The following is a 57,671-nucleotide window of genomic DNA, read 5'->3' on the forward strand; positions in this document are numbered from 1 at the left end:
CGGCCCGGCGACGTCGAGCGACACATGGGCCATCGACGCGAGTCCGGCCACTTGCGGCGCGACGATCCCGACGATCCGCACCCGCCCCCGCGTCAGCAGGCGCTGCACCCGGGACCTGGCCGCCTCCCGCGAGATGCCTGTCCGCTCGGCGAGCTCCTGGAAACTGAGCCGTCCGTCGCCCTGCAACTCGCGGACCAACGCCGCGTCGACGGCATCCAGCGCGCCGAGCCGCTCGGCCCCGGACCGCTCCGCACGGGATCTGTCCGCGCCGGATCTGTCCGCGCCGGATCTGTCTGCGCTGCTCATGCGGCTGGATGGTACCGGTCCGCATCCGGCCGGGCGGACGAGCCGGGCGGGGTGGGCACAGGCAACTGAGATACTTCGAGCAGCCCCGACGGCCCCCGCAGAGTTAGGCCGACTTTGAACAGCAGTCAACGGTCAGGCGAGCCCTCCTCCCCCACCCGCGACGCCGAGAGAACGCGCGACCGACGGGCCGAACTCATCACCGTGGGGCACACCTTGTTCGCCGACATGTCCTACGACGCGCTGTCCATGGACGAGATAGCCAGGCGGGCCGACGTCGCCAAGGGCCTGGTCTACTACTACTTCGGCAACAAGCGGGGCTACTACCTGGCCGTGGTCGAGGACGCCGCCGGCGAGCTGCTGCTGCGCGCGGCCCAGGACACCGGACTGCCGCGCGCCGAACGCCTGCGCCGGACCCTCGACGACTACCTCCGCTACGCCGAGCAGCACCAGTCGGCCTACCGGACCATCGCCACCGGCGGCGTCGGCCACGACACCCAGGTCCTGGCCATCAGGGAACGCGCCCGCGACTCGCTTCTGTCGACGCTGGCGGAGAGCGCCTGGGGGAGCGCGGAGATCCCGGCCATCGCCCGCACCGCGATGATCGGCTGGCTGTCGTCGGTGGAGGCCATCACCCTCGACTGGCTGCAGACCCGGCCGCTCGACCGCGACGCCGTGCGCGAGCTGCTGGTCCGCACACTGCATTACACCCTGCGCGCGGTCGAGGACTGCGATCCCACCTGGCCCGCGCCGACGGCCGAGAGGTAGCGGGTCGAGCGGGCAGCTGTCGGCGAGCGGAGGGGCCGTCGCCGCGCCGACGATTCGGCAGAACGGCTGAACGGCTGGGCAACCCGGCAGCCGGTCGGCGGGGCGGCCGGATCAGGCGCTCTCGCGGACGACCAGCTCCGGCTGGAACACCCGCGACTGCAGCAGCCGCTCCGGGGAGGCGATCTGCTCCAGCAGCAGCTCGGCCATCTGCGCGGCCATCTCCTCCACCGGTTGGCGGACGGTGGTCAGCGGTGGATCGCAGGTCAGCGCGACGTTGCTGTCGTCGAACCCGACCAGCGCCAGGTCCTGCGGGATCCGCCGTCCCGCCCGGTGCAGCACGCTGACCGCACCGAGCGCCATCAGGTCCGACGCGACGAACACCGCATCGGCGTCGGGCGCCCGCTCCAACAGGGTGCGCATCGCCGCCGCTCCCCCGGCCTGGGTGAAATCGCCCTCCGCCCACGCCGATTCGGTCAGCCCGTGATGCGCCAACCGCTCCCTGAACGCCTCCAGCCGCACCCGCCCTGCGGGCGTGTCCAAGGGACCCGACGCCGTGGCGATCCGCCGCCGTCCGAGCGCCACCAGGTGGTCGACCGCCAGACTCACCCCGGCCTGCTGATCCACCTCCACGAAGCTCACCGGCAGCGGGTCGGCCGGCCGCCCGGCGAGCACCGCGGGCACCTTGGCGGCGGCGAGATCGGCGGGCAGCGGGTCGTCCGTGTGCGTGGACACCAGCACGACGCCGTCGACGTGCCCCTGCCGGAGGTAGTTGAGCAGCTGCTTGCGGGAGGGGTCGTCGTCCACGATGGCCAGCATCAGCTGCACCCCGCGCGGCCGCACCGTCTGCGTCACGCCACTGACGACGCGACCGAAGAAGGGGTCGGCGAAGATCTGTCCCGCGCTCATGTCGGAGACTGCCAGGGCGATGGACCCGGTCGTCCGCGTCACCAGCGAGCGGGCGGCGAGATTGGGCACGTATCCGGTGGCGGCGATCGCCTTCTCCACCGACTTGCGCAACCCGGCGGCCACGGAGGCGTTTCCGTTGACCACCCGCGACACCGTGGCCCGCGAGACCCCGGCCACCCGCGCGACATCCTCGAGCGTGACCACGGGAGCGGGAGCGGGCTTCTTGGACATGCATGAGTTATACACGCCGCACCCGCCCTGCGGCCGTGCCGGACGGGCGTGGACCTGCATCCCTGGCGCGAGGACGTCACATCGGGGACACAGGCGGCGCGCGCTGAGCGCGAAGTCAGCGCGGACACACGACCTGATATTCGGACTGATGTGTGATCAGACAGGTTCCTGAGCGCGGCTCCACTGCTCCGGGTCGTACGTCGGCGAACCTTCAGGTGCGGGAGGGGACGGTCCGTCGAGAGGAAGAGTCCGAGTGAAGCGCACCCTTTTCGTCCTCCTGATGACGATGGCGACCTTGCTCGGCGTCGGCATCGGCTTCGGAGTCAGCACGGCGACGGCGGCCGAGCCGAGGTCGAAGCACGGGACGAGGTCGGCTTCCGAGCCGGGGACCGCGGTCGCGATGCCATTGCTGGACCTGCACGACGGCATGGTCGCGCGCTTCGGGAGCACCTACTACGCCTACGGGACCGAGTACAGCTGCGGCTTCAGCTGGCTCTCCCGGCCGACCCCGTTCTGCGGCTTCGGCGTCTCCACCGCTCCGTCACTGGCCGGCCCCTGGTCGTCACCCACGCTCCTCTTCGACCCCAGGGGCACGGACCCGTTCACCCGGCTTTCCTGGCAACAGGAGTGCGGCGGCACCGCCCAGGGCTGCTTCAACCCGCGCCTGATCCAGCGGTCGGGCTGGGGCGCCGACGACGACGCGTTCCTGCTGTGGTTCAACGCCCCCTACGACGTCTCCTCGGGCAAGTCGAGCAACGCCTACAACGTGATGGGCTGCAACGGCCCTGCCGGACCGTGCGGACCGTCGGCGGGCGCACCCCACGGCTCGTTCCACAAGCCCGCCCTGAACTACTGCAAGGCCAACGGCGACTTCGGCCTCATCGCTGCCCCCGCCGGACCGCCGGCAATCGTGTGCTCGATGGGCGGCGCGGCCAGCCTGTCCGTGGAGCGCCTGGACCGCTGGGGCAGCAACGGCAGCAACTCCGGTTCACTGCACGTCGCAGGGCTGACCTCCGTCGAAGGCGCCGGCGGCTTCTGGGACGAGGTCTCCGGCACCTTCGTCGTCACCTACGGCACACCGAACTGCGGCTACTGCTCCGGCACGGGGACGGGCTTCGCCATCGCAAGCAGCATCACGGGCCCCTACACCGCGCCGAGCAACTACGCCGCCGCCGCACCGCCCAAACTCGCCCGGGCCCTGATCTCGGGCAACTCCTGCGGCGGCCAGCCCCGCACCGTCAGCGTCGTCGACGGAGAGGCGTACCAGGGCATCGATCTGTGGACCGGATCCAGAAACGAGACCAAGGCCGGCTGGCTCCTCGAACCGCTGGACTACACGGCCCAGCCGAACACCCCCGGCCCGCCCTGGCAGCCCTTCGCCCCGTGGAACTGCACGCCATAGCGTCCGACCTCGGACGCGGGCGTGCCGATGGGCCGCCGGGTGGGCGGCTCATCGGCTGTGGGGTTGTTCAGTGGGGGTAGCGGGTGTTGGGGGGTGGGGGTGTGTCCGGGGGTGGGACGGCCCTGGGCCTGCCGTTGGTCATCTCCAACTCCCAGCCGGTGTGGTGCAGGTCGGTGTGGTGTTCTCCGCAGAGGAGGGCGAGGTTGTTCAGGCTGGTGTGGCCGCCGTCGGCCCAGTGGGTGAGGTGGTGGGCCTCGCACCAGGTGGGTGGGCGGGTGCAGCCGGGCCAGACGCAGTGCCGGTCCCGGGCGATGACCGCGTCCCGCAGGTGCGCCGGCACGGTCCGGGCCGCCCTGCCGATGGAGACCGGCTTGCCCTGGCCCTTGGTGAGGATCACCCGGAGCCGGCAGTCGCAGGACTCCTTACGGGCCTGCCACCGCGGCAACCGAAACCCCCGCGTGGAGGTGGCGACGCCGACCGGGTGCAGCAACCCCGACAAGTCGTCGTCGGCCGCCTCGGACGCTTCGGGGTCGTCGTCCCCGTCGAAGGTGGGGTGGGCCGGGCACTCCTCCCGCAGCGCGTCCAGGTCCGCGATCACCGTGAAGTGGGGGCGCTGACCACCGGTGGTGGGCAGCTTGTCGCACCCGAGCGCGAGGTCGGCGACCGCTTCGAGGGCGTCGCCCATCCGCTCCGGATGCGTCCGGGTCTCCCCCTCCACGGGGGTGCCCATCGCCGCCTCCAGCGCCACACGCAGCTTCTCCCCCGCCACCGCCGACAGCTCCGCGGTCAGCACCCAGAACGGGTCATCCGACGTGCCGGTCTGCGACAGCCTCGCCGTGGAACGGAACAGCGCCGGGGCATCCTTCACCGCCGGCTCCTGCTCCTCCACCAGGTGGGCACGGACCTGCCGGGCGGCCTGCTTCAACTGCCCCAGGTGGAGTTCCTTCGCCTGCCCGACCAGGAGATCTTCGGCCTGGGCGCGGGCCTGCGGGTCCTCCACGTCGGTGATCTCGTGGGCGATGACCTCCGCCTGGCTGGCAGAGAGTTCCCCCTCGGTGAGCGCGGTGCGGACGGTGCGCAGGGTGTCCAGGCGGCGGGCCCGCTCGACGAGCTGCTTCGCCACCCGGTCACTCAACTGCCCGTGCGTCTGCAGGAACCCCTTCGCCGTCCGGGAACGGGTGGCGGCCACCGCACCCGTGCGGTCGAACACCGCCACCCGACGCGCCAGCTCCGCCCCCACCATCTCCTCGAACCGCACCAGCGCCAGAAGCTGCTCGGCCTGGAACGAGGCACCGGCCGCACACAGGGCGTCGTCGTCCTCCGCCGCCAACGCGGCCAAGAACGTCAGAGAAGAAGAGGGCAGGGTCCGCAGCGGCTCGGTGCTCGCAGCACGGGCCTGGCGGGAACTTGAGGGAGTCAGGGGATCCGCACGGAACACGTCCCCCAGCGAGGCAGAAAACACCTCACCCATGGACGCATCTCCGTCTTCACACCCGCCCCCGAACATCGAGGCGTCCATAGAACAATTATGACACCCAGTCGGCCCACGACCAAGCCCAATCCGTCACCCACAAGGGTGAAAAACCGCAGCTCAGGCCACCCATGTAGATCATCTGACAGGGCGTCAAGAACTGGCCAAATCTTCCTGGGAATCCGGCGCTTTCGGCCCCGCCGACACCCCCCTCGCGGCTGTCCCTGCCCGACAGTCACCGCATGCCCATGTTCACCTCGCCCGCCGACCCCGCCGTTCGCCTCACTCCCGTCGCCCCTTCCAGGCCCCGCACCACGCGCACCGATCGACTGATCCTGCTCGGCCTGTGCGGCCTCGCCGCCGTGCTGTTCGCCTGGGGGATCAGTCGGAGCCAGTTCCACCCCTTCTATGCGGATGCCGTGCGCAGCATGACGCTGAGCTGGAAGGGATTCCTCTTCGGATCGTTCGATCCCGGCAACACGATCACGCTCGACAAGCTCCCCGGCTTCCTCTGGCCGCAGGCCATCGCCGCGCGGCTGCTCGGGTTCCATCCCTGGGTCCTGACCCTGCCGCAGGTCGTCGAGGGCGTGGCCAGCGTCGGCGTGCTCCACGTGCTCGTACGTCGGTGGGCGGGGCGGACGGCGGGGGTGCTCGCCGCGCTCGGATTCATGCTGACGCCCGTCGTCACCGGGTTGTTCCGCACGGCGGTCGAGGATCCCGCGTTCACACTCCTGCTCCTGCTCGCCGCCGAGGCCACCACCCGCGCCGCCAGGACTGGGCGGACCCGGACGCTGCTGCTTGCCGCGGCCTGGGTCGGTCTGGCGTTCCAGGCGAAGATGCTCGAAGCCTTCGCCGTCCTGCCACCGCTCGCCGCCGTGTACCTGATCTCCTCCCCGGCGCCGCTGCGCAGGCGCTGCGCCCAACTCGGCGTGGCCGGCGCGCTCACCGTGCTCGTCTCGGCCTCCTGGATGGCGCTCGTCGCCGTCACCCCGCCCGCCGATCGGCCGTACGTGGACGGCACGACCGACAACTCCCCCGTCAGCATGGTCGTGGGCTACAACTTCCTGAACCGGTTCTCCTCCGTCGGGCTGAGCGCCACCGGGACGGGGAGCGTGTCGGCAGTACGGGGCGGTGGCGGCCCTGGGGGCTCGGCGGCGCCGCACACCCCCGACACGGAAGCGCGCACGACCACCACCTCGCGACCCCCGCGACTCTCGCCCGACACCGCCGGGCCGGCCGACCGGAACGACGGATGGGCCAAGCTGCTGCGGGGGTCGCTCGCCACTCAGGTGGGATGGCTCTACCCGACCGCGCTTGCTGGGCTCGCGGCCGGCCTGATCGCGCGGCGCGGACGGCCGCGGACTGATCCGGTGCGGGCGGGATACCTGCTCTGGGGCGGCTGGCTCGCCGTCTTCTTCGTCGTTCTGAGCGCGGGGAGCGTCGCCGGGCACGCGTACTACCTCGGGGTCGTCGCCGCACCGCTGGCCGCCCTCTCCGGGGCCGGGATCCCGGAGTTGTGGCGGGCGTACCGCGCCGCGACCGGCCCGTCGACCGCCTCCGTCGCAGCCATCGCAGAGATCACAGACATCGCGGACATCGCACCCGACGCCTCCCATCCCTCCCGCCCCTCCCGCCCCTCCCGCCCCTCCGTCACGCGGCTCACCCGACTCGCCGCACTCGCGTTGCCGGTGACCGCCGCGGCAGCGGCGGCGTGGGCCGTCGTGTTGAGCCGGCCGTATCCGGGATTCCGGCCCTGGGTCACCCCGACGGTCGCACTGCTGGGCGGGCTCTGCGTCGCACTGCTCCTGCTGCCGCTCGTACTTCGGCCGCTGAAGGTACGACCACGGCCGCGCCTCGCCAGGACCGCGACCGCCACAGCCGTCGCGTCCGGGCTGGCCGCCGCGCTGCTCGCACCGTCCGTCTGGACGTCGAGCGTGTTCGACGCCCGGTACGCGCACTCGATGATGGGCGCGCTCGGGCCTTCGGGTCAGTTCGCGTTCGGCGCGGGGACCGGTGCGGGTGGATCGACCGGCAGGGCGTCGAACGCCGCACGCAATGCCATGGCGGCGTCCTGGGGTCGCCTGTTCGGGGGCGGGGGCGGCAACGGCGGTCACGGCTCCTCGTCGCTCGACGCCGGAGAGCGTGCGCTGCTCGCCTACACGACCGCGCACCGGGGCGCGGCGCGCTACCTCTTCGCCACCACGAGCTGGACGTCCGCCGCGCCGTTCATCCTCGCGACGGGCGCTCCGGTGATGCCGATGGGCGGGTTCACGGAGCAGGTGCCGTGGCCGACGGTCGGCGTCGTGCGCCAGGACGTGGCCGCGGGCCGACTCAGGTACGTGCTGGTCGGCCAGGCGCGAACGGCCGGGCTGACGCCGGGGGCAGCAGGGTCTACGGCAGGAACAAGCATGAGCACGAGCACGAACGCAGGCACCGCGGTCGCCGGCCCCGCTGCGGGTCGGGGCGGCCAGAGGGCCCGCACGGGCGACCGTGCGACGGCCACCTCGGCCGTGAGTTCCTGGGTGACCGCCGCCTGCCGACCGGTGGTCGTTCCGGGGTGGCAGACGAGCCGTCAGGACTCCCAGCGGCTCTACGACTGCGCGCCCGCCTCGACTGCCGGGGCTTCGGTCACGACGGGCGCCGCCACGGCTGCCACCGGGCGCAGGCGCTGAGCTACCATGCTGACCGCGCCAACTCGGAAAACGCTTTCCCAGCCAGGCAGGTCAGCATGCGCAAGCCCGCTCGCACCCTCCCCGTCGCCCACCGCACCCCACCCACCGTGGACTCCCCGTACACCGGATGGGAGCGGAGCCACTGGGAGGGGCACGCGGACCGGCTCCTCGACGGAGTGCTCCCTTATGCCTCGCCGCACCTGGCCGGCTACGCGCTCCCCGGGTCGCCGTCCTGGTCGGGGACCGCCTCGGACGCGCTGGAGGGGTTCGCCCGGACGTTCCTGCTCGCCGCCTTCCGGATCGCGGGGGCCCGCGGGCAGGGGGACGTCGCCGGGCGACTCCTCGCGCGCTACGCGGACGGTCTCACCGCCGGGGCCGATCCATATCACCCCGAGGCGTGGCCCCGGATCGACCGGGACCGGATCCAACCCATGGTCGAGGCGGCATCCGTCGCCCTCGCGCTGCACGAGACACGGGCCTGGCTCTGGGACGCGCTCACCCCCACCGCCCAGGAGCGGATCGCGGCATGGCTGGGCGGCTTCGTGGGCCGGATGCCGGTCGGCAACAACTGGCTGCTGTTCCAGACGGTGGTCGAGGAGTTCCTCTCCTCCGTTCAGGCCCCGCACGAGGACGCCGAGATACGGCGGGGGCTCGACGCGCTGGAGGCCTGGCATCTCGGCGACGGCTGGTACAGCGACGGTCCGTACCGGTCGACCGGTGGCCGACGCATCGACCACTACAACGGCTGGGCGCTGCACCTCTACCCGCTGCTCTGGACCAGGATCGCCGCCACCGGACCACGCGCGACGCTCGCCGAGGAGCTCGGCGTACGCCACCGCGAGCGGCTGCGCCTCTTCCTCGCCGACTACGTCCACCTCATCGGCGCGGACGGCGCGCCGCTGCACCAGGGGCGCTCGCTGACGTACCGCTTCGCGGCGGCGGCCCCGCTGTGGATGGGCGAGTTGTTCGACTGTTCGCCCGGACCGGCCGGGCTCGCCCGACGCGCGGCCTCGGGCATGCTTCGCCACTTCGCCGCCCACGGCGCGCCCGACGCCGACGGACTGCTGACGCGCGGGTGGCACGGACCCTGCTCCGGCGTCACGCAGGCGTACTCCGGACCGGCCTCCCCCTACTGGGCCAGCAAGGGATTCCTCGGCCTGCTGCTCTCCCCCGACCACCCGGCCTGGACCGCGACGGAGCAGCCGCTGCCCGTCGAACAAGGCGACACCACACGGCTGTTGACCGGGGTGAACTGGCTGGTCCAGGGAACGCACGCGGACGGCATCGTGCGCGTCCACAACCACGGCAGCGACGGCCTCGACCCCCACGCGAGCCCCGACAGCGCGCCCAGCGAACAGCACAGCGATCCGCACTACGCCAAGCTGGCCTTCACCACCCGCACGGGCCCGGTGCTCGCCGCCGGTGTCGCCGACAACGAACTCGCGCTCAGCTCCCCGGACGGATCGCTGACGATCCCCCGTGGCCGGATATCCCCGCTCCCCGGTCTCCAACTCCCCACCGTTCAGCACCCCGACGTTCGGCACCCCGACCTGCCGCTCGCCGCCGCCGCGTCCGCGTACGCGGTCGACACAACGGCTGGCACCCGGGTCGAGACGGTGACCGTCACCGACGGCCGCTTCGAGCTGCGGCTGCACGTCGTCCTGGCCCCGACGGGCTGGCGCATCCAGGCGGGCGGCCACCCGCTCGCCGCCGCCACCCCGCCCGTGATCAGCCAGAACCACCACTGGACGATCGTCGAGCACCCGTCCGACAGGACGCGCAGCGCGCTCGCCCCGCTGCACGGCTTCACCGCCCCCGCCACCGTCGTCCGCGCGGACGAGGCGAACGCCTTCGGCGCGCACGCCGCCTTCCCGGCCGTATCCGCCGTCTAGCCCTCCCCCGGGCCGCACGTGTACGCGACCTGCACCGCGCTCACCGGACTCCCCCTCGACCCGGACGAGCCGCCGCCCTTCACGCTCCGGGTGACCGTCGGTGACGTGGCGGTCACGCTCCCCCGCCGCGGTGTGGTGCTCCGCGTGGCCGTGAAATCCGGTGCGCGCCCCGGCTCTCCTGGCGAGAATGCCCGTATGACGCCGAACCCGACCCCAGGCGCCCACACCGACGCCGACGCTCGCACCGACGCCGACGCCGAAGCCCGCACGGACCCCTTCGTCCGCATCCTCGGCTTCGAGAACCTGCCCGGTGGCCCGCCCCCCACCGGCGCGATCGTCGATTGACTGTGCGACCGGGGCATCGACTGGATGCCGTTCGCACCTCAAGAGACCCGCATCAGCCTGGCCTGCGGCCGCGACCCCGACGGACGGCCGCGGGGCTGGTACGGCGTCGAGGTCAGGGAGACCGTGCTGCGGCGGTTCGGACTCCATCCGGACCAGCCGACCTCGCGGCCGGCCGAACCCCGTCCACCACGCCGCTGGTACACCATGGCCGCGGCGCGCCGTCAGCCGCGGAAGGGACGCCGGTACCCGTAAGCGGCTCGGACAAGATATCTTGATGTCGAGACGTTGTAGACGTGAAGCGGGAGTACCGGTGACTGACTCGACCATCATCTATACCCACACCGACGAGGCCCCGGCCCTGGCGACCTATTCGCTCCTGCCGGTGATCCAGGCGTACGCCTCGACCGCCGGCGTCACGGTGGAGACGCGGGACATCTCCCTCGCCGGGCGCATCATCGCCAGCTTCCCCGAGCGTCTCACCGAGGCCCAGCAGATCCCGGACGCGCTGCACGAGCTCGGCGAGCTCGCCAAGACGCCGGGCGCGAACATCATCAAGCTGCCGAACATCTCCGCGTCGATTCCGCAGCTCAAGGCCGCGATCGCGGAGCTGCAGGCGCAGGGCTACGCGCTGCCGGACTACCCGGACGACCCGAAGTCCGACGAGGACAAGGACGTCCGCGCCCGCTACGACAAGGTCAAGGGCAGCGCCGTCAACCCGGTCCTGCGTGAGGGCAACTCCGACCGCCGCGCGCCGCTCTCGGTCAAGAACTACGCCAAGACCCACCCGCACCGCATGGGCGCGTGGAGCTCGGACTCCAAGACCAACGTCGCCACCATGGGCGAGAGCGACTTCCGCCACAGCGAGAAGTCCGCGGTCATCGCCAAGGACGACACCCTCCGCATCGAGCTGGTCGCCGCCGACGGCAGCACCACCGTGCTCCGCCCGTCCGTCCCGGTCCTGGCCGGTGAGGTCGTCGACGCGAGCGTCATGCACGTCGGCGCGCTGCGCGAGTTCCTGGCCGCGCAGGTCGCCCGCGCCAAGGCCGAGGACGTGCTGTTCTCGGTGCACCTGAAGGCCACCATGATGAAGGTCTCCGACCCGATCGTCTTCGGCCACGTCGTGCGCGCGTTCTTCCCGAAGACCTTCGCCGCGTACGGCCAGACCCTGGCCGCCGCCGGTCTGAGCCCGAACGACGGTCTGGGCGCGATCCTGGGCGGTCTCGCCGCGCTGCCGGAGGGCGACGCGATCAAGGCGTCCTTCGAGGCCGAGATCGCCGACGGCCCGGCTCTGGCCATGGTCGACTCGGACCGCGGCATCACCAACCTGCACGTCCCGTCCGACGTCATCGTCGACGCGTCGATGCCGGCCATGATCCGCACCTCCGGCCACATGTGGGGCCCGGACGGCAACGAGGCCGACACCCTTGCCGTGCTGCCGGACAGCAGCTACGCGGGTGTCTACCAGGTCGTCATCGACGACTGCCGCGCGCACGGCGCGTTCGACCCGGCCACCATGGGCTCGGTCCCGAACGTCGGCCTGATGGCCCAGGCCGCCGAGGAGTACGGCAGCCACGACAAGACCTTCGAGATCGCCGCCGACGGCGCCGTCCGCCTGGTCGACACCGAGGGCAACGTGGTGCTGGAGCAGCCGGTCGCCGCCGGTGACATCTTCCGCGCCTGCCAGACCAAGGACGTGCCGATCCGCGACTGGGTCAAGCTGGCGGTCACCCGCGCCCGCGCGACCGGCTCCCCGGCCGTCTTCTGGCTGGACGAGACCCGCGCCCACGACGCCAACCTGATCGCCAAGGTCAAGCAGTACCTCCCGGAGCACGACACGGAGGGTCTGCAGATCGAGATCATGTCCCCGGTCGAGGCCACCGCGTTCTCGCTGGAGCGCATCCGCCGCGGCGAGGACACCATCTCCGTCACCGGCAACGTGCTGCGCGACTACCTGACCGACCTGTTCCCGATCCTGGAGCTGGGCACCAGCGCCAAGATGCTGTCGGTGGTCCCGCTGATCAACGGCGGCGGCCTGTTCGAGACGGGCGCCGGCGGCTCCGCCCCGAAGCACGTCCAGCAGCTGGTCAAGGAGAACTACCTGCGCTGGGACAGCCTGGGCGAGTTCTTCGCGCTGGCCGCCAGCTTCGAGCACCTGGCCACCACCACGGGCAACGCCCGCGCGCAGATCCTGGCCGACACCCTGGACCGGGCCACCGGCACGTTCCTCAACGAGGACAAGTCGCCGAGCCGTCGCCTGGGCGGCATCGACAACCGTGGCAGCCACTTCTACCTGGCGATGTACTGGGCCCAGGAGCTGGCCGCGCAGACCGAGGACGCGCAGCTGGCCGAGGCCTTCGCGGGCCTGGCCAAGACCCTGACCGAGCAGGAGCAGACGATCGTCGCCGAGCTCATCGCGGTCCAGGGCTCCCCGGTCGAGATCGGCGGGTACTACCAGCCGAACGTCGCCAAGGCCGCCGCCGTCATGCGCCCGTCGCAGACGCTCAACGCCGCGCTGGCCGAGCTGAGCTGACGACACCTCACGCTCCGTCCGAGGCCCGGGGCCGCCCTTCGCGGGGCGGCCCCGGGCCTCTGCGTTGGGCCGCCCAGTGCCGCCTCCTTATTCGGCCTCTGTGCTCGGCCTCTGCGTCCCGCCCGGCGCCGCCACCGCCCCGCGCCGCCACGCCCGGCGGCCACATCCTGCCCGCTCGCCTTCGCGCGCCTTGCCGCATCCCCGGCAGCACGCCTTGCACTTATGACGCCCGTCATAATAATGGGACTATGACCACCGTCATAGAAGTCCGGATAGCGCCGGTCGAAGCCGGCGATCGCTCCGCCATCGAGGAACTCTTCGAAGCCTGCTCAGCCGAGACCGTGCAGCTCAGGTTCTTCGCGCGGTTCCGCGCCTTCCCGGCGGCCTACCTCGACGACCTGCTCGCGGGCCCGCCCGAGCGGCACGACGCCGTGATCGCCCGCGAAGGGCCGACCGGCCCGGTGCTCGGCCTGGGCACCCTGGCGCGCCTGGACGCGGACACCGCCGAGCTGGGCCTGCTGGTCGGCGACGCCTGGCAGCGCCAGGGCCTGGGCGGCGCCATGACCGACACACTGCTGGCCCGCGCCAGGGAGCGGGGCGTCAGCAGGCTCAGGGTCGACGTCGCCCACGGCAGATCGGCCCTGCTGGGCGCGTTGGGCCGACGGCTTCCAGCGGGGCTGCGGCAGAGCACCAGAGAGGGCGTGACCGGGCTCTATAGGCTGGACCAGCCCGCAGCCCACCCGTGAAGCCCACCGCCACCCACCCTCACCCCCGGAGGTCGTCGAAGATGCCAGCGCCCGAGCGTGGACCGCGCGAACGCCTGATCTCCAGCGCCGCGCAGCTGATCCGCCGCGACGGGGTGGGCGCGACGGGGATGCGCGACGTCGCGGAGCACGCGAAAGCGCCACGCGGTTCGCTGCAGCACTACTTCCCCGGCGGCAAGGAGCAGCTGGTCAACGAGGCGGTCGCCTTCGCGGGCCGTTACACGGCCAGGAAGGTCGTCTACCACCTCGCCGCCCTCGGCGAGCAGGAGCGGACGCCGAGCGGGCTCCTCGCCGCGCTGATGCGCCAGTGGACCGAGGAGCTGAACGCCACCGACTTCACCCTCGGCTGCACCCTGGCCGCGGTGACCGTCGACTGCGCGGAGTCCTCGGCATCCACCCGGAAGGCCGCGGCGGCGGCCTTCGCCGAGTGGCTCACCCCGGTCCGCTCGGCGCTCGAGGAACTCGGCGTTCCGGCCCCCCGGGCGTCGAGGCTGGCCACACTGGTGATCAGCTCCCTGGAGGGCGCGCTGTTGATGGCCAGGGCCGAGCGGAGCCTGCGCGCCTTCGACGAGGTCTGCGCCGAACTGGGCCCACTGCTGGACGCCGCGGTCGCACCGTAGTCGCGAGAGTGCCGCAGACCACTCGAGATATGGCACTGAGTGCCTTGGCAGATGGCACTCAGTACCCTTATGGTGCGAGTACTAGCCCCGCCGTGGGAGTGGTGACCCAGTACAGGAGACAGGTCGTGAGCTTGAGGATCGTTGTCTGTGTGAAGTACGTGCCCGACGCGACCGGGGATCGTCGGTTCGCGGAGGATTTCACGACCGACCGTGACGGGGTCGACGGCCTGTTGTCGGAGCTGGACGAGTACGGGGTGGAGCAGGCGTTGCGGATCGCGGAGGCGTCGGGGGACGCCGAGGTGACCGTGGTGACGGTGGGTGGGGACGACGCGAAGGACGCGTTGCGCAAGGCGTTGTCGATGGGTGCGGACAAGGCCGTGCACGTGAACGACGAGGACATTCACGGGTCGGACGTGATGGGTACGTCGCTGGTGCTGGCGAAGGCGGTGGAGCGGACCGGTTTCGATCTGGTGGTGTGCGGGATGGCGTCGACGGACGGCACGATGGGTGTGCTGCCGGCGCTGTTGGCGGAGCGGCTGGGGGTGCCGGCGGTGACGCTGGTGTCGGAGGTCGCGGTCGCGGGCGGCACGGTGACCGGTCGTCGGGACGGTGACACGGCCACGGAGCTGCTGGAGGCCTCCCTGCCGGCGGTCGTCAGTGTGACCGACCAGTCGGGTGAGGCGCGGTATCCGTCGTTCAAGGGGATCATGGCGGCGAAGAAGAAGCCGGTGGAGTCCCTGGACCTGGACGATCTGGGTCTGGAGGCGGAGCAGGTCGGCCTGGCTGCGGCGTGGACCGCGGTCGACTCGGCCGCCGCCCGTCCGGCGCGGACCGCCGGGACCGTCGTCAAGGACGAGGGCGAGGGCGGCAAGCAGCTCGCCGAGTTCCTGGCGTCGCAGAAGTTCATCTAGTCCGGTCCCTCTCTCTTCTGGCTTCTTTGTTTCGTTCTGGAGTTTTGATCATGGCTGAGGTTCTGGTCCTGGTGGACCATGTGGACGGTGTGGTGCGCAAGCCCGCGCTGGAGTTGCTGACGTTGGCGCGTCGGGTGGGGACGCCGGTCGCGGTGGTGCTGGGCGCGGGTGACGCGGCCGGTGCGGTGGCGGCGAAGGCGGGTGAGTTCGGTGCGGAGCGGGTGCTGACCGCGGACGCGGCCGAGTTCGCGGACTTCCTGGTGGTGCCGAAGGTCGACGCGCTGGAGCAGATCGCGAAGCAGGTGTCGCCGGCGGCGGTGCTGGTGACGTCGTCGGGTGAGGGCAAGGAGATCGCGGCGCGCCTGGCGCTGCGGCTGGGGTCGGGCGTGATCACCGATGCGGTGGACCTGGTCGCGGGTGAGTCGGGTCCGGTGGCGACGCAGTCGGCGTTCGCGGCGTCGTTCTCGGTGCGGTCGCGGGTCTCGCACGGGACGCCGGTGATCACGGTGAAGCCGAACGCGGTCGGCCCGGAGGCCGCCCCGGCGGCGGGTGCGGTCGAGCCGGTCACGGTCGCGTTCTCGGCGGCCGCGTCGGGCACGCGGGTGACGTCGCGGACGGCGCGGGTCTCCTCGGGTCGTCCGGAGCTGACCGAGGCCGCGATCGTGGTGTCGGGTGGTCGTGGTGTGGGGGCGGCGGAGGGTTTCGGCGTGGTCGAGGCGCTGGCCGATTCGCTGGGTGCGGCGGTGGGCGCGTCGCGGGCCGCGGTGGACGCGGGCTGGTACCCGCACGCGAACCAGGTCGGTCAGACCGGTAAGCAGGTCTCGCCGCAGTTGTACATCGCGAACGGGATCTCCGGCGCGATCCAGCACCGGGCCGGCATGCAGACCTCCAAGACCATCGTCGCGGTGAACAAGGACCCGGAGGCGCCGATCTTCGAGCTCGCCGACTTCGGCGTCGTGGGCGACCTGTTCGCGGTCCTGCCCCAGCTCACCCAGGAGATCAACACCCGCAAGGGCTGACCTCCCCCACAGAACCACCCTCCTGTGCAGCGCGCGTCCGGCCCCGCTAGGCTGGCGCGCGCTGTTCGGGTGTAGCGCAGAGGCAGGCGCCCGCCTTGCCAAGGCGGATACGCCGGTTCGAATCCGGCCGCCCGAACAGTTCCAGGTCCTGTAGCGCAGAGGCAGTCGCGCCACCTCATCAGGGTGGAGACGTCGGTTCGAATCCGACCGGGACCACTGACTTTCCACGGGGCGGGCGCGAGCAGCACAGGGCGGCAGGGCGGGGCATGGAGCAGGCCGGAGCGGGCGGGGTCACCGACGAGGACCTGGCCGTCTACTCACGCCTCGTCGGCCGGCTGCGCGCCCTGCCCGTCGACGATCCGCAGCGGCTGCGCGCCGAACGCGTCGCCGACTCCTTCATCAGGGAAGGCAGGAAGCAGCGGAAGCAGGCACGTCGCGCCGAGGACGGCAGGGCGGACGCGCTGCTCCGCGCGGCCTCCGTGACCGGCAGGACCGACCGCCGCGAGGACGCGCCGCTCACGGTGCCCGAGGACTCGGCGCCGCTCGGCGAACTCCGCACCCCGCGCCGCTGCTACGTCTGCAAGCGCGGCTACCGCCAGGTCGACGGCTTCTACCACCTGCTCTGCCCCGACTGCGCGGCCGACAACGCCGCTCGGCGCGCCCTCAGCACCGATCTGCGCGGACGGCGGGCGCTGCTCACCGGCGGCCGGGTGAAGATAGGCTTCCAGCTCGCGCTGATGATGCTGCGCGACGGCGCCGAACTGATCGTCACCAGCCGTTTCCCGCACGACACCGTGCGCAGGTTCCAGGCGGTCGCGGACAGCGGGCAGTGGCTGGACCGGCTCTCCGTCATCGGTATCGACCTGCGTGACCCGCGGCAGGTGCTGGCGCTGTGCGAGCGGCTGCGGGCGGAGGGCCGGACGCTCGACATCCTGGTCAACAACGCCGCTCAGACGCTGCGTCGACCGCCCGAGGCGTACGCGCGCCTGATCGCGGGCGAGCGCGCGGCGCTCCCTTCCGGGTCCGGGGTCCGGGTGCTGCACGCGCCGGGGTTCACGCCGATGCCCGCGCTCGCACCGGCCTGGCCCGCCGCGGAGCTGGAGGCCGCGGGCGGCCCGGGGACGGTCCTGGACCGGGTCGACGAGGCGGGACTGCTGCCGGACGCCGCGCCGGAGAACTCCTGGTCGGCCCGGCTCGGCGCGCTGGACCCCGCCGAGGTGCTGGAGACCCAGCTGGTCAACTCGCTGGCCCCGGCGCTGCTCTGCGACCGGCTGCTGCCGCTGCTGCTGTCCTCGCCGCATCCGAGCCGGTACATCGTCAACGTCACCGCCGTCGAGGGCCGCTTCACCGTCCGCAACAAGACGGCCGGGCACCCCCACACCAACATGGCCAAGGCCGCGCTCAACATGCTGACCCGCACCAGCGCCGCCGAACTCGCCGGGCAGGGCGTGCACATGTGCGCGGTCGACACCGGGTGGATCACCGACGAGAACCCCGCCCCCAAGAAGTCGCACCTGGCCGCCAACGGCTTCCGCACGCCGCTGGACGTCGTCGACGGCGCCGCGCGGGTCTACGACCCGATCGTGCGCGGCGAGGCGGGCAGCCCGGTGTCCGGCGTCTTCCTCAAGGACTACCAGGAGGCGGCGTGGTGACCGAGGGGCCCGAGCCGGCGGAGCGGCCCGCCGGCCCCCGTCCCTACACCGGGGTGCCGCCGGTCGTGCCGAGGGACACCGGGGACCTCGGCCCACTGCTGGCCTGGCTGCGGACCGGCCGTCCGGCCGAGGAGCGGCTGGACTTCCCCACCGGCACCGCGCTGCCGGACGGACGGCTCGACCTGTGCAAGCAGCAGCTCGGCCCGGACGGCGCCGCGCTGGTCGCCGACGCGCTCGACGCCCGCGCCCAGGAGGGGACTCCGGGACCGGTCCGGCATCTGCTGCTGGGCACCGACGGGCTGGGCGACGAAGGGGCCGCCGAGGTGACCGCGCGGACGAGCGGCAGCGACGTGCGCACCCTCTACCTCGGCTGCAACCAGATCACCGCGACCGGCGCCTGCCGGATCGCCGACCACCTGCGGGCCTCGCCGCAGACGGTCACCGGGCTCTGGCTCAAGCGCAACCCGCTGGGCGCGCAGGCCGGACGGGCGGCGGCCGAGCTGGTGGACGCGGCGACCGGGCTGCACACGCTCGACCTGGTCCAGACGGGTCTCGACCCGGCCGGGCTGGCGGAGCTGGCCGACGCCGTCCTCGCCGCCTTCGGCCGCTCGGGGCGGGCCTTCGAGCGGCTCTACCTCGGCGGCAACCCGATCGGCCCGTCCGGAGCGGCGCAGCTGGCCGGGCTGGTCACCGCCGGGGCCACCCAGGAGCTGTACGCCTCCGCCGCCGGGCTCGGCGACGCCGGCGCGCTGACGCTCGCGGAGGCGCTGCGCCGGGCTCCGCACGGCGGTCTGCGCCGCCTCTCCGTCGCCAGCTCCGGCATCGGCCCCCGCGCGGTGGCCGAACTGGTCGACGCCGCCGCGGCGGCCGGGGTGGAGCTGCTGGACCTGGGCCGGGTGAAGGCGGCCGCCGTCCTCGGCGCGCCGGACAACCACGTCGACACCGACGCCGCCGCCGCGATCGCCGAGTCCCTCACCTCACGGCGGCACGCGCTGCGGCATCTGGTGCTGGCCAACACCGGCATGCGCAGCCGCCAGGCGCTGCCGCTGCTCGACGCGGCTCCCCGCGCGTCGACCCCGACCCGCTACCTGCTTGGCAAGGGCATCGCGACCAGCGTCCGCCGCCGACTGGACGCCCTCAGCGCGGACGTCCCGTGGCCGGTGGTCCCGGCGGCCGTCGCCGCCGTCCGCAGCGTGCACCGGACACCGCCGCAGCCGGACTGACGACTGACGGATCGTCAGTTCTCAGCGGCCGGGCGCCTGCTTCGCGAACAGGTCGATCCAGAAGCGCTGGTGCTGGTCGGAGGCGCCCACCAGGTAGGTCGAGCGGAGCTTCGGCGGCAGCAGGCGGACCAGCCTGGCGACCGCCTTCCGGTACCGGCGCAGCTGCGAGAGTTCGGCGTTGGCGATGGCCTGGTGCACCAGATCGGTGTCGTTGCCGCCCTCGGACGACTGCTCGGCCGCGCGGCGCAGCCTCGCCTCCCAGAGCTGGACGTCGGCCGCCATCTCCGGCAGGCCGACCACCTGACGCCCCGCCAGCCGGTCGGTGAGGGAGGTGAGCGGGACGGGCGCGTACTCCCCGTCGCCGAGGTAGATCATGCCGAGTTCCAGCGGCAGGCCGCGCCCGTGCAGCTTGATCAGGCGCTCCAGGGTGCGCTTGGAGACCCAGCCGCGGCCGTCCTCGTCCAGGTCGTGCTTCCACCAGGCCAGCACCGTCTCCGCGACCGGGCCGTAGCGCTCGATCAGCCACTCGTTGGCCGGGATGTCGGCGGGGTCGATGGTCAGCGAGACGGTGAATCGGCTGGCCTGGGCGATGTTGTTGCGGGAGACCTGGAGCTTGCGGCCCAGGTGGTAGGGCGGGTTCTGCAGCGCGATCTGGGCCCGCAGCCCCTCGATCCGCCGCCCCGCGACCGACCACTCCTGGGTGATCTCCATGAGCTTCGCGAACGCGGCGCGGTCCTTGGGCCGGTTGTACTCGTCCCAGATGATCGCCTTGGGCTCGGTCCCGGTGAAGCTCGCCGCCAGCAGGTTCTCCAACGATCCGTCCGCGGTGGGGATCGGCGCGCAGAGGTCCTCCACGTTGGTGACGGGCAGGGAGAAGTAGAGCGGCTCGCGGCCCAGGTGCTCACGGGTGAGCTGGCGGACCAGTTCGGTCTTGCCGCAGCCGGGCGGGCCCTGGAGCAGCACCGTCCAGCGGTTGGCCAGCGCGGCGCGCACGGCCCGGCGCACCGGGTCGGCGATCCGGTCGGGGTTGGGCACTCCGAGGGCGGCGGCGATCCGGTCGAGGATCTCGTCCGTCCGGTCCTGCCCCGGCCTGCCGTCGGGGCCGGTCTCGGCCAGTCGCAGGCGCGCCCCGTTGAGCAGCGGCAGGCCCCACACCAGGGGGAAACCCTCACGCGCGTTGGCGAGGACGTGCTCCAGCGTGCGCGGCGAGAGCAGTTCGCGCAGGGCGGGCGGGAGGGAGGCCCAGAGCGAGTAGACCGGGCGCAGGTCCCAGTTCGGGAAACGCTCGGCGAGCTTGACCCGCCATGAGGTGTCGTTGGCGGTGATCTTCATGGTGACCATCCGGTCCAGGATGGCCAGGTCGCTGCGGCGGGCGCTGGTCTCGGCCAGCGACTCGTTGTCGGTCAGGAACACCCCGACGCAGCCGAGCGCGCGCAGGTCGTACTCGCCCAGCGTCCAGTTGCAGGCGACCTGCATCAACTGCGACTGGATCGAGTCGCCCGCCTGCAGCGAGTCGTCGATCAGCAGCACGAAGGGAGTCCCCGGCCGGAGCTGGCGCATGATCAGCTGGCGCAGCACCAGCTCGCCGGTGGCCTCGTCCCTGACCGGCGCGTTGGCGAGCAGGTCGTCCGGGGTCAGGTTGGCGGCCGGGACGACGACCAGTTGGACGCCGGGATGGGCGGCGGGGATGTGGGTCGCGAAGGTGGCCGTCTTGCCGATCCCGTGCTCGCCGAAGACCTGACCGGTCTGGCCGAGCTCGATCATCGCGTCGATGAAGGACTCCAGCCGGGACGTGCCGGTGAAGCCCTCCGGCGGCTCCGGATAGGTGGCCGTGGCCCGCCAGGCGGGTCGCGTGCTGGTGGTGGTCATGCGGATCCTTCGGTGGGGCGGGCTTCGGGGCGAGCGGGCTTCACGGCGGCGGCGCCGGGTCGGGCCGTTCAGCTCGCGGTCGTCACGCGGTGGCAGGCCATCGGCGGGGTGTGGTGCTCCGGCCAGTCGTCGCCGCGCTCGGTGATCAGCCAGATCCACGACTCGGGATCGGCCGGGGTGATGTGCGGGGCGAAACCGTCGGTGACCACGATGACGGCGTCCGGTGCGGCGTCGAGCGGGCTGTCGGGGCCGCCGGCCGCCTCCACGTAGTCGGCGACCGCCTGGAAGCTGGTGCCGCCGCCCCCGTAGACGCGCTCACCGGGGACGAAGGGCATCACCACGGCGTCGAAGGAGAGCCAGTGCGCCTCGACCCCGTCGATGCCGCCGACCAGGTCGGTCAGCCAGGCCAGGACGCCGGCCGGCATCGAACCCGAGGTGTCGTAGGCGATGACCAGCGACTTGCGCCGGACCGGGCCGCGCCGCGCCAGCATCGGCGGCTGCCCCAGCGCGGCCAGCAGCGCACCGCGCTTCTTCGGGTAGACCAGGCGTTCGCCCTCGCCGAGCCGGCTCGCCAGCACGTCGACCAGCCAGCGCTGCCACCAGTCCACCCGCCGGGTGGCGCTGGTGGTGCCGCGCAGCTGTCCGGCGCCGAGCGAGCCCCAGATCCGCCTGGCGCGCTCGGAGCCGTCCTCGGTGCGGTGCAGCAGGTCCAGCAACTCCCGCTCGGCGGCCCGGTGTCCGCGTCGCGCCGCGAGCAGGGCGTTGAGCAGCACCGAGGAGGCGATCCTGTCCACCGTCTCCTGGTCCTGCGGCACCAGCCCGTCGCCGTCCCCCTCGCCGCCCAGGTGGGCGCAGCGCGGGCCGGGCACCAGCGACGTGCGCATCCGCTTCAGCTCGGTGTACACGCTGTGGTCGGTGTCGACGAAGCGCGCGTAGTCGAGCGCGGGCAGGCCCTGCTCGGCCAGGTCCTCGCGGTACCGGGCGTGGACGGTGCGCGGGTCGACGCCGACCGGCTCGCCGTCCAGCAGCGGCAGGTGCTCCCGTTGCAGCCGCGCCAGCGCGACATGGTTGATCGTCACCTCGGTGGCCAGCCGGTGGACCGGGTCGGCGCGCAGCTCGGCGTCGGCGAAGAGGTGGCGCTGGACCAGGTGCCTGGCCTCGTGGAAGAGCACGAACTTGACGCCGTCCAGGCCGATGCCGCAGAAGAAGTCCGGGTTGTAGAGCAGCAGGCAGCTGCCGTCGCCCGAGGCCACCACGGCGGCGGTGTCGACGGCGGTGGTCGCGAGCTGGTGGTGGCACTTGGCGTAGAGCCAGGACGCGACGGCGGAGTCGGTCAGCCCGAAGTCGAGCAGCGCGGCCTCCTTGAGCCGCGCCGCCTCGGCGAGCACTTCGGGCGTGGCGGGACGGTACTGCTGCAGGGCGCGCCGGTCGGTGAGGTCGACGACGTGGAACCCGGTCATCAGGCGGCGGCCGTGATGCCGGCGATGGCGCCGGCCGTGGTCAGCAGCTCCGCCAGCGAGCCGGAGAAGCCGGGCAGCAGCTGCGCCAGCACCGCCCAGGCCTCGGGCTCGGTGCCGAGCTGTGCCCGCACCAGCGGCCCGAGGACGGCCTCCGCCTCGGCCAGGTGGGCCGGGAAGACGGTACGTCCGAGGCCGAGGACCCGCAGCAACTGCGCGGCGTTGAGCGGCGCCTCGTGGAGGTAGTGGACCGGCGACTCGTAGATCCCGGCCTGACGCAGCCGGTGACGGAACTTCGGGTGCGCGCCGAAGGCCGCACGCAGCACCGGCGGGCAGTCGATCCGCTCGGACAGCGCCCAGCGGGCGAAGCCGGGCAGCGGCCGCTCGTCGTGCGCCTTCATCAGCGCGGGCCAGTGGACGGCACGCACCCAGCCGACGGCGGCGCGCGCGTCCTTCAACGTGCCGGGCCCTTCGGCGAGGCGCAGGGCGGCGACCAGCTTCTCGGCGGACCAGTCGTTCTCGGCCTCGATGCCGTCCACGTCCCTGCGCAGGCCGATGGGGAGGCGGTGGTAGTACGCCAGCAAGGTCCGCCCGCCGGGGGTGTCCTCCTGCAGCATCCAGGCGACGACGGAGCCGTGGAGCCCCTGCACCACCTGACGCACCTGCCAGCTGCTCACGCGGTCGGCGCTCGGGCCGACGGCTCCGTCCGGCGTGATGTCCAGGCGCTCGCACACCCGCTCGGCCGCCGGCTGGTCCAGCAGGCCGAGCAGGTAGCGCACCCCCTCGGCGGTCGGCTCCTGCAGCGTCATGATCCCCTCCTTCGAGGAGCCATGATGCCAGCGGGGACCGACAGCGCCCGAGCGAATATCGCGGCCACGGTCAACCGGTCCGCCCCGCCGCACCACCGCCGGACGGGCCCAGGTGACGACGGGGCCGTCGGCCGGTGGGCGCGCTCGGACGGGCGCTGCGCCCCGCTACAGCGTCGCGGCCAGGCGGGTGCCCTGGTCGATGGCGCGCTTGGCGTCGAGTTCGGCCGCGACGTCCGCGCCGCCGATGACGTGGGCCTTGAGGCCGAGGTCCAGCAGCTGCTGGAGCAGCTCGCGGCGCGGCTCCTGGCCGGTGCACAGGACGACGGTGTCGACCTCGAGGAGGCGCTCCTCGCCCGCGACGGTGAGGTGCAGGCCGCGGTCGTCGATGCGGTCGTAGGTCGCGCCGGCGACCGAGGTGACGCCGCGGTGCTTGAGCTCGGTGCGGTGGATCCAGCCGGTGGTCTTGCCGAGACCCTCGCCGACCTTGCTGGTCTTGCGCTGGAGCAGGTGGACCTGACGCGGGGAGCCGGGCCGGACCGGGGTCGTCAGACCGCCGGGGGTGCGGTGCTCGGTGTCGACGCCCCACTGCTCGAAGAAGACCTCGGGGCGCAGACTCGCCTGCTCGCCCGGGTCGGTCAGGAACTCGGCGACGTCGAAGCCGATGCCGCCCGCGCCCAGGACGGCGACGCGCTCGCCGACCTTCGCGTCGCCGCGCAGCACGTCCACGTAGCTGACCACGCTGGGGTGGTCGACGCCCGGGATCTCCGGCGTGCGCGGGGTGACGCCGGTGGCCAGCACGATCTCGTCGTAGCCGCCCGCGGCGAGCGCCTCGGCGTCGACCTGGGTGGAGAGGCGGACCTGCACGCCGAGCGCGTCGAGCTGGTGACGGTAGTAGCGCAGGGTCTCGTTGAACTCCTCCTTGCCCGGCACCTGCCGGGCCAGGTTGAGCTGGCCGCCGACGGCGTCGGCGGCGTCGAAGAGGGTGACCTGGTGGCCGCGCTCGGCGGCGGACACCGCGCAGGCCAGACCGGCCGGTCCGGCGCCGACGACGGCGACGTGCTTGCGCAGCCGGGTCGGCGACAGGACCAGCTCGGTCTCGTGGCAGGCGCGCGGGTTGACCAGGCAGGAGGCGATCTTGAGGCTGAAGGTGTGGTCCAGGCAGGCCTGGTTGCAGCCGATGCAGGTGTTGACGGCCTCCGGGGTACCGGCGGCGGCCTTGGCGACGAAGTCCGGGTCGGCGAGCAGCGGGCGGGCCAGCGAGACCAGGTCCGCGGTGCCGGCCGCGAGCAGTTCCTCGGCGAGCTCGGGGGTGTTGATCCGGTTGCTGGTCACCAGCGGGACGGAGACCTCGCCCATCAGCTTCTTGGTGACCCAGGTGTAGGCGCCGCGCGGCACGGAGGTCGCGATGGTGGGGATGCGGGCCTCGTGCCAGCCGATGCCGGTGTTGATGATCGTCGCGCCCGCCGCCTCGACCGCCTTGCCGAGCTGGACGACCTCCTCGAAGGTCGAGCCGCCGGGGATCAGGTCGAGCATGGAGAGCCGGTAGATCAGGATGAACTCGGCGCCGACGCGCTCGCGGACCCGGCGGACGATCTCGACGGGGAAGCGCATCCGGTTCTCGTAGGAGCCGCCCCAGCGGTCGGTGCGCCGGTTGGTGGGCGCGGCGATGAACTCGTTGATCAGGTAGCCCTCGGAGCCCATGATCTCGACGCCGTCGTACCCGGCCTGCTGGGCGAGCGCGGCGCAGCGGACGAAGTCCTCGACGGTCTGCTCGACCTGCTCGTCCGTCAGCTCGTTCGGCACGAAGGGGCTGATCGGCGCCTGCAGCGGGCTGGGGGCGACCAGGTCCTGGTGGTAGGCGTACCGACCGAAGTGCAGGATCTGCAGCGCGATCCTGCCGCCGGCGGCGTGGACGGCGTCGGTGATGACCCGGTGCTGGTCGGCCTCGGCCTCGGTGGTCAGCATCGAACCGCCCTCGAAGGGGCGACCGGCCTCGTTGGGGGCGATGCCGCCGGTGACGATCAGGCCGACGCCGCCGCGGACGCGGGTGGCGTAGAACTCGGCCATCCGATCGAACCCCCCGGGGGCCTCCTCCAGGCCCACGTGCAGGGAACCCATGAGCACGCGGTTGGGCAGCGTGGTGAAGCCCAGGTCGAGGGGGCGGAGCAGGTGGGGGTAGGCGGTCATCTGGCGTCTCCTCGAAGCCGGCGCGTCCGGGTCGTACTCCACGGTAGGGCCCGGCGGAAGCGTTATGCAACAAGGTGCAAAAGAGATGCGCAGCACAGTGCCCCGGCAGGGGCGCGAGGCTCCGCCCGAGCCTCGCGCCCCTGCCGGGGCAGCCACGTCAGTCCGTGAGGTGCACCGGCAGGGTCTGGACGCTGTTGCTGAGGAAGGAGGCGATCGGGGTGGGGTCGCCGACCGAGCGGACGCGGGGGAAGCGGGCGTAGAGCTCACGGAGGGCGACCTCCGCCTCCAGGCGGGCCAGCGGCGCGCCCAGGCAGAAGTGGAGGCCGTGGCCGAAGGAGAGGTGGCGGTTGGGGGCGCGGGTGACGTCGAAGCGGTCCGCCGCCTCGAAGTGGCGCGGGTCGCGGCCCGCCGCCGCGTAGGAGGCGAGGATGCCGTCGCCGCGGCGGATCACCACGCCGCCGAGCTCGATGTCGTCCAGCGCGAAGCGCATCAGGAAGTGGTTGACCGGCCCGTCGAAGCGCAGCGTCTCCTCCACCGCCGCTGACCACGGCACCTCCCCGGAGAGCACCAGCTCGCGCTGCTCGGGGAAGGCGGTCAGCGCCCGCACCGCGTTGGTGATCAGGTTGAGCGTGGTCGCGTGGCCGGCGATGAGCATGAGCATCATCGTGCCGACGACCTCCTGCTCGCTGAGCCGGTCGCCCTCCCCCGAGGAGCCCTCCTCGCGGGCCGCGATCAGCTCGCTGGTCAGGTCGTCGGCCGGCTGCGCCCGGCGCTCCGCCGCGACCGCGCCGAGGACCCCGAACAGGCCGCGCTGAGCCGCCAGGGCCTGCTCCGGCGTGGCGGAGCTGCGCACCAGGAAGCCCGAGTGCTCATGCAACTCGTCGCGCAACTCCTCAGGGATGCCCAGCAGTTCGCCGATGACGCGCATCGGCAGCGGATAGGCGAAGTGCTCGCGCAGGTCGATCGGGCCGGATCCGAGGGTCGCCATCCGGTCCAGCAGTTCGGCGACGATGGCCTCGACCTGCGGGCGCAGCGCCTCGACCCGGCGTGGGGTGAAGCCGCGGCTCACCAGCCCGCGCAGCCTGCGGTGGTCCTCGCCGTCGGCGGAGGTCATGCCGGGGATGGTGATCATGCCGAGCAGCGGCCAGTCGGCGGGGACCAGGCCTCGCTGGAGCGCGCCCCAGTTGCCGGGGTTCTTGCCGACGCGGCCGTCCGCGAGTATCGCCTGCAGCTCCTCGTGGCCGGTGACGGCCCACGCGGTCAGGCCGCCGGGCAGTTCCACGAGGGTGACCGGCCCGCGCTCGCGCAGCGCGGCGCTCTCGCCGTGGTGGTCCCGGCCGTGGGCGTCGAGAAGGTAGGGCGGTGCGCTGGTCATGATGTGATCCCCCGGGACTGTGACCTGAACTGACGAGTGATCCGCTGATCACTGTCGATCACCGGACACCGCCGATCATGGATCACGGCGCGCAGCCTCGTCCACTTCGCCCGCGCCCGCACCCGAACGCGCAGCGCGCAGCGCGAAGCGGGGACGGAGCCCGGTCCCCGGTTCCGGACTCCGCCCCCGCCCGCCGGCCGGAAGGTCTCCGAGGGATGTCGCAGCAGCGTGACAGCTGATCCCGCGCGAAGCCAGCTTTTAGGGGGAGAGCCTAAAAGCCTCACCCCGCACCCGGGTTCGCGCACACCAGCGCGTCCCCGAGATCGGTCAGCACATGGCGCACCCGCTGCCCCTCCCGAACGCTGGCGATCAGGTCCGCGTTGCGCAGGGCGAGCGTGTGCTGGGAGGCGGTCGGCGCGCTCACGCCCAGGCGGGCGGCGAGTTCGCCGGTCGTGCAGCCGCCGCCGATGGCCCGGAGGGCGCGGGCCCTGCCCTGGCCGATGAGCGCGGCCAGGCCGTCGCCGCCGCGCGGGAGCGCACCGCGCGAGCGAGCCGGGTAGACCAGGGTCGGCGGCCTGACGGAGTCGAGCACCGGCAGGCACTGGTCCAGGCCGAACAGGCTCGGCATCAGCACCAGCCCGCGGCCCCCCAGCTCGACCCGGGCGTCGCCGGCCAGGCCGGGCACGGGGACGAGCAGGGCGCCCGCGCCGCCCTGCCAGCTGATGCCGGGATGCACCGAGCCCGCGGCCGCGGCGAGCCCGAGCGTGGCCGCGCGCTCGCTCACGGCGGCCGTCTCCCGGCGCAGCGCCGCGCGCATCCCGCCCCAGCCGTCGGCCATGCAGGAGGTGAAGAGCGCGCGCATCGCCGAGACCAGGCCGCGGACCTCGCGGGTGCCGCCGTCGCGCAGCCGGAGCAGTCCGCTCGGCGGCCGCGTCAGGCCCGCCCGGTCCACGTAGAGCTGGATCTCCCTGCCGATCCGCTCGGGCTCCGCGGCCTCCAGCGCCTCGAGTTCGGAGTCGAGGTCGTCGCCCATGCCCGGCACGAAGGGCACCAGGGGCAGTGGTACGAAGCGCGGGTGAGCATTGATCAGTTCCACCACCGGCAGCGCCCGGTAGGGCACCTGCCGACGGGCCGAGGCCCACCAGCGCTCCCTGGCCACTCCGCCGTCGGCGCGGGGGCCGTCGTGCAGGGCGTCGACGAGATTGCGCAGCGGGGACACGGACAGCCGCATCCGCATCAGGTCCTCGGCCTCGCAGCCGAGGAGAAGCGACGAGACCACCCCGGCCGACCCCCTCTCCGCCTTCGGATCGAGCATAGACGGATCAGTGAGCCATCCATGACGCTCCGTCAGCCAAGAATTCCCAAGAAATGGCCGAGCGCGTGACAACCGCCGGGCGCCCCCGTCCGCCACGTGCGGCGCAGCCGCCGGCCCGTTGCGGAGACGTTATCGATCGTTTCGATCGGCCCATTGTCGGGACCCCTCCCATAGTTTAGTTTCCTAACTTAATCAGCGCTTGGGGCCGCATCGAACACCACGAGGAGCCGCACGTGCCACAACCAGTCGTCCTGGGACTCGACTTCGGCGGCACCAAGACCGCCCTCGCCGTCGTGGACGCCCACGGGACTCGACTCGGGTCCGCCACCGTGCCCACCGCCGCCGAACAGGGCGCCGGGGCGAGCCTCGACCGGGCCGTCTCGGCGGCCCGCCGACTGCTCGCGGAGGCGGCGCCCGGCGGGGAGCTGACCGCCGTCGGGGTCGCCACGATCGGCATCCCCGGCGAGAGCGGCGTCGAGCTCGCGCCCAACATCCCCGGCTGGAGCGGACTCGCGCTCGGCCGCGAACTGCGCGCCGCCTTCCCCGGCGCCCGGGTGCGGCTGGCCACCGACGTCAAAGCCGCCGCAGGCGTCGAGGCGCAGCAGGGCGCGCTGCGCGGCTGCGATCCCGGCCTCTACCTCAACCTCGGCACCGGGCTCGCCGTCGCGATCGTCGCGGGCGGCCAGGTGGTCAGCGGCAGCAACGGCGCATCGGGCGAGATCGGTTACGCGCTGCGCCGCCCCGCCGACGTCGGGCTCGGCGCGGAGCAGCGGATCCCGCTGGAGGACGTGGTCAGCGGCAAGGCGCTCTTCGAGCAGGCGGCACGCCACCTGCCGCCGGGCGCCACCGGCGCGGAGGACGTCTTCGCCCGTGCGCCGCACGATCCGCAGGTGGCCGCGGTCCTGGCCGCGTTCCTCGAAGAGCTGAGCTTCCACCTGGTCAACCTGGCCCTGGCCGTCGATCCGCGCCGGATCGCGGTCGGCGGCGGGCTGGTCCGCTCCTGGGACGCCCTGTACGGACCGCTGCGGCTGGCGCTCGACGCCGCGCTGCCCTTTCCGCCGGAGCTCGTCCCCGCCGCCCACCCGTACGACGCGCCGCTGCTCGGCGCCCTCGCCCTCGGTCTGGCCGCCCTGCGCGAACCGGAGGGAGAGGAGCCGGACGACCCGGAGACGGAGCACCGGGAGCCGGACCGGCAAGGGGCATCGGACGACGTGCCCGAGGCCAGTCCCGAGCACGCCCGCATCCCCTGACCCTTCGTCCGTCCACGCCGCCCGCACCACCGACGCACAGCCGCACCGACGCACAGCCGCACCACCCGACATCGCCATCACGGAACACCGCTGCCCCGACCGCAGCACCGTCCTTGGAGGGATCCGCAGAGATGAGGCGCACCAGACTCGCCGCCGTCGCCCTGGCGATCGGCCTGGCCGCGACGGCCTGTACCAGCACGCAGCGCACCACCGACAAGCCCAGCGGGGCGACGACCGGGGTCGCCGACGGCCCGATCAAGCAGGGCGGCACGGTCACCATCTCCAACGAGCAGGGGCAGACCTGGCCCTGCCAGTTCAACCCCTTCAACCCCTCCGTCTACCTCGAGTCCAACGGTTTCGTCTACGAGCCGCTGATCTTCGTCGACGCGCTCAACAACCAGGCCGAGACCCCGATGCTGGCCACCGGCTACCAGTGGAACTCCGACCGGACGCAGATCGTCTTCACCATCCGCGACGGCGTGAAGTGGAGCGACGGCCGGCCGTTCACCGCCGCCGACGTGGCGTTCACCTTCAACGAGATGAAGAAGGTGCCCTCCACCGACCTCTACGCGCTGTGGACCGGGGCCGGGCTGACCAGTGCCACCGCGAGTGGGAACAAGGTCACGCTGACCTTCAGGCAGAACGCGCAGACCTACTTCTACAGCTTCGCCGACCAAGTCGTGATCGTCCCGCAGCACGTCTTCGGCTCCGGCGCGGCGGCCGCGCACCCGGACACCTGGGCGGACCCGAACCCGGTGGGCACCGGTCCGTTCACGGTCAGCCCGTGCACCCCCAACAACATCCAGTACACCGCCAACCCGACCTACTGGCAGCCGGGCAAGCCCTACATCCAGAAGATCGAGTACCCGGCCTACCTGGACAACGGCCCCGCCAACCTCGACCTGGCCAGCGGCAAGGCCCAGTGGGGCAGCCAGTTCATCCCTGGCATCAAGAACTTCTACCTCGGCAAGTCCCCGAACAACCACACCTGGTCACCGCCGATGCTGAACGTCTCGCTGTGGCCCAACAACGACGCCTCCCACAAGGCCACCAGCACCCTGGCGGTGCGCCAGGCCATCGCCGCCGCCGTCGACCGCAGCCAGGTCGCCGCGATCGGCGAGGGCGGCCAGGAGCCCGCCGCCAACCAGACCGGCGTGGTGGTGCCGACCTTCCAGAAGTACCTCGACGACTCCGCACTGGCCACGGCCGGCTACGACAAGCCGGACCCGGCCAAGGCCACCCAGCTGCTGGCGAGCGCGGGCTACTCGCCGTCCAAGCCGCTGAAGCTGTCGGTCATCACCATCACCGGCTACACCGACTGGGACGCCTCACTCGCGGTGATCAAGCAGCAGCTCGCCCCGATCGGCATCGACCTGACCATCGACGACCTGGCCCAGCAGACCTTCAACTCCAAGCTCTACAACGGCGACTACGACCTCGCCTACTACGGCCTCCCGACCGGCGGGCCGACGCCCTACTACGAGCTGCGCGAGATCCTGCACTCGGCCAACACCGCGCCGATCGGACGCCAGGCCAACGGCAACTACGAGCGGTACCGCAACCCGGCGGTGGACGCGCTCTTCGCCCAGTACGCGACGGCCGCGCCGGACCAGCAGGTCGCCATCGTCAAGCAGATCGAGGCGGCGATGCTCAAGGACGTGCCGGTGATCCCGATGACGGAGTCGGTGGACTGGTTCCAGTACAACACCCAGGACCTGGCGGGCTGGCCGACGCCGGACAACCCCTACGCCCAGCCCGCGGCGTTCAACTTCCCCGACGCGGAGCAGCTGCTGCTGCACATCTACTCCAAGGCCGCCCAGTAGTACCCACCAGAGCACGAAAGGACGCACGACGTGAGGTTCCTGCTCCGGCGGCTCGGCTTCTTCCTGCTGACCCTGTGGGCCGCCCTGACCCTGAACTTCTTCATCCCGAGGTTCATGCCCGGCAGCCCGGAGTCGGCGCTGCGCGACCGCACCCGCGGCAAGGTGTCGCCCGCGGCGCTGGAGCAGATGCTCGCCTCGTTCGGCTTCAAGCCCCACCAGAACCTGCTCGACCAGTACCTCACCTATCTCGGCGACATGGTCACCGGCCACTGGGGGCTGTCCATAGGACAGAACCTCGGCGAGCCGGTGACCACGATCGTCGGCCAGGCCCTGCCGTGGACCCTGGGCCTGGTCGGGCTCACCACCGTGATGGCGTTCGTGCTGGGCACCCTGATCGGGACGGTGGCCGGCTGGCGGCGCGGCGGGCGGCTGGACGGGATCCTGCCGCCGATCTTCGTGGTCACCTCGGCGCTGCCCTACTTCTGGGTGGCCCTGGTACTGATCATGGTCTTCTCGGTGTGGACGGGCGGCTGGCTGCCCGGCGACAACACCTACGACAACACGATCATCCCCGGCCCCTCACCGGGCTTCGTCGCCAGCGTCCTGCAGCACGCCGTGCTCCCGGCGGCGACCCTGCTGATCACCTCCATCGGAGGCTGGATCCTCACCATGCGCAACAACATGATCACCACCCTGGCCGAGGACTACATCCGGATGGGCCGGGCCAAGGGACTCTCCAACCCCCGCATCATGTACGGCTACGCGGCCCGCAACGCGATCCTGCCGAACCTCTCCGGCTTCGCGATGTCGCTGGGCTTCGTGATCTCCGGAGCGATCCTGATCGAGTACGTCTTCAACTACCAGGGTCTCGGCTACCTGCTCTACAACGCCGTGCAGAACGTGGACTACCCGCTGATGCAGGTGCTGTTCATGCTCTTCACGGTGGCGGTGCTGGTCGCCGTGCTGGCCTGCGACCTGGCCACGGTCTGGCTCGACCCGCGCGCGCGGGCGAGGGGGTGAGCCGGATGCGAAGCGGTTCCAACGGCTTCCGGCAGGCGCTGCGCGGCAACCGCAAGGCGATGACGGGCGCGGTGATCCTCCTCGTCTTCACCGTGGTCGCCGCCTTCCCCGGGCTCCTCACCTCGGTGAAGGACCCGAACGCGCTGCTCTACCCGCCCGGGCTGCAGCCCTCGGGCGCGCACTGGCTCGGCACGACCAGCCTCGGGCAGGACATCTTCGCCCAACTCGTCTACGGCACACGGCAGTCACTGATCATCGCGGTGGTCGCCGGCGCCTTCGCGACCGTGCTCTCCGTGCTGATCGGCGTGTCGGCGGCCTATCTGGGCGGGATCTTCGACGACCTGCTCTCCATGCTGACCAACGTGATGCTGGTGATCCCGGCCTTCCCGCTGATCATCATCCTGTCCAAGTACGCGGGCAAGGGCTCGCTCACGGTGATGCTGGCGGTGCTGGTCGCCACCGGTTGGTCCTACGGCGCCAACCAGCTGCGGGCGCAGGCCCTTTCGCTGCGGAACCGGGAGTTCCTCGAGTCGGCCAGGGTCCGCGGCGAGCGGCGGTCCTACATCATCGTCTTCGAGGTGCTGCCGACGATGACCTCGCTCATCGTCGCCAACTTCCTCGGCGCGGCGCTCTACTCGGTGCTGAGCGCGGCCGGTCTGCAGTTCCTCGGCCTCGGCGACCCGAACTCCTCCAGCTGGGGCACGATGCTCTACTGGTCGCAGAACCAGCAGGCGCTGCTGACCGGCATGCCGCTCTGGTCTCTCGCCCCTGGCCTCTGCGTCGCCCTGCTGGGCGCCGCCTTCGCACTGATCAACTACGCCTTCGACGAGATCGGCAACCCGGCCCTGCGGCCGGTGCGCGCCCGGGCCGCGAGCAAGGCAGGCATCGCACGGAAGAGGGGGCAGCGTGTCCAGCGCGCCGAATCACAGTAGCCGGGAAGCCCAGGACGCCGCCCTGCTCGACGTACGGGAGCTGCGGGTGAGCTATGCCGGCGCGCGCGGGCCCGTCGAGGCGGTGGCCGGGGTGGATCTGCGGGTCGGACGCGGCGAGTTCGTCGGCGTGGTCGGCGAGTCCGGCTGCGGCAAGTCCACGCTGCTCTTCGCCGTGGCGCAGCTGCTGAGCCCGCCCGCCGCGGTCACCGGCGGCAGCGCCGCCTTCAAGGGCGAGAACCTGGTCACCCTGACCGAGAAACAGCTGAACGCCCTGCGCTGGCGCGACTACTCGGTGGTCATGCAGAGCGCGATGAACGCGCTCAACCCGGTCACCACCATCGGGGCGCAGTTCAAGGACGCGATCCTGGCCCACGACCGGCGCACCCCGGAGCAGATCAGGGAGCGCTCGGTCGAGGTACTGCGGCTGGTCGGCATCGACCCGGTCCATCTGGGCAGCTATCCGCACCAGCTCTCCGGCGGCATGCGGCAGCGCGCGATGATCGCGATGGCGCTGCTGTTCACGCCGGATCTGGTCATCATGGACGAGCCGACCTCCGCGCTCGACGTGGTCGCCCAGCGCTCGCTGATGGTGCAGATCAAGGAGCTGCAGCGTTTGCTGGGCTTCGCGGTCGTCTTCGTCACCCACGACATGTCGCTGGTCAGCCACTTCTCCGACCGACTGCTGGTGATGTACGCGGGGCAGGTGGTCGAGGCGGGCCCGACCCGGCAGGTCTTCGACGCGCCGGCCCACCCGTACAGCCGGGGCCTGCTGGACGCCTTCCCCTCCGTCCACGGTCCGCGGGTGCCGCTGACCGGCATCCCGGGCAGCCCGCCCGACCTGGCCGACCCGCCGCCCGGCTGCCGCTTCGCACCGCGCTGCCCGGTGGTGGAGGAGGCCTGCCGCACCGTCGCGCCGCCGCTCTACCCCGCCGGCGAAGCGCTCTCGCGCTGCCTGCTCGACGCCCCCGGGCGCCGCAGTCCCGTGACCCCCCTGGAGGCGACCCCGTGACCGCGATCCCGAACCAGGCGGCGGCGACGGCGGATCCTTCCGTGCCCGCCGCACCGCTGCTGGAGACGGTCGGGCTGACCCGGCACTTCAAGGTGGGCGCCGGGCTCTCCCGGCGGATGCTGCACGCCGTGGACGGCGTCGACCTGGTGATCAACCGCCAGGAGATCGTCGCCCTGGTCGGCGAGAGCGGCAGCGGCAAGTCCACCGTCGCCCGGCTGCTCGCCCAGGTGCACCGGCCCACCGGTGGCGAGATCCGCTACCAGGGCCGCTCGCTCGCCGCCCTGCGCGGGCGGCGGGCGCAGCTGGCTTACCGCAGCGACGTGCCGATGGTCTTCCAGGACCCCTTCAGCTCGCTCAACCCCGCCTACCCGGTCTCGCACGGCATCCTGCGCGGCCTCAAGCTGCACCGGCCCGAGCTCGGCCGGGCCGAACGGCAGGCGGAGGCGGAGCGGGTGGTCGAGGCGGTGGGCCTCTCCCCCGCGGCCGAGATCCTGACCCGCTATCCGCACGAGCTCTCCGGCGGCCAGCGGCAGCGGATCGGCTTCGCGCAGGCGCTGGGGTACCGGCCCAAGCTGATCCTGGCCGACGAGCCGGTCTCGATGCTGGACGTCTCGATCAGGATCGGGCTGCTCAACGTGATGGCCGAGCTGCGCGAGCGCGAGGGCGTCTCCTTCCTCTACATCACCCACGACATCGCCAGTGCGCGCTACGTCTCCGACCGGCTGCTGGTGATGTACGGCGGGCACGTGGTCGAGTCAGGACCGACCGAGGACGTGCTGCGCGGCCCGAAGCACCCCTACACCCAACTGCTCCTCTCCGCGGTGCCCGACCCCCGGGCGCCGCTGGAGGTGGACGCCGCGGCGGCGAGATCCGAGCCGCCCGTGGTGATCGACCCGCAACCGGGCTGCCGGTTCCGGGAGCGCTGTCCGCTGGCGGTCGAGCGCTGCTTCGTCGAGACCCCGCGACTGCGGGAGCTCGGCCCGGCCCATACGGCCGCCTGTCACGTCGCGGTCGCCGAGAAGGTCGAGCCGGCCGCCCGCTGACGCACATCCGCACCTGCGCACACGTACCCAGCAAGCTCCCGCTTCCCCCACGTCTAGGAGCATTGATGGCACGTCACAGCAGATCACTCGTCACCGCCGCGGTGGCCCTGGCGCTCGCCGGGGCCACCGCCCTGGCCGGCGGCCCGGCCGACGCCCGGTCGCGCGCCGTCCCGGCGGCGAAGGCCGCAGCCGCACCCGCGGCCTTCGCCGATCCCCCGACCGGCTCCACCGCGGTCACGAACCTCGGCGCCGCGAACGGCTGGAAGGTGCTGACCTCCAGTACCGCCACCCAGGGCGGCGCGGCCATCTCCACCCCCGGGTTCGGCACCTCCGGCTGGCTCACCGTCGCCAATGACGGCGGCGGCGCGCCCGGCACCGAGATCGCCGCGCTGCTGCAGAACGGCGGCTGCCCGAACGTCTTCGTCTCCACGAACATGAAGACCTGCTACGGCCAGATGACCAAGGTCGGCGCCGACACCATCGCGCGGTTCTCCGTCCCGTGGTGGTACCGGACCGACTTCGCCGCGCCGCCCGCCGGACAGGACGCGAAGATCGTCCTGAACGGGGTGGTCGGCCAGGCGGACGTCTGGGTCAACGGCACCGAGATCGCCACCCAGGCGACGGTCAGCGGCTCCTACGCGCGCAACGTCCTCGACGTCACCGGCCACCTGGTGGCGGGCACCAACTCCATCGCCGTCGAGGTCTATCCGAACAACCCGACCTCGATGCTGACCCTCGACAACGTGGACTGGAGCCAGATCCCGCCGGACAACAACACCGGCATCCAGTTCCCGGTCCAGCTGCAGACCAGCGGCGCGCTGGTGGTCGGCAACGCGCACGTGAACCAGAACACCGCCGCCGACCTGTCCAGCTCCGCGCTGACGGTCAAGGCGGACGTCACCAACACCACCGCCTCCGCCCAGACCGGCACGGTCACGGCCACGGTCACCCCACCGGGCGCGGGCACGCCGGTGACGGTGAGCCAGAACGTCACCGTCGCGGCGAACACGACGCAGACGGTGTCGTTCTCCGGCGGCGGTCTGACGATCGCGGCGCCGCAGATCTGGTGGCCGTACCAGCTGGGCGCGCAGCCGCTCTACACGCTGGCGACCTCGGTCGCCCAGGGCGGGACGACGCTGAACTCCACCAGCGGGACCTTCGGCATCCGCACCGTCACCTCCTACCTGACGGGCGCGTCCACCATGGCGCCGAGCGGGGTGCGGGCGTTCAAGGTGAACAACGTGCCGATCACGGTCCGCGGCGGCGGCTGGGACCCGGACCTGTTCCTGCGCTACGACCCGGCCGACACGGCCAAGCAGATCGGCCTGATGAAGGCGATGGGCCTGAACACCGTCCGGCTCGAGGGCCACCTCATGCCGGCCGACTGGTACCAGCAGATGGACGCCGCGGGCATCCTGGTCAACGCGGGCTACCAGTGCTGCGACTTCTGGGAGACCACCAGCTACACCGCCGCCCAGCAGGCCGACTACCAGCTCACCGCCCAGTCGGTGGGCCAGACGCTGCGCAACCACCCCTCCGTCTTCAGCTTCCAGTGGAGCGACAACGCGCCCACCGCGACCCAGGAGACGCTGGCGCTCAAGGGCTTCGCGGCCGCCGACTACCCCGGGCCCTTCATCTCCTCCGCCGAGTACAACTCCAGCCCGCAGCTGGGCGCGTCCGGCGAGAAGGAGGGTCCGTACGACTGGGTGCCGCCGCTGTACTGGTACGACACCACGCACTACGGCAGCGGCGACTCCACGCTGACCAACGCGGGCGGCAGCTGGGGCTACGACAGCGAGCAGAGCGGCGGCAACACCGTCCCGACCATGGACTCGATCAACCGCTTCCTGTCCGCCGCCGACCAGTCGGCGCTGTGGCAGTCGTCCGGCGCGAACCAGTACCACGACAACTACGAGGGCACCCGGCACACCGGCTACCACTTCGGCACCCTCTACAACCTGGACCAGGCGATCGACAACCGCTACGGCACGCCCACCAGCCTGGCCCAGTACGTCGAGGAGGCGCAGGTCCAGAACTACGAGGACACCCGCGCCCAGTTCGAGGCCTTCATCGACCACTCCACCAACACCACGCAGCCGTCCACCGGCACCGTCTACTGGCAGATGAACAAGGGCTGGCCGACGCTGCTCTGGTCGCTGTGGAACAACGACGGCGACCAGGCCGGGGCGTACTTCGGCGCCCAGCGGGCCAACCGCCCGCTGCACGCGCTCTTCGCCCTCGACAACGGCAAGGTGACCGTCGACAACCTCGGCGGCGCCACGCAGGGCGGCGTGACCGTCGAGTCGAAGGTCTACAGCACGGCGGGCGCGCTGCTGGACGACCGGACCACCGCCTCGCTGTCGCTGGCCTCGCAGCAGGTCGCGAACAACGTGCTGAGCCCGGTGCTGCCGACCGGCTCCGGCGCGGTCTACTTCGTCGAGCTGCTGGTGCGTCAGAACGGGACGCTGGTGGACCGCAACGTCTACTGGAACTCCACCACGCCGGACGTGCCGAACTGGTCCAAGACCATCGGACAGCCGCAGGCGAGCATGAGCTCCTGGGCGAACCTGAAGGCGCTGCAGAACCTGAGCCCGGCGAGCGTGTCGGTGATCGCGACGACCAGCGGCCAGGCCGGCCCCGACGGCTCGGACAGGCTGGTCACGGTCAAGATCACCAACAACTCCACGGGACCCGCCGTCGGCTTCTTCCTGAGGGCCGACATCCGGCGCGGCACCCCGAGCGGCACGGAGCTGGCGGGCGACAACGAACTGCAGTCCTCCATCTGGGGCGACAACGACGTCACGCTGTGGCCCGGCGAGTCGGAGACCCTGACGGCCTCCTACAGCTCGGCGGATCTCCAGGGCGCGACACCAGTGATCAGTGTCTCCGGCTGGAACGTGCCGAAGACCGATGTCGTGGCAGGGTGAGACCGATGAAACACACACAGCGATCACGGCAGCTCCTGCTGGTGCTCCTCGCCGTCCTCGGCCTGCTCGGCGGCGGCCTCGTCGCGGGCGCGGGCGCGGCGGCAGCGGCCTCCTTCCCGAACACCGTGGTTCCGGTCCCGGTCAGCGAGACCGCCGACGGCAGCACCTTCACGCTGACCGCCGGAGCCACCGTCACCTCGGACGACGCGAACACCGGCGGCTACCTGACGGACGTGCTGCGCGCCTCGACGGGCTTCGCGCTGCCACTCACGGTCGGTGCGGCCACCCCGGGCACGATCGCGCTGTCCCTCTCCGGCGCTCCGGCGGGCGTCGGGGCGGAGGGCTACCAGCTCACCGCGTCGGCGACCGGCGTGACGATCCGGGCGCAGCAGCCTGCCGGTCTCTTCCACGGCGTGCAGACGCTGCTGCAGTTGCTGCCGGGCGCGGTGATGAGCCCGACGGTCCAGCCGGGGCCGTGGACGGTGACCGGCGGCACGATCGTCGACTACCCGCGCTTCGGCTACCGGGGCGCGATGCTGGACGTGGCGCGGCACTTCTTCACCGTCGCCCAGGTCGAGCGGTACATCGACGAGCTGGCCCTCTACAAGATCGACTATCTGCACCTGCACCTCTCCGACGACCAGGGCTGGCGCATCGCGATCAACAGCTGGCCGAACCTGGCCGTCCACGGCGGCAGCACCGAGGTCGGCGGCGGCGCGGGCGGCTACTACACCCAGGCCGACTACTCCGCGATCGTCGCCTACGCGGCCTCGCGCTACCTGACCGTGGTCCCCGAGATCGACATGCCGGGCCACACCAACGCGGCGCTCTCCTCCTACGCCTCGCTCAACTGCAACGGGGTCGCGCCCTCCCTCTACACCGGCACCAACGTCGGCTTCAGCTCGCTGTGCGTGCCGCTGCCGCTCACGTACACCTTCATCGACCAGGTGGTGGGTGAACTCGCCGCGCTCACGCCGGGACCGTGGATCCACATCGGCGGCGACGAGGCCGGTTCGACCACGGCCTCGGACTACGCCACCTTCCTCGGCAAGGCGCAGCAGGTCGTCGCGAACCACGGCAAGGCGGTGATGGGCTGGCACGACATCGCCAACACCGGGGCCCTGCTGCCCGGCACCCAGGCCCAGTACTGGGGGACCTCGACCACGGCGGCCAATCTGGCGACGGCCGCGGCGAAGGGCGCCAAGGTGGTGATGTCCCCGGCCAACCACGCCTACCTGGACATGAAGTACACGCACAAGACCAAGCTCGGCCAGTCCTGGGCGGGGCTCACCGACGTCAACACCGCCTACGGCTGGGACCCCGGAAACTACCTGACCGGCGTCACCGGCTCCTCGGTGGCGGGGGTCGAGGGGCCGCTGTGGACGGAGACCGTGGTCACCTCCGCCGACATCGACTACATGGCCTTCCCGCGGCTGCCCGCCCTGGCGGAGCTGGGCTGGTCGCCGTGGTCGACGCACAGCCAGAGCGCCTTCGACGCGAGGCTGGGCGCGCAGGGCCCCCGCTGGAAGACGTTGGGGGTGAACTACTACCGGTCGACGCAGATCAGCTGGCCGGCCGGCTCCTGAGGCGTGGTCACCCGCGCCTGACCGCCCGGAGAACGACGAACTTCGGGTTGCCGACCACCGTGCGGCAGTTCCCGAAGATCCGCCGCAGCTGGACGTGGTAGCCCAGGTGCCGGTTGCCGACGACCCACAGCTCACCGCCGGGACGCAGCGCACGCAGTGCGCCGCCGAACATGCGGTGGGCCGTGGCGTCGGTCGACGCCTGGTAGCTGTGGAACGGCGGGTTGTTGAGGACCAGGTCGAAGGAGCCGGGCTCGAGACCGCCCGCGCCGTCGCCGACGCGGAACTCGGCCTTCCGCCCGTCGGTGTTCTGCGCGAACGTCGCCTCCGCGGAGGCGACCGCGCCGAAGGACTCGTCGACGAAGGTCAGCTCGGCCTGCGGGTTGGCCAGCGCGGTGGCGAGGCCGAGGACCCCGTTGCCGCAGCCCAGGTCGAGCACCCGGGCGGGTCCCTTGGTCTCGGGCAGGTGCTCCAGCAGGAAGCGGGTGCCGATGTCGAGGCGCTCGGCGGAGAAGATGCCCGCGTGGTTGGTGACGGTCCGGCCGGCCAGCAGCGGCGCGTCCGCCGGCAGCGGGTAGCGGCGCGGCCAGGGATTGGCCGGGGCCGCGGCCAGTACCTCGGGATCCGGGGTGCAGAAGATCAGCCGGGCCTTGCGGCGGGCCAGCGAGGTGCGCGTCGGCCCGAGGATCCGCTCGAAGAGCTGCAGGGTGGAGGTGTGGATCTCCGTGACCATGCCGGTGCCGACCACGACGGTCCCCGCGTGGACCGCGGGGGCCAGCCGGAGCAGTTGGTCCTCCAGCAGGGCCAGGCTCTTCGGGACCCGGACCAGCAGCACGTCCACCCGCTGCGGCGGCTCGTCCCTGCTGGACAGCAGCCGGGCGGCGCCCGCGGGGTGGCCGAGCCGGGAGAGATTCAGCTCCGTCGCGCGTTGGGCGAGATGGGAGTCGGTGATCTGGGTCGGGGCCTGGGCGGTGTGGGCGGCCAGCGACGCGGTGAGCGCCCCCCAGCGGTCCCCGAGCACGACCACGGAGCGGTCAAGCGGCACTTCAGCCTCGTCCAAGTGACGCAGCAGATACTCGTCGGAGGCATCCCAGGCACGGAGCCGGTCGCGGGGGTCGGCGGGGAAGCGGACGAGGCCGGGCTCGGCGTCACCGGGCAGCGCGATGTGGTTCATGGTGATGCCCAGTCTGCCCGATCCCTCTCAGGGTTGATGCGGATCACCCTTGGGGCGGTTGCGCGACTGCATAGCGTACGGCGTACGGTATGCAGTGACCATCATGTGAAACGCACGGGGGGAACTCGACGAATGGCAGGCACCATAGCCCGCGGCGAGCCACGTACCAACAGGATTAACGAGCCCGTCGGGCGGATCGACGCCGTCGACGGCGAGAGCGCGGACACGACTTCCCCGACCCCGCCCGCTCCTTCGACCCCCTCGGGTCTGCGCGGACTACTGGCACGGCTCCGGCGCTGGAACCCCCGGCAGTGGGGCCTGGAGCTGGTACTGATCGTGTACGCGGCCTACGACGGCAGCCGGCTGCTGGTGCACGGCAAGGAGCACGTGGCCCGTCAGCACGGCGAACTGCTGCTGCACACCGAGCGACGTCTGCACCTGGCGCCCGAGCACTGGCTGAACCAGCTCTTCTCCGCGCACGCCTGGCTGGGCGTGCCCGCGGACTTCGTCTACGCCAGCCTCCACTACGTGGTCACCCCGCTGGTGCTGATCTGGATGTTCCGCAGCCGCCGGGCGCACTACGGCTTCGCCCGCACCTGGCTGATGCTGGCCACGGGCCTGGGCCTGGTCGGTTTCGTGCTGTTCCCCACCGCGCCGCCACGCCTGCTGCCGGAGCACCACGCCTTCCTCGACCTCATGGCACAGCACGCCTCCCTCGGCTGGTGGGGCGGCTCGGGCAGCGCGCCCAAGGGCCTGGGCGAGATGACCAACGACTTCGCCGCGATGCCGAGCCTGCACTTCGGCTGGGCCCTGTGGTGCGGGCTGCTGATGTACCGCCACGCGCGCCGCCGCTGGGTCAGGGTGCTGGGCCTGCTGTACCCGGTGCTGATCCTGGTCGTCGTGATGGGCACCGCCAACCACTACCTGCTCGACTGCGTCGCCGGCGGCGCGGTGGTCCTGGCGGGTCTGGTGCTGGCCGGTCCGGTCCAGCGCCTCGCCGCCCGGCTGAGCCGACGCGGCCGCAGGAGCGCCGCGGTCCCCGACTACGTCCCGGCCCAGCGCACGGAGCATCCGGCGGGAGCGGCCTCCGGGCAGCGGGAGTCCAGCCCGCTCGACTGAGACTCCGACCCGGACCGATAGGATCATCGGATCTTTGTCGCGTGGAAGGGGCGGGCCATGGGCGGCGGCGAGGGAACGCGCAGCGACCGGCAGACGGCCGCGCCAGCCCCCGTCCCGCCCCCGCGGAGCGGCGCCCGGCACCGGCTGGTGGTCGTGGCGCTCATGCTCTCGATGGCGCTGGTCGCCCTCGACTCGGCCTGCGTCTCGACCGCGGTGCCGCAGATCGTCGGAGAGCTGGGCGGCTTCAGCTACTTCTCGTGGATGTTCTCCGGCTATCTGCTGGCCGTGACGGTGACCCTGCCGATCTACGGGAAGCTGGCCGACGCGCGCGGCCGCAAGCCGGTGCTGCTGATCGGCTCGACCGTCTTCCTGATCGGCTCGCTGCTGTGCGCCGGGGCGTGGAGCATGGGCTCGCTCATCGTCTTCCGCATGGTGCAGGGCCTCGGCGGCGGAGCGATACAGGGGACCGTGCAGACCCTGGCCGCCGACCTCTACCCGCTGGAGCGGCGGCCGAAGATCCAGGCCCTGATGTCGACCGTCTGGGCGGTCTCCGCCGTCCTCGGCCCGGCCCTCGGCGGGGTGCTGGCCAGCTACGCGAACTGGCGCTGGATCTTCCTGATCAACCTGCCCGTCGGAGTGTTCGCGCTGCTGCTGCTCAAGCGCAACCTGCACGAGGCGGAGGCGGCGGAGCGCCCGCGCACCCGGATCGACTGGCTGGGTGCGGCCGGCCTGTTCCTGACGACGGGACTGCTGCTCTTCGCCCTGGTGCAGGGCGGCGTCGCCTGGGGCTGGCTCTCGGCGCCGAGCCTCGCCCTCTTCGCCGCGTGCGCCGCGTTCGGCGCGAGCACCTTCCTGGTGGAGCGGCGCGCGGCGGAGCCGATCATGCCGGGCTGGGTATGGCGGCGCAGGGTCATCGCCGGAGTCAATCTGGCCTTCGCCTTCCTGGGCATGCTGATGATCGCTCCCATGGTCTTCCTGCCGACCTACGCCCAGTCCGTGCTGGGTCTGGCGCCGGTCGCGGCGGGCTTCGTGCTCTCGGTCTGGACGATCAGCTGGCCGATCTCGGCGGCGCTGTCCAACCGGGTCTACCGGCGCATCGGCTTCCGTAACACCTCGCTGATCGGCGCGAGCGTCGGGACGGCCCTGCTGCTGGCTTTCCCGCTGCTCCCCTACCGCGGCGCGGCCTGGGAGCCGGCGCTGCTGATGCTGCTGCTCGGCGGCGGCCTCGGGCTGTTCCAGCTGCCGCTGATCATCGGCGTGCAGAGCAGCGTGCCGTGGCACGAACGCGGCACGGCCACCGCCTCGGTGCTGTTCTGCCGTCAGGTGGGCCAGAGCCTGGGCGGCGTGCTCTTCGCCGTCATCGCCAACACGACACTGACCGGCAGGCTGAGGGACGCCCCGAGCTCCCTGCGGGACGGTCTGCCGCACGGACTGGACCAGATCGCGGGCTCCCTGATCCACAGCGGCGGGCTGAGCGGTGCGGCCACGGACTACCTGCGGCACGCCCTGGCGGCGGCGGTGAGCCACGTCTACCTGGGAGCCGGGATCGCCGCCGCCCTGTCGGTGATCGTTCTGGCTACAGTGACCCCGAAGCGATTTCCGCTGGCGGAGGGGAGCCAAGGATGAGTTGGACCGAGGTCGGGGACCGGGTCTTCCAGCGCCGTTACGACCCGTGCGACGTGTCGGTGACCGTCGTCGCCGGCGGGGACGGGCTGGTCGTGGTGGACACCCGCTGCAGCCTCGCGGAGGCCCGCGAGGTCAGGGAGCACCTGAAGGAGATCTCCTCCGCACCGGTCCGCTGGGTCGTCAACACCCACGTGCACTTCGACCACGTGTGGGGCAACGCCGAGTTCGTCGCGCCCCGGCAGACGCCTCCGGCGCAGCTCTGGGGCAGCGCCGAGATGATCGCCGCGATGCGCGGCGCGGCGACGGACCCGGAGGCGACGGCGTTCAAGAAGTCGCTGGCCGAACGGAACGAGGTCTGGGCGGCGAAGATGGCCGAGCTGGAGGAGGTCGTCCCCGACCACGAGGTGCGCGGCCGCCACGACCTGGACCTCGGCGGCGGTCGCGTGGTCTCGATGCGGCAGCTGGGACGCGGCCACACCGACGGCGACCTGGTCCTGCACGTCCCCGACGCGAACGTGCTGCTGATGGGCGACCTGCTGGAGCAGTCCGGCGATCCGGCCTTCGGCCCGGACTCCTTCCCCCTGGACTGGGCCCCGACCCTGGACGCGGCGCTCGCCCTGGCCGGCCCCGACGCCCGCTTCGTCCCCGGCCACGGCGAGTCGACGGACGCGGCCTTCGTCCGCGCCCAGCGTGACGCGATCGCGTCCGTGGCCGCGGAGTGCCGCGCGCTGCGGTCCGCGGGCGTCCCCGCGTCGGAGGCTCTCGCGGCGGGCGACTGGCCGTACCCGGCCGACACCCTCACCCACGCCGTGACCCGCGCGTACGCGCAGCTGTAGAGGCGCCGGCCCAGGGGCGCGGGGCTCTGGGTGTGGCAACTGGCCCTCCGCTGAGAAGGCTCGCGTCCGCGCGCCGGAGGCGCGCAGTTCCTCGCGCCCCTGAGGTAGTGCAACCGACCCCTTTGCCGTGAGGTGCCGCGCCCGCGCGCCCCCTGGGGAAGCGCGGCTACAGCTCGATGAGGACCTTGCCGACCGCGCCGGACTGCACCGCGTCGTGGGCGTCCGCCGTGTGCGACAGCGGGAACCGGTGCCAGGGGAGGCCGGCGTCCTCGCCGGCGCGGAGCGCACCCGCGGCCACAGCCTCGGTGATCGCGGCGACCGCCGCCTGCTTCGCCGGGGTCGGGATCGTGTAGACGAGGATGCCGAGCCAGCGGAGGTTGCGGGTCATCGAGTCGCGGACCGGGACGGTGAACTCCGGGCCGCTGCCGTCGGCATAGAAGGCGACCGTGCCGCCGGGGGCGAGGGCCGCCAGGTCCAGCTCGCGGTTGGCGGTCGGGGCGACCTCCACCACCAGGTCGACACCCGCGGGCGCCAGCCCGCGGATCGCCGCAGTCGCGTCCTGCGCGCGGTAGTCGACGACGTGGTGCGCACCCGCGGCCTGCGCCAGCGCGGCCTTCTCCGCGCTGCTGACCGTCGTGATCACCGTCGCCCCGGCCCAGCGGGCCAGCTGGATCGCCGCGTTGCCGACCGCGCCCGCGCCGCCCGCGACCAGGACCGTCCGGCCGGTCAGCGCGCCGGGCGCGAGCCGCGCGGGGGCGCCATCGGCGAGGGTCAGCGCGCGGTGCGCCGTCATCGCCGGGATGCCCAGGCTCGCGCCGAGCTCCAGCGAGGCGCCTTCGGGCAGGGCGACCGCCTGCCGCTCGGGCAGCACGACGTACTCCTGCGCGGTGCCGTCCTGCCGCTGCCAGGCGGCCTCCCAGAGCCACACCCGCTCGCCGACGCGGGCCGCGTCCACGCCCTCGCCGACCGCGTCGACGACTCCGGAGCCGTCCTGGTTCGGCACCTGCTGCGCGCCCGCGGCGATCCCGGCGCCGGAACGGGCCTTCCAGTCGGTCGGGTTGACGCCGGAGTAGGCCACCTTCACCCGTACCTCGCCCGCGCCGGGCTCCGGCAGCGGGCGGTCGACCAGGGAGAGGACGTCGGAACCACCGCTGCGCTCGTACACGATTGCCTTCATAGGCGGTGGCAACCCGCGTCGGCCCGCTCCTGTTCCCGACGTCCCGGCACTGCTGCTTTCGGATTAATTGTATGACCGGAACGCTACAAGACGCATACGCACGGTGACACTACCTGCCGAGACAGTCGCGGTGTGTCCCCCCGTACCCGGGCCCGGCGCCCGAGGTCCGCACCCGACGCACGGAGGTGCCGGATGCGCGCCACAGCGCCCCGATCCGCCACGGCAAAGACCCGCACGGCCGCCGCCCTCGGCGTCGCCGCGGCACTGACCCTCGGACCCCTGCTGGCCCTCGCGCCCGGCGCTGCGGCCAGCGGCGTCAACGGGGCCGACATCACGCTCGTGCCGGACAGCGTGCGGCCCGGCGGGACGGTCGGGCTGATCGTCAACTGCAGCTCGGCCTACTTCGGCACCCCGCACCCGACCGTGGTGTCCTCGATGGCCTTCGTCACCTCGGTGCGCCTGCACCCGACGCCGGGCCGGCCCGGCTTCTTCTCCGGCGCGGCCACGATCAGTCACGACATCAGGCCCGGCGACTACAACGTCTCCGGCGCCTGCCAGGAGAGCAACACCTCGCTGTCCACCTTCAACGCGACCCTGGAGATCCCCGGCAAGGACCACGGCGGCGACGACCGGCGCCCGCACGGGCCGGTGCACACCGGCGTCGGCGGCAGCGTCGACCCGGGCAGTGACACGCAGGTCGCGGTGGGGCTGGGTCTCGCCGGGCTCGGCGGGGGCGCGCTGTACCTCAGCCGGCGTCGGCGCGGCGCGGAGTGACGTAACGGCGAACGGCGGACCGAGGAGGGAGGGCGGCGCGGATGGGCGGTAGCGCGCGGCGGTTCCTCGCGCGGGGCGTGCTGGTGCTGGGCCTGGTCGTCGCCGGGCGCGGCGTCGGCGCCGCGCCGCCGCAGCCCGACGCGAGCGCCGACGCGGCCGGCAACGGCGTCTACTGGTACGCGGATCAGGACCGTCCCGCTCCCCCGCTGCCGGTGGCCAGGCCGTTGCGCGTCCGCATCCCCTCCATCGGCGTGGACGCGCCGCTCTCGGCCCTCTCCCTGGACCGGAGCGGCGCGCTGCAGCCGCCGCCGGAGGAGCAGCGGAACCTGGCCGGCTGGTACGCGGGCGGCACCGCTCCGGGCAGCGCCGGACCGGCGATCATCGCCGGCCACGTCGACGACGCGCACGGTCCCGCCGTCTTCTACGGGCTCGGCGCGCTGCAGCAGGGGGCGACCGTGGACGTGCTGCGCGCCGACCACAGGACGGCGGTGTTCCTGGTGGACCAGGTCCGGGTCTTCGAGAAGAACGCCTTTCCGGACAAACTGGTCTACGGGCCGACCCCGATCGCCGCGCTGCGGCTGATCACCTGCGGCGGCGGCTACCGGCGCGGACAGGGCTACCTGGGCAACGTGGTGGTCTTCGCCCACCTGGTGAGCCGTCAACCCGACTGATGCGCAAGCGATCTGTGCTCCAGCTCACATTTGTCGCGTCAGACCTCTAGGCCGTACCGACTGGTCGGTACTACCCTCCTGGCACGCTCCGGCTGCCGCCCTGGGAGGGCTTATGGCCACTACCGTCACCACCACCGCACCCGCCCCGTTCGCGCTCCAGCGCCTCTGGAAGCGCGACCTCGCGCACTACCCCGACACCGCCCGGCGCTACGCCTATCTCGGCATCGTCGTGCTGACCACGGTCGTCCTCTACTACGCGCTCTACATCCAGTACGCCGTCGCGACCTCGATCATCACCAACTTCCACATGAGCTACCGCTACTTCGTGTGGATCAGCGTGATCGGCAACGCCGTCGGCGCCTTCGCCTCGCTGGTCGCCGGGCTCGCCGACCGCTGGGGACGGGCCAACCTGGTCGTCTACGGGCTGCTGGTCACCGGCCTGCTCGTCTTCTTCGGGCTGCCCAACGCCCCCGACAAGACGACCTACCTGGTGCTCTTCGCGCTGGTCGGCTTCGTCGAGGGCATCGTGCTGGTCGCCACCCCGGCGCTGATCCGCGACTTCTCCCCGCAGCTGGGCAGGGCCACCGCGATGGGCTACTGGACCATGGGGCCCGTCCTCGGCAGCCTGGTGGTCACCGAGGTCACCTCGCACACCCTCGGCACCGGCGCGGGCAGCGCCACCTGGCAGGACGAGCTGCGGTACGCCGGCATCGCCACGCTGCTGGTCTTCCTGGTGTCGCTGTTCGGACTGCGCGAGCTCGCGCCGCGGATCAGGGACCAGGTGATGGTCTCGCTGCGGGACCGGGCGCTGGTCGAGGCCCGCGCCAAGGGCCTGGACCCCGAGGCGGCGCTGCGCGGCCACTGGCGGCAGATGATGCGGCTCGACGTGGTCGGCTCCGCCTTCGCCATCAGCGTCTTCCTGCTGCTCTACTTCGCGGCGGTCGGCAACTTCGTGGTCTACTTCGCCACGAACTTCGGCTACAGCGAGCAGCGCGTCAACGCGCTGGCCAACTGGTACTGGATCAGCAACGCCGTGGCGCTGCTGATCGCCGGCCTGGTCTCGGACCGGCTCAAGGTGCGCAAGCCCTTCATGCTGGTCGGCGGGGTGGGCAGCATCGTGGTGACGGTGCTGTTCGCACTGATCGCCACCCGGGCGGCCACCGGCTACTACACCTTCGCCTGGCTCTTCGTCGGCATCGGCGTGCTGACCGGACTCACCTACGCGCCGTGGATGGCGAGCTTCACCGAGACCGTGGAGCGGCACAACCCCGCCGCCATCGCGACCGGCCTGGCGGTGTGGGGCTGGATCATCCGGATCGTGGTCGCCGTCTCGGCGGCGTTCCTGCCGGTGGTGGTCACCTCGGTGACCCCGCTGGTGGAGAACGGGCCCGCGGTGGCGGCCGCGTCCACCCGGGCCGCCCCGGCGCTGGCGATCATCGCGCAGCACAAGCCGCTCTTCGACCAGCTGTCGCAGTACCCGCCCACCGCGATCCCGCCGACCCTCGCCGCCCAGGCGGTCCAGGAGGTCGGCATGGCGGGGCTGCAGCAGGTCCAGGCGGAGCAGAAGGACATCCAGCTGCTGCAGAAGCTGGGCCCGCAGGTGGTGGACGCGCAGAAGCACAACCCGCACAACTGGCAGGTGTGGTGGTGGGTCTGCGTCGGCGGGCAGGTGTTGTTCCTGCCGTTCGTCTTCGTCATGGCGGGACGCTGGAGCCCGAAGAAGGCCCGTGAGGACGCCGAGGAGCACCAGCGGGCGGTCGACGCGGAGCTCGCCGCGATCGGCGCCGGGGCGGGGACGGCAACCGGGACGGAGGCGGGGACGGAGGCCTAGGCGCGGGGACGGCGGCACGGCGGACGGTGGCGCGGGGTGTCGGTGACGGCTATCCGGTGATCCAGCCCCGCGCCGCGCCGAAGTCGACGGTCATCGGCCGCACGCCCAGCCGTTGACCGGGCTGCACCGCCTTCATCGTCTCGCCGTCGGGGACCACCCGCCAGGGGTGGTCCCCGACGTTGCGCAGCACCACCTGGCCGGGACGGCCGGGATGCGGTTCGACCCGTCCCACCACCGTGGCGACCCCGCGCCCGCCGGTCAGATGAAGGTCGGTCAGGACCGCCCGCTCGCCGAGCACCAGCACCCGTCCTGCGGGCAGCCGCAGCAAAGGCGGGACCGGGAGCGGCGCCTGGCAGGCCCAGCAGGTCCCGCCCGGACGTTCCTGGTCGTGGAAGACCTCCGCGCCGCAGCGCGGACAGGACCAGACGCTGTCGTGCAGCCGCTGGAGGACCCTGCGCCAGACCCCCTCGGTCACCCGCCCGCCCAGGCTCGCGTCGCGCAGACCCACGGTGAACGCCCGGGTGAAGGCCTGGCGCACGAACTCGGGGTACAGCTCCCACCACAGCAGCATCCGGTCGCCGGGGACCGGCCGGTTGGCCGCGTCGTGCGGGTCGAAGACGAACAGCGGCCGCCGGCCGAAGTGCTCCAGCAGCAGCTCCAGTTCCGAGGGCTGGCCGCCGCCCTCCCAGGTGTAGGAGGAGTCGACCCTGGCGCCCAGCAGCGGGTGGCCGTGGACCAGCACGAAGAAGAGCAGCACCGCCAGCGAGTGCAGGTCGGTGACGGTCGAGGGCAGCGCCTCGTCGCGCAGGATTTCCGGGGCCATGAAGCGGCCGGTCCCCTTGACGAAGACGCCGCCGCCCTCGCTGCCGATGTTGTCGTTGTCCAGCACCGCGACCTGCGCGGTCAGCGGGTCGACCCAGACGTTGCCGAAGCTGAAGTCCCGGTAGCAGAGGCCTGCGGCGTGCAGCGCCGCCATCGCCTCGACCAGCTCCCTGCCGATGGTCGCCAGCACCCGGAAGGAAGGCTGCTGACGCTCGTTCAGCACCTGCGGGATCGGCACGAAGCGGGGCTCGACCAGGCGCATCAGATACCCGAACCCCGCCGCGCCGTCGCCGGGCCGCCCCCGTTCGGTCTGCTCCACCAGGTCGATCGGCCAGACGAAGGCCGCGTGCGGCGGCCGGCCCCGCGCGACCAGGGCCTCGATGCAGGCGCGGAACTCGTCCTGGCGCAGGGCCGGACGGAACCACTTGACGGCGAACGGCGCGTCGCCGAGCCGGACGGCGTGCACGACGCCCTGCCCGCCGGCGCCGATCCGCTGCTCGACGGTCACCGTCGCGCCGCTGCCGACCAGGCGCAGTCGCTGGCCCGGCGCGATCAGCTGGTCCATGGCGACCGCCTCTCCGGGGTGACCGACAGGTGCAGCAGCAGCGCGATCGTGGTGTCGTCGCCGCTGCCCGCGCCGGAGGCGCACAGCTCGGCCCAGAGCGGGAGCTGCGCGGCGAACCAGTCGGGGCCGTGCTCGGCGGCGAGGGCGGCGAGGTCCGCGCCGACCTGCGGCTGCCAGAGGTCCTCCCGCTGGGCGTTGCCGTAGCCGTCGGTGGCCAGCAGCACCAGGGCGACGTCCGCGCCGCGCAGGTCGACGGCGGCGATCCTGACCGACTCGGCTGCGTCCGGCTGGCAGAGACTGGTGGTGCGGCCACCGTCGAGCAGGCGGTCCTGCGGCACGGGCGCGAAGGAGCTGCCGTCCCGGCGGACGACCAGCAGGTCGCCGTCGCCGATCTGCAGGCACAGCAGCCAGGGCGGGCAGACGGCGGCCAGCACCAGCGTGGTGCCGTAGGGCACGAGGGGGTCCGCGGGCGGTTCCGTGTACGGGTGCTGGGACAGGTGCCCGGCCACCGCCGCGCGCCAGTGCTCGACCAACTGCGGCACGAAATCCCGCCGTACGGCCGGCTGCGGCTCCTGCGCGGCCGCGGCGAGCAGCGCAGGCAGCCGGCGCAGTCCCTGCGAGCAGGCGGCGTCCACCGCCAGAACCGCGCCCGCCTCGCTGCGGAAGTGCTGCGGATGGCCGTGCCCGTCCGCGACCGCGACGACGGCCGCGCCGTCGTGGCCGCGGGCCGCCCTGGCCGCGTCCTGGCTGGGCCTGCCCGCGGCCGCGTGCGCGGCGCCGCGCGCTCCGGCGGTCACGGCCTGCCAGCCGTCTCCCGCCAGGGTCGCCTCCCCCACCGGTGCCCCCTCGCGTCAGATGATGGTGTCCTGCCCGAAGACCGCGTCGCCGGGCCCGCCGTGGCCGAAGAGCTGGTCGGCGAGGGCGGCCCGGTCCGCGCCCGCCTCGGACATCCGGGAGACCGCGAGCGAGGCGACGACCAGCCGGTCCGAGATGTCCGAGGTGTTGTCCGCGACCAGCACCGGCACCGAGGGATCTCCGATGAAGCGGTTCAGCGCCTCCGACTGTGCGTCCCTGCCGATCGCCACCGACAGGCGCAGCGCGCCGCGCCCGGCCGGGGTGGCCAGCAGCGCGTTCAGTCCGGCCTCGAAGCGCCCCGGCGGGTCGGTGGCCAGTCCGTCGGTGATCAGCAGCAGCGCCGGGCGCAGCGCCCGCCGTTCGATCCGGCCCGGCGCCAGCGCCTCGGCGACGAGCCGGAAGGCGGCGCCCATGTTGGTCAGCCCGCGCGGCACCGGTTCCAGCGGCCGCCACCGCAGTTCGACGACGGGGGTGGGCACCGGGATGTGCCAGGCCGCCTCCGTGGCGAAGGCCACCGCCCGGACGAAGACCTGCGCCTGCTCCTGCGCCCGGTCCCAGATGGCAAGTTGGGCCAGCATGTCGGCGATGGCGTAGTTCAGCGCCTGGATCTTCTCGCCCTTCATGCCGCCGGAGCAGTCGGCGAGCAGGATCAGGTGGAGCGGGCGGCGGGAGATCCCGCCGCCCGGCATCCGCAGGGTCGGGGTGTCGTGGTCGCGCATGCTGCCGCTCTCCGGTCAGGAGGAGGTGGGGGACGGGCCGCTGCCGACCTTGGGCGGCGAGTAGTTCTCCCACCAGGTGTTGAGCGAGGCGAAGCTGCTGCCTGTGGCGCCCTCCGCGCTGATGAAGGCGTTCTGGGTGGGCAGTGCCCAGGTGTAGGCGGGCTGGGTGGAGCTGCCGCTGCCGACCGTCTGGCATTCGAGCGCCTGCCCGGTCCGGCTGGGGTAGCCGGCCGGGTTGTCGTGCCAGCCGTTGAGCCCGTGCCCGCTGCCGGACGGCGGGCAGGCGCCCCCGGCGGAGGAGGCGTCGAAGCCCCACCACTTGTTGAAGTTGACCCAGGTGGACTGGTAGTCGGCCTGGGTGTCCATCTGGTACGCCCAGATGCCGCCCCCGGAGAGGTGGGTGTCGGTGCAGTAGTAGGCGGCGACGATGCCGACGGCGGTGAACTTGTAGGAGGTGCTTGGGCTGCACTGGGTCGCCGGGTCGGTGAGGGCGGTGCTGAGGATCGAGTAGAGCGGGGTGACCCCCGCGTCCAGGACCGGACCGGTCGGACTCGGGTCCGGCGTCGGGGTGGGCGTGGGGGTCGGCGTGGGGCTGGGCAGCGGGGTGACCGAGTGCGCTGCCGGGCCGGCCGTGAAGGGCGGCAGGTGGGCCGAGCCCGCCACGGCGAGGTAGCCGATCAGCACGACCGCGACGGCGACCGCGGCGACGATCAGCGCGGTGGGCCGCTGCGGCGGTCTCGGCGTGAGCGGCGCGCCCGGGCCGGCCGGACCCATCGGCATGCCGCTGTAGGGGTGGGGTGACACGGGAGGCATCCCGCTGCCGGGCGGTCCGAAGGCCTGAGGGCCTCCGGCGTAGGGGTTCGACGATCCGACCGGCGGCAGCGAGCTCGAGCCCGGTGGACCGATCAGCGTGGGTGCGTCGGGCAGTCCGGGCTGCGGTGAGAAGGACGGCTGCGGGAACGACTGCTGCGCCGCCGGCTGCGGCACGGTCGGCGGCGGCGTCGACTGGGTCGGCAGCTGGTGCGTGGGCGTCTCGTCGGGCGAGGCCGCCGATCCGACGGCGGGCGCGGGCGGCGGGTTGTAGCCGAGCGCCGTCGCGTAGGCGGTGGTGGCCCAGCGGGCCGCCGTCGGGTCGAGGGCGCGCCGCTCCATCAGGGCGCGGGCGGTCAGCGCCACCGCCGTGGCGGCGTCGAGCCGCTGCCGGCCCACCTGTTCCTGCAACAGCGTCGCCGCCTCCGCCTCGGCCGCCGCTACCAGGAGGCTGCGCTCGCGCGGGTGGTCGGGCAGCAGGTCGGTGAGGATGTTGCCGAGCATCTGGGCGTTGCCGAGCACGGCGGGTCCGTACGACTGGACCGCCGCTGCGAGGGCCTCGCGCACTTCGGCGTCCGGCCCGGTCGGAGTCTGGTTCATCCCCGTCATCCCTCCTCTGTCACGCGCCGACCCTGAAGCGGGCGGTGTCCCCCACGGGATCGAGATTCGGCCCCGCGAACAGCTGTGCCTGGTACTCGCCGACGGGCAGCGCGGTCAGCCCCAGCGTGGCGGCGTCCACCGCGACGGCCAGGCAGCCGTCGGAGGTCCGCACGGTCGACTCGGGCAGCCCGCCGGGGCTGCCCGACACGGTCGTCCCGTCCGGCAGCCGCACGCCGAGGCCGACGTCGAGCCCGACCGGGAGACTCCCGTAGCGGACGCCGATCCAGAGCGTGGCGGGCGGGCCGCCGGTCAGCGTGCCCGCTGCGTTCTGCGCGCAGGCCGCGCCGCTGCTCAGCCCCACACCCATGCCGCTGACGTGCTCGCCCGGACGTGCCCCGACCAGCACGGTCGACGTGTAGGGCGTCCCGGCCCGTGCGGCCGCGATCAGCGGGCGGGCCAGCGCGGCGGCGCGCAGCCGCCAGGACACGTCGCCGCCCTGCCCGGTCACCTCCAGGCTGGGCACCCCGATCAGCCGGCCGGCCGCGTCGACGGCGGCGCCGCCGGAGTTGCCGTGCGCGACCCGCGCGGTGGTCTCCAGCTCGAAGCGCGGGTCGCCGACGTGGTGCAGCGGATCGGGCACGAAGGTGGAGAGGACGCCGTCGGTGACGGTGATCGAGTCGGACTCGGCGACGCCGGGGAAGCCCAGCACCGTGAGCGGCTCGCCGAGCTGCAGCGAGGCGCTGTCGCCGAGGTCGAGCACGGGTAGCCGCAGCGTGCCCGGGTCCACCGGACGGCCGAACGCGTCCGCGTAGATGCGGACGACGGCGAGGTCCAGGTAGCCGTCGACCGCCACCGGCCGCGCACGGTACCTGGCGACGGCCGGGGAGGACTGGCCGGTGGTCATCTCCACCGTCAGGAAGTCGGGATCGGAGGCGAGTTGGCTGCCCGGCACGCCCAGCGCCACCGCCTGGCCCGCTGCCTGCGGCGCGGCCACATGGGCGTTGGTCAGGATCAGCCCGTGCGGGTCCACGACGGTGCCCGAGCCCCAGCCCGCCGCCGTGCCGGGCGCGCCCAGCAACAGCCGGACGGTCGCCGCCTGCGCCTGCGCCAGCGGGACGGCGGAGGGGCGCTGCTGCGGGGCCGTGCTGGGCCGGGCGGCGGTGACGCCGCGGGTGGCGGGCGAGGATCCGGGCAGCAGCGCGACGGTGGCCACGGCCGCGGCCACCGCGAGCCCGCCGAGCACGGCGGCGGTGACGCCGCCCCGGCGCAGCCTCGTCCTGCGCCGCCGGTTGTGCTCCAGTTGACGGGAGGTCAACGGCGGGGTGATGCCGAGGACCTCACCGGTCACCGGATCGCCGAGCCGCAGCTCGACGGACTCGGTGATGCGCAGCGGCTTCCGCAGCGGTCTCCCGTCGAGGAAGGTGCCGCGACGTGACCGGTCGACGTAGGTGGCGCCGTGGGCGTCCACGCTGATGACCGCGTGGCAGGCACGGGAGACCAGCGGGCTGGTCGACACCACCTCCAGATCGGGACTGCGACCGACCCTGACCGTGCTGCCGACCGGGAACAGGTAGCGGCGCTCGGAGAGCACCACGATCAGCGGCGGCTGTCCGGGCAGCCCCGCCGTGTCGTCCGTCGTCGTGCCCGCCATCGACACCCCCCGCCGACGCAGACCCGGCCCCCCGCCCGGTCCTCGATACCCCACAGTCCTACCCGTGTTGGGGCGGCGGCAACAGTCGCGGCGCGACAAAGCCGAGGGGCGGCACGGAGACCTTCGTCTCCGTGCCGCCCCTCGGGTGGTTCTACGTCGCTCACGGCTGGACGTAGACCGCCACGGTCCTCGCGGGGATGGTGAAGGCGCCGGTGGCGGGGTCGAAGGACGCGGTCTTCACGACCGGGTCGGTGCCGGCGGCCTGGACCGGGTGGAGCTGCTGGCTCGTGCCGATCAGGCCGGTGAGGGTCTGGGTCTGCGCGGTCGGGGTCGCGTTGAAGACCACGGTGACCGACTTCCAGCCGGGCATGCCCCTTCCGTCCAGGTGCAGGGTGATCACGCCGGGCACCTCGCCCGCCGTGCCGGACAGCGGGTAGCTCAGCCGCTGCTGCACGGCGGCGGCCGTGTTCAGCGAGAAGAGCGGCGTGGAGGCCTTGATCTGGAGGAACTGCTGGTAGAGCGCGCTGGACTGCTGCTGCGCGGAGCAGCCGGCGACCAGCGAGGGGTCGCCCAGCAGCGGCTTGGCGAAGGACCAGAAGCCGGAGTTGGACGCCGCCACCGGCAGGCCGTGGCCGAAGCCGTTGCCGTTGGCGCACTGCCACTGGATCGCGTTGAACCAGTCACCGCCGTCGAAGGAGTTGCCGTCCAGCGACTTGCTGCGCAGCAGGTCGCTGCCCGCGACCGAGAAGCCGGGGCCCTGCGACAGCGCGGTGGTGGCCAGCGCGAGGGCCTGCATCCGGGTCCGGTCCGCCATCGAGGTGCCGGTCGGCAGCTTGTAGGCGAGGGCGTCGTAGAGGTCCAGGTTGTCGTGGGCGTCCACGTAGGTGATGGCCTCCCCGGGGGCGGCGGTGTAGCCGGCGGGCGCACCGTTGTAGTCGATCTCCGAGCCGGTGACGGTCTTCCCCACGCTGTCGGTGAAGGAGTACTGGGCCAGGTTGCCGGTCAGGCCGACCTCGATCTGGTCCATCTGGTGCAGCAGCGCCGCCTTCTGCTGGTCGGCCGTGCCGTTGACGCTGTCGCCGTTGGGGTCGGTGAACAGGCCGGAGGCGAAGCCCTGCAGGTGGGGGTTGGTGTCGAAGGGGCCGCCGCCGCGGACGGCGTCGCGGAGCCGGTCGTTGAAGGTGGCGATCCCGGTGCCGGCCATGTTGGCCTGGGTGGCCTGGACGAAGCGGGAGTCGTTGGCGACGGTGCCGAAGTTCCAGCCCTCGCCGTAGAGGAACTCGGAGCGGCCGGTGTGGGCCAGGCCGGCCTTGACGTCGAGCATGGTGGACTTCGGGTCCAGGCCCATCAGGTCGAAGCGGAAGCCGTCCACGTGGTACTGGGTGGCCCAGAGCCGGGTGGAGTCGACGACCAGCTTGTTCATCATGGCGTGCTCGGGGGCGGTGTCCGCGCAGCAGGAGTCGGTGGTCACCGCCCCGTCGGCGGAGAGCCGCTGGTAGTAGCCGGGGACGATCTGGTCCAGGACGCTGGCGGCGTTCTCGCCGGAGGCGGCGGTGTGGTTGTAGACGACGTCCATGACCACGCGGAGCCCGATCCGGTGCAGCGCCTGGACCATCTGCCGGAACTGCACGGTGCGGGCCGTGCCGTTCGGGTCGGTGGCGTAGGAGCCCTCGGGGACGTTGTAGTGCAGCGGGTCGTAGCCCCAGTTGTAGGCGTCGGTGGACGCCTGCTTGGCGATGCAGGCCTGCTGCTGGTCGGAGTCGGCCGGCAGCGAGGCGAGGTCGCAGGCCGGGGTGGTCTGCTCGCTCTTCGCCTCCGGGGCGGAGGAGAAGTCGAACGAGGGCAGCAGGTGCACGGTGGTCAGGCCGTGCTTGGCGAGCTCGGCCAGGTGCTTCATCCCGGCCGAGTTCAGGTCGGTGAAGGCGAGGTAGCTGCCGCGCTGGTCGGCCGGGACGGTCGCGTCGGCGACGGAGAAGTCGCGGACGTGCAGCTCCTGGATCTCCTGCTGGGCGGCGGTGAGCGCCTTCGGCGAGCGGTCCGCGGACCAGCCCTGGGGGGCCAGGGAGGCGGAGCGCAGGTCGGTGATCTCGCTCAGCCTGGAATCGGTGGACAGGGCGACCGAGTAGGGGTCGGTGACCTCGTTGGTCACCACCTTCTGGACGCTGGGGGCCCAGACGGTGACCTTGTAGCGGTAGAACTTCCCGGTCCAGTTGCCTGCGCCCCGCACCGACCAGACCCCGCTGCCGTCCTGACGCCGCATCGGCACCAGGGTCGGCGTGGTCGCGGTCGCCGAGTCGAAGAGCTCCAGCGAGACCTGCTGCGCGGTCGGCGCCCACACCGAGAGCGTCGGGGCGCCGTCCTCGCCGAAGACCGGGCCGAGGGCCGCCTTGGCGGCCGCCGCGCCGTAGAGCGCGTCGAGCGCTCCGGGCAGTTGGACGCCGGTGGCGGCGAGCAGCGCGCCGTCGGCCTCACGCTCGGTCATCACCAGCTGCGAGCGGAGCGCGAGCTTGATCCGGGAGCGGTCGCGCGGGTCGACGGTGAAGGCGGCGTAGCCCTTCAGCTCCGGGTGCGCGGCGAGCTGGGCGGCCGTCAGGCCGCCGCTGACGGGCAGCAGGCGGAGCCAGTAGCCCGGGTCGGTGGTGTCGCCGTCCTTGATCGCGATCGCGCCGGTCGGCGAGTAGACCAGTTCGGCGGAGGAGCCGCCGGGGACGTTCGCTCCGAAGCCCCAGTTCGCGGGGACGGCGACGGTGTTGCCGTCGACGAGCTGCGCCTTGGACTTGGCCAGGTCCAGGTCGGCCGAGGACGCGGAGGCCTCGGGCAGCAGGTAGCCCGGGGTGCCGTTCAGGATCCAGACCTCGCGGCCGTTCTGGCCGAACACCAGCGACTGGTCGTCGGGCAGGTCCTTGGTGTCGCCGTTGTGCAGGATGTAGCTGAGCGAGGTGGCGCCGGAGGCCAGCGGCACGGTGAACACGTCGCCGAAGGCGTCGGTGCCGGAGGGCTGGAGCGGGGAGGTCCAGTCGGTCGGGTTGGCGGCGCCGGTCCAGTCGTGCAGGCCCCAGCCGGTGTAGTTCCCGTCCGCCCGGTGGTAGTGGATGATCGCGGTGCCGGCCGGGACGGTGTCCGAGGCGCCGGG

Annotated in this window: 44 protein-coding genes and 2 tRNA genes (2 of these 46 only partly in view); 29 read left to right on the top strand and 17 right to left on the bottom strand. The window is 72.5% G+C overall.

Annotation, left to right across the window (positions count from 1 at the left end; all coding sequences use genetic code 11):
- Positions 1-306, bottom strand: the 5' end (the start) of a protein-coding gene (locus BS83_RS33415) for an Lrp/AsnC family transcriptional regulator (protein WP_051944484.1). 726 nt of this gene lie to the left of the window's left edge; only the first 306 of its 1,032 coding nucleotides appear in the window; the start codon lies at positions 304-306; its stop codon lies off the left edge, out of view.
- A 201-nt stretch (positions 307-507) separates the two neighbouring features.
- Here BS83_RS33415 and BS83_RS33420 point away from each other — a divergent pair, with 201 nt between their 5' ends.
- Positions 508-1,071, top strand: a complete 564-nt coding sequence (locus tag BS83_RS33420; protein WP_332262362.1) for a TetR/AcrR family transcriptional regulator — start codon at positions 508-510, stop codon at positions 1,069-1,071.
- A gap of 111 nt (positions 1,072-1,182) precedes the next feature.
- Here the strand turns inward: BS83_RS33420 and BS83_RS33425 are convergent, their stop codons facing one another.
- Complete coding sequence (locus BS83_RS33425; RefSeq protein WP_051944485.1) at positions 1,183-2,208, bottom strand: LacI family DNA-binding transcriptional regulator; 1,026 nt, start codon at positions 2,206-2,208, stop codon at positions 1,183-1,185.
- Positions 2,209-2,461: 253 nt separating this feature from the next.
- On the opposite strand from BS83_RS33425, the gene BS83_RS33430 reads away from it, so the two are divergent.
- Positions 2,462-3,610: a glycoside hydrolase family protein gene (locus BS83_RS33430; protein WP_037607158.1), complete on the top strand. Its 1,149-nt coding sequence runs from the start codon at positions 2,462-2,464 to the stop codon at positions 3,608-3,610.
- Positions 3,611-3,677: 67 nt separating this feature from the next.
- Here BS83_RS33430 and BS83_RS42475 read toward each other — a convergent pair whose 3' ends face one another.
- Positions 3,678-5,081 (bottom strand): HNH endonuclease signature motif containing protein, encoded by a 1,404-nt coding sequence (locus BS83_RS42475; RefSeq protein ID WP_051944486.1) that lies wholly within the window; start codon positions 5,079-5,081, stop codon positions 3,678-3,680.
- 242 nt (positions 5,082-5,323) lie between these two features.
- Here BS83_RS42475 and BS83_RS33440 point away from each other — a divergent pair, with 242 nt between their 5' ends.
- The 13 genes from BS83_RS33440 (at position 5,324) to BS83_RS33500 (ending at position 18,709) form a co-directional block, all read left to right on the top strand.
- Complete coding sequence (locus tag BS83_RS33440) at positions 5,324-7,753, top strand: ArnT family glycosyltransferase (protein WP_051944487.1); 2,430 nt, start codon at positions 5,324-5,326, stop codon at positions 7,751-7,753.
- Between the two features lie 56 nt (positions 7,754-7,809).
- Entirely contained in the window at positions 7,810-9,645 is a 1,836-nt protein-coding gene (locus BS83_RS33445) for a DUF2264 domain-containing protein (RefSeq protein WP_063774277.1), read from the top strand.
- Between the two features lie 195 nt (positions 9,646-9,840).
- Positions 9,841-9,990, top strand: coding sequence for a hypothetical protein (locus tag BS83_RS45940; protein WP_157597428.1), 150 nt, complete (start codon positions 9,841-9,843; stop codon positions 9,988-9,990).
- A 24-nt stretch (positions 9,991-10,014) separates the two neighbouring features.
- Entirely contained in the window at positions 10,015-10,242 is a 228-nt protein-coding gene (locus tag BS83_RS33450; RefSeq protein WP_037607160.1) for a hypothetical protein, read from the top strand.
- A 58-nt stretch (positions 10,243-10,300) separates the two neighbouring features.
- The gene (locus BS83_RS33455; protein WP_037607161.1) at positions 10,301-12,520 is read left to right on the top strand and encodes an NADP-dependent isocitrate dehydrogenase; all 2,220 of its coding nucleotides are present in this window, start codon (positions 10,301-10,303) and stop codon (positions 12,518-12,520) included.
- Positions 12,521-12,768: 248 nt separating this feature from the next.
- A complete protein-coding gene (locus tag BS83_RS42480) occupies positions 12,769-13,266 on the top strand; it encodes a GNAT family N-acetyltransferase (RefSeq protein WP_051944488.1) in 498 nt (165 codons plus the stop codon).
- Positions 13,267-13,307: 41 nt separating this feature from the next.
- Positions 13,308-13,904, top strand: a complete 597-nt coding sequence (locus tag BS83_RS33470; RefSeq protein ID WP_037607162.1) for a TetR/AcrR family transcriptional regulator — start codon at positions 13,308-13,310, stop codon at positions 13,902-13,904.
- Between the two features lie 125 nt (positions 13,905-14,029).
- Positions 14,030-14,815, top strand: coding sequence for an electron transfer flavoprotein subunit beta/FixA family protein (locus tag BS83_RS33475; RefSeq protein WP_037606664.1), 786 nt, complete (start codon positions 14,030-14,032; stop codon positions 14,813-14,815).
- Positions 14,816-14,865: 50 nt separating this feature from the next.
- Positions 14,866-15,834, top strand: coding sequence for an electron transfer flavoprotein subunit alpha/FixB family protein (locus BS83_RS33480; protein WP_037606663.1), 969 nt, complete (start codon positions 14,866-14,868; stop codon positions 15,832-15,834).
- 65 nt (positions 15,835-15,899) lie between these two features.
- Positions 15,900-15,970, top strand: a tRNA-Gly gene (locus tag BS83_RS33485).
- 8 nt (positions 15,971-15,978) lie between these two features.
- A tRNA-Asp gene (locus BS83_RS33490) sits at positions 15,979-16,050 on the top strand.
- A 50-nt stretch (positions 16,051-16,100) separates the two neighbouring features.
- Positions 16,101-17,486 carry an SDR family NAD(P)-dependent oxidoreductase gene (locus tag BS83_RS33495; RefSeq protein WP_037607164.1) on the top strand — a complete coding sequence of 462 codons (1,386 nt, stop codon included), beginning with the start codon at positions 16,101-16,103 and terminating at the stop codon, positions 17,484-17,486.
- Positions 17,480-18,709, top strand: coding sequence for a leucine-rich repeat domain-containing protein (locus BS83_RS33500; protein ID WP_198035361.1), 1,230 nt, complete (start codon positions 17,480-17,482; stop codon positions 18,707-18,709). Before BS83_RS33495 ends, BS83_RS33500 begins: the two co-directional genes overlap by 7 nt.
- A 21-nt stretch (positions 18,710-18,730) precedes the next feature.
- Here the strand turns inward: BS83_RS33500 and BS83_RS33505 are convergent, their stop codons facing one another.
- From BS83_RS33505 to BS83_RS42485, 6 genes are all read right to left on the bottom strand, one after another.
- Positions 18,731-20,578 carry an AAA family ATPase gene (locus BS83_RS33505; protein ID WP_037607166.1) on the bottom strand — a complete coding sequence of 616 codons (1,848 nt, stop codon included), beginning with the start codon at positions 20,576-20,578 and terminating at the stop codon, positions 18,731-18,733.
- A gap of 68 nt (positions 20,579-20,646) precedes the next feature.
- On the bottom strand, positions 20,647-22,038 hold the full coding sequence (locus BS83_RS33510) for a hypothetical protein (protein ID WP_037607167.1): 1,392 nt from the start codon (positions 22,036-22,038) through the stop codon (positions 20,647-20,649).
- Positions 22,038-22,844 carry a hypothetical protein gene (locus tag BS83_RS33515; RefSeq protein ID WP_037607169.1) on the bottom strand — a complete coding sequence of 269 codons (807 nt, stop codon included), beginning with the start codon at positions 22,842-22,844 and terminating at the stop codon, positions 22,038-22,040. Before BS83_RS33515 ends, BS83_RS33510 begins: the two co-directional genes overlap by 1 nt.
- A gap of 165 nt (positions 22,845-23,009) precedes the next feature.
- Positions 23,010-25,031 (bottom strand): NADPH-dependent 2,4-dienoyl-CoA reductase, encoded by a 2,022-nt coding sequence (locus BS83_RS33520; RefSeq protein ID WP_037607172.1) that lies wholly within the window; start codon positions 25,029-25,031, stop codon positions 23,010-23,012.
- 157 nt (positions 25,032-25,188) lie between these two features.
- A complete protein-coding gene (locus tag BS83_RS33525) occupies positions 25,189-26,406 on the bottom strand; it encodes a cytochrome P450 family protein (RefSeq protein ID WP_157597429.1) in 1,218 nt (405 codons plus the stop codon).
- A 280-nt stretch (positions 26,407-26,686) separates the two neighbouring features.
- Positions 26,687-27,685, bottom strand: coding sequence for an ArsR/SmtB family transcription factor (locus BS83_RS42485; RefSeq protein ID WP_198035362.1), 999 nt, complete (start codon positions 27,683-27,685; stop codon positions 26,687-26,689).
- 269 nt (positions 27,686-27,954) lie between these two features.
- Here BS83_RS42485 and BS83_RS33535 point away from each other — a divergent pair, with 269 nt between their 5' ends.
- From BS83_RS33535 to BS83_RS33570, 8 genes are all read left to right on the top strand, one after another.
- Positions 27,955-28,971, top strand: a complete 1,017-nt coding sequence (locus BS83_RS33535; RefSeq protein ID WP_063774279.1) for an ROK family protein — start codon at positions 27,955-27,957, stop codon at positions 28,969-28,971.
- Between the two features lie 131 nt (positions 28,972-29,102).
- A complete protein-coding gene (locus tag BS83_RS33540) occupies positions 29,103-30,794 on the top strand; it encodes an ABC transporter substrate-binding protein (protein ID WP_037607175.1) in 1,692 nt (563 codons plus the stop codon).
- 30 nt (positions 30,795-30,824) lie between these two features.
- The gene (locus BS83_RS33545) at positions 30,825-31,814 is read left to right on the top strand and encodes an ABC transporter permease (protein WP_037607176.1); all 990 of its coding nucleotides are present in this window, start codon (positions 30,825-30,827) and stop codon (positions 31,812-31,814) included.
- 5 nt (positions 31,815-31,819) lie between these two features.
- Positions 31,820-32,746, top strand: coding sequence for an ABC transporter permease (locus BS83_RS33550; protein ID WP_051944490.1), 927 nt, complete (start codon positions 31,820-31,822; stop codon positions 32,744-32,746).
- Positions 32,721-33,755 (top strand): ABC transporter ATP-binding protein, encoded by a 1,035-nt coding sequence (locus BS83_RS33555; RefSeq protein ID WP_084714535.1) that lies wholly within the window; start codon positions 32,721-32,723, stop codon positions 33,753-33,755. The genes BS83_RS33550 and BS83_RS33555 overlap by 26 nt, the downstream gene beginning before the upstream one ends.
- Positions 33,752-34,798, top strand: a complete 1,047-nt coding sequence (locus tag BS83_RS33560; RefSeq protein ID WP_232248579.1) for an ABC transporter ATP-binding protein — start codon at positions 33,752-33,754, stop codon at positions 34,796-34,798. Before BS83_RS33555 ends, BS83_RS33560 begins: the two co-directional genes overlap by 4 nt.
- A 65-nt stretch (positions 34,799-34,863) precedes the next feature.
- Positions 34,864-37,725 carry a glycoside hydrolase family 2 protein gene (locus BS83_RS33565; protein WP_051944491.1) on the top strand — a complete coding sequence of 954 codons (2,862 nt, stop codon included), beginning with the start codon at positions 34,864-34,866 and terminating at the stop codon, positions 37,723-37,725.
- 5 nt (positions 37,726-37,730) lie between these two features.
- Entirely contained in the window at positions 37,731-39,311 is a 1,581-nt protein-coding gene (locus BS83_RS33570; protein WP_084714537.1) for a beta-N-acetylhexosaminidase, read from the top strand.
- 7 nt (positions 39,312-39,318) lie between these two features.
- On the opposite strand, the gene BS83_RS33575 is transcribed toward BS83_RS33570, so the two are convergent.
- Entirely contained in the window at positions 39,319-40,482 is a 1,164-nt protein-coding gene (locus BS83_RS33575; protein ID WP_037607177.1) for a methyltransferase, read from the bottom strand.
- Between the two features lie 132 nt (positions 40,483-40,614).
- Between BS83_RS33575 and BS83_RS33580 the strand changes: the two genes are divergently transcribed.
- Genes BS83_RS33580 through BS83_RS33590 form a run of 3 tightly spaced genes read left to right on the top strand, consistent with a single transcriptional unit; the run spans position 40,615 to position 44,063 of the window.
- On the top strand, positions 40,615-41,601 hold the full coding sequence (locus tag BS83_RS33580; RefSeq protein ID WP_051944492.1) for a phosphatase PAP2 family protein: 987 nt from the start codon (positions 40,615-40,617) through the stop codon (positions 41,599-41,601).
- Positions 41,602-41,658: 57 nt separating this feature from the next.
- Positions 41,659-43,227 carry an MFS transporter gene (locus BS83_RS33585; RefSeq protein ID WP_037607178.1) on the top strand — a complete coding sequence of 523 codons (1,569 nt, stop codon included), beginning with the start codon at positions 41,659-41,661 and terminating at the stop codon, positions 43,225-43,227.
- On the top strand, positions 43,224-44,063 hold the full coding sequence (locus BS83_RS33590; RefSeq protein WP_037607179.1) for an MBL fold metallo-hydrolase: 840 nt from the start codon (positions 43,224-43,226) through the stop codon (positions 44,061-44,063). Before BS83_RS33585 ends, BS83_RS33590 begins: the two co-directional genes overlap by 4 nt.
- A gap of 166 nt (positions 44,064-44,229) precedes the next feature.
- On the opposite strand, the gene BS83_RS33595 is transcribed toward BS83_RS33590, so the two are convergent.
- Positions 44,230-45,228 (bottom strand): NADPH:quinone reductase, encoded by a 999-nt coding sequence (locus tag BS83_RS33595; protein WP_332262363.1) that lies wholly within the window; start codon positions 45,226-45,228, stop codon positions 44,230-44,232.
- A 204-nt stretch (positions 45,229-45,432) separates the two neighbouring features.
- On the opposite strand from BS83_RS33595, the gene BS83_RS33600 reads away from it, so the two are divergent.
- The 3 genes from BS83_RS33600 (at position 45,433) to BS83_RS33610 (ending at position 48,516) form a co-directional block, all read left to right on the top strand.
- Positions 45,433-46,014, top strand: a complete 582-nt coding sequence (locus tag BS83_RS33600; protein WP_037607181.1) for a hypothetical protein — start codon at positions 45,433-45,435, stop codon at positions 46,012-46,014.
- 41 nt (positions 46,015-46,055) lie between these two features.
- On the top strand, positions 46,056-46,685 hold the full coding sequence (locus BS83_RS33605; protein ID WP_037607182.1) for a class F sortase: 630 nt from the start codon (positions 46,056-46,058) through the stop codon (positions 46,683-46,685).
- 112 nt (positions 46,686-46,797) lie between these two features.
- Positions 46,798-48,516, top strand: a complete 1,719-nt coding sequence (locus BS83_RS33610) for an MFS transporter (protein ID WP_051944493.1) — start codon at positions 46,798-46,800, stop codon at positions 48,514-48,516.
- Positions 48,517-48,565: 49 nt separating this feature from the next.
- Here BS83_RS33610 and BS83_RS33615 read toward each other — a convergent pair whose 3' ends face one another.
- The 6 genes from BS83_RS33615 to pulA form a co-directional block, all read right to left on the bottom strand.
- Positions 48,566-49,903 (bottom strand): protein kinase domain-containing protein, encoded by a 1,338-nt coding sequence (locus BS83_RS33615; RefSeq protein WP_051944494.1) that lies wholly within the window; start codon positions 49,901-49,903, stop codon positions 48,566-48,568.
- Entirely contained in the window at positions 49,891-50,739 is an 849-nt protein-coding gene (locus BS83_RS33620) for a protein phosphatase 2C domain-containing protein (RefSeq protein ID WP_037607183.1), read from the bottom strand. The genes BS83_RS33615 and BS83_RS33620 overlap by 13 nt, the downstream gene beginning before the upstream one ends.
- Positions 50,740-50,754: 15 nt before the next feature.
- The gene (locus tag BS83_RS33625) at positions 50,755-51,477 is read right to left on the bottom strand and encodes a vWA domain-containing protein (protein ID WP_051944495.1); all 723 of its coding nucleotides are present in this window, start codon (positions 51,475-51,477) and stop codon (positions 50,755-50,757) included.
- A 15-nt stretch (positions 51,478-51,492) separates the two neighbouring features.
- Positions 51,493-52,887 carry a hypothetical protein gene (locus BS83_RS33630; RefSeq protein WP_037607184.1) on the bottom strand — a complete coding sequence of 465 codons (1,395 nt, stop codon included), beginning with the start codon at positions 52,885-52,887 and terminating at the stop codon, positions 51,493-51,495.
- Between the two features lie 19 nt (positions 52,888-52,906).
- A complete protein-coding gene (locus BS83_RS33635; RefSeq protein ID WP_157597431.1) occupies positions 52,907-54,538 on the bottom strand; it encodes a trypsin-like peptidase domain-containing protein in 1,632 nt (543 codons plus the stop codon).
- 160 nt (positions 54,539-54,698) lie between these two features.
- Positions 54,699-57,671 carry the 3' portion of a pullulanase-type alpha-1,6-glucosidase gene (gene pulA / locus BS83_RS33645; RefSeq protein WP_051945716.1) on the bottom strand. 2,499 nt of this gene lie beyond the right edge of the window, so the window shows 2,973 of its 5,472 coding nt (coding positions 2,500-5,472); its start codon lies off the right edge, out of view; its stop codon occupies positions 54,699-54,701.

It is taken from the genome of Streptacidiphilus rugosus AM-16, from assembly GCF_000744655.1.
Classification (GTDB): Bacteria; Actinomycetota; Actinomycetes; order Streptomycetales; family Streptomycetaceae; genus Streptacidiphilus; species Streptacidiphilus rugosus.

Coding starts and splice junctions, on each gene's coding strand:
- BS83_RS33425 (WP_051944485.1), bottom strand. CDS start 2,208: ATGTCCAAGAAGCCCGCTCCCGCTCCCGTGGTCACGCTCGAGGATGTC.
- BS83_RS42475 (WP_051944486.1), bottom strand. CDS start 5,081: ATGGGTGAGGTGTTTTCTGCCTCGCTGGGGGACGTGTTCCGTGCGGAT.
- BS83_RS33440 (WP_051944487.1), top strand. CDS start 5,324: ATGCCCATGTTCACCTCGCCCGCCGACCCCGCCGTTCGCCTCACTCCC.
- BS83_RS33445 (WP_063774277.1), top strand. CDS start 7,810: ATGCGCAAGCCCGCTCGCACCCTCCCCGTCGCCCACCGCACCCCACCC.
- BS83_RS45940 (WP_157597428.1), top strand. CDS start 9,841: ATGACGCCGAACCCGACCCCAGGCGCCCACACCGACGCCGACGCTCGC.
- BS83_RS33450 (WP_037607160.1), top strand. CDS start 10,015: ATGCCGTTCGCACCTCAAGAGACCCGCATCAGCCTGGCCTGCGGCCGC.
- BS83_RS42480 (WP_051944488.1), top strand. CDS start 12,769: ATGACCACCGTCATAGAAGTCCGGATAGCGCCGGTCGAAGCCGGCGAT.
- BS83_RS33470 (WP_037607162.1), top strand. CDS start 13,308: ATGCCAGCGCCCGAGCGTGGACCGCGCGAACGCCTGATCTCCAGCGCC.
- BS83_RS33480 (WP_037606663.1), top strand. CDS start 14,866: ATGGCTGAGGTTCTGGTCCTGGTGGACCATGTGGACGGTGTGGTGCGC.
- BS83_RS33495 (WP_037607164.1), top strand. CDS start 16,101: ATGGAGCAGGCCGGAGCGGGCGGGGTCACCGACGAGGACCTGGCCGTC.
- BS83_RS33505 (WP_037607166.1), bottom strand. CDS start 20,578: ATGACCACCACCAGCACGCGACCCGCCTGGCGGGCCACGGCCACCTAT.
- BS83_RS33510 (WP_037607167.1), bottom strand. CDS start 22,038: ATGACCGGGTTCCACGTCGTCGACCTCACCGACCGGCGCGCCCTGCAG.
- BS83_RS33515 (WP_037607169.1), bottom strand. CDS start 22,844: ATGACGCTGCAGGAGCCGACCGCCGAGGGGGTGCGCTACCTGCTCGGC.
- BS83_RS33520 (WP_037607172.1), bottom strand. CDS start 25,031: ATGACCGCCTACCCCCACCTGCTCCGCCCCCTCGACCTGGGCTTCACC.
- BS83_RS33525 (WP_157597429.1), bottom strand. CDS start 26,406: ATGACCAGCGCACCGCCCTACCTTCTCGACGCCCACGGCCGGGACCAC.
- BS83_RS33540 (WP_037607175.1), top strand. CDS start 29,103: ATGAGGCGCACCAGACTCGCCGCCGTCGCCCTGGCGATCGGCCTGGCC.
- BS83_RS33550 (WP_051944490.1), top strand. CDS start 31,820: ATGCGAAGCGGTTCCAACGGCTTCCGGCAGGCGCTGCGCGGCAACCGC.
- BS83_RS33565 (WP_051944491.1), top strand. CDS start 34,864: ATGGCACGTCACAGCAGATCACTCGTCACCGCCGCGGTGGCCCTGGCG.
- BS83_RS33570 (WP_084714537.1), top strand. CDS start 37,731: ATGAAACACACACAGCGATCACGGCAGCTCCTGCTGGTGCTCCTCGCC.
- BS83_RS33575 (WP_037607177.1), bottom strand. CDS start 40,482: ATGAACCACATCGCGCTGCCCGGTGACGCCGAGCCCGGCCTCGTCCGC.
- BS83_RS33580 (WP_051944492.1), top strand. CDS start 40,615: ATGGCAGGCACCATAGCCCGCGGCGAGCCACGTACCAACAGGATTAAC.
- BS83_RS33585 (WP_037607178.1), top strand. CDS start 41,659: ATGGGCGGCGGCGAGGGAACGCGCAGCGACCGGCAGACGGCCGCGCCA.
- BS83_RS33590 (WP_037607179.1), top strand. CDS start 43,224: ATGAGTTGGACCGAGGTCGGGGACCGGGTCTTCCAGCGCCGTTACGAC.
- BS83_RS33600 (WP_037607181.1), top strand. CDS start 45,433: ATGCGCGCCACAGCGCCCCGATCCGCCACGGCAAAGACCCGCACGGCC.
- BS83_RS33605 (WP_037607182.1), top strand. CDS start 46,056: ATGGGCGGTAGCGCGCGGCGGTTCCTCGCGCGGGGCGTGCTGGTGCTG.
- BS83_RS33610 (WP_051944493.1), top strand. CDS start 46,798: ATGGCCACTACCGTCACCACCACCGCACCCGCCCCGTTCGCGCTCCAG.
- BS83_RS33615 (WP_051944494.1), bottom strand. CDS start 49,903: ATGGACCAGCTGATCGCGCCGGGCCAGCGACTGCGCCTGGTCGGCAGC.
- BS83_RS33625 (WP_051944495.1), bottom strand. CDS start 51,477: ATGCGCGACCACGACACCCCGACCCTGCGGATGCCGGGCGGCGGGATC.
- BS83_RS33630 (WP_037607184.1), bottom strand. CDS start 52,887: ATGAACCAGACTCCGACCGGGCCGGACGCCGAAGTGCGCGAGGCCCTC.
- BS83_RS33635 (WP_157597431.1), bottom strand. CDS start 54,538: ATGGCGGGCACGACGACGGACGACACGGCGGGGCTGCCCGGACAGCCG.